Below are 57671 nucleotides of genomic sequence, written 5' to 3' on the forward strand. Positions count from 1 at the left end.
GCACGTGCCGTGACCAAAGGTGGCTTTAACTCACTACCAAAATTCACTTTCCCAGGTGGTTCTTTAATCGGTGATGATGCCGGCTTCCTGAACTTTGCCAAGATCAAAGGCTCACATACTGCGATGAAGTCAGGCATGCTCTGCGGTGAAGCGGTATTTGAAGCAATCAAGGCCGGTGTAGAGAAAGGCGGTGACCTGGCAGTTGCACGTGTAACTGAAGGCGAAGATTTCTTCGTAAAAGAGTTGACTGCTTATACAGACAAGTTCAACAACAGCTGGCTGAAAGAAGAGCTGTATAGCGCGCGTAACTTTGGCCCTGCAATGCATAAGTTTGGTCAATGGATGGGTGGTGCATTCAACTTTATCGACCAGAACGTGTTTAAAGTACCATTTACCCTGCATGACCTGGTGCCAGACTTTAAGACATTGAAAACTGTTGATGCGGTGAACTTCAAGCCGAACTATCCAAAACCGGATGGCAAGCTGACTTTTGACCGTCTGTCTTCAGTGTTTGTATCGAACACCGTGCATGAAGAAAACCAGCCTGCGCATTTGAAACTAACTGATGCTTCAATTCCAGTGAATGTGAACCTGCCAAAATGGGATGAGCCAGCTCAGCGCTACTGCCCGGCGGGTGTATATGAAATCATGGAAAATGATGATGGTTCAAAACGCTTCCAGATCAATGCAGCCAACTGTGTGCACTGCAAGACCTGTGACATCAAAGATCCTTCTCAGAACATTACCTGGGTAACACCGGAAGGTGCGGGTGGTCCTAATTACCCTAACATGTAATGTTAGGTTAGGGTAATTCTTGCGAAGCAGTGCTTCTCATATCCAAATATGTAATTTGATATGAATTAAAATAAACCCGCTCAAAAGCGGGTTTATTTTTATAGGATACTTTTAAATACCTAAATATTTTTAGATTTAAACAAGTTACGATTGTTTTATTTTAGCCAATTAAATCTTTATTTGTTGCTTCTAAATACCAAATTGTTTCGCCCCAATCACTTTCTAATTTAGGGAAAATATCTCCCTCTGTAAAATACCGTGAATTAGACTGATTTGCGGGACTCCACCAATAGCCTGTTTTCGGACATTTTTGGCCTGCTAAAGCTTTTAAATTTTCTATAACAATAGATTCTACTGTACCGCCTTGATCTGAAATTCTTTCTATTAAAGTCCAAGATGTTTCAAAATATAATTTTTCTCTAGTTTCCTTATTTCTACATGCATATCTAGGTGCAAAACCATTATCATCTTCTTTACTACTTGCCAGGAATATCAATTTATTATCATATTCATTGCATACATAAACCCCTGTTTTATTTATTTTTTCTTTAGATCTAACTATATTTCTTGAATCTAAACGATAAATAGGATAAGAACCTGGCAACTTTATATTTATTCCATTAAATATTTCTGCCTTTGGAAACTCATTATTAAGGAACCCTTTATCCCAATATGTTGGATATGTTTTTTCAATAATTAAAGCGTATTTTTTCGAAATTAAGTAATAATCCCAACATTGTTTAACTTTGTTATGAGGTAAATTATCCATCCAATAGAAAGAAAATTCACTAAGACCTTTATCATTTGATCGAATTTCTGCCGCACAATCAAGATATGTAAAATCGCCTGATTTAATTTTTATATAAGCAATATCAATACGATCCATCGTATTTCTTAGATTTGGCAATACTGTTTCTCCCCAATTAATATCTGCCTGCTCTGAAAAAGGTAAGGTTCTCAAGTCATAAGGCAAATTATGAATATAAAGCTCAAATAATCCCTCTAATCCTGTTAAAAAATTATGATAATTATTTCTCATTATTTCAAAAAAATCTAAAGAACTAAATTTTTCCAATAAATAGACTTCTTTAGGATGGACGCTATTATTCATATTAAAAACCTAGAATGTATATATTATTTTGATTTATTTTCCGAACGAGGAGCCAAAGTATAATCTCCTAATCGTGTTTCTAAAGCTGGCACACCTACAATTGAAAAATCACCAATTATTGTATCTGTACCATACCCCCATCCAGTTAATTTACGTTTACTTAAGCCGGAAGGGATCAAATCTTTAGGATCCAAGACTATTTGTATTCCCCCACCTTTTAAATAAAACTCACCTCGCTGTTGAGAGGCTGCTGGACCTTCCCAACCATACAGTTTCTGACCTTTTGGAACAGTATACTCAAGATATTCCCCATTACTATTCCAGCTTGCCCAAACTGCAAACTTATCTCTCCATTCCTCACGGCTTTTCAATTTATCAAACTCAGATTTTCTCATCCAACAGATACTATTATCCAAACTCCCAGGTGCGACTACACGTACTAGTACATCGCCTTCTTTAAAAACTTCAGCTTCAATCATATCTTCAGCAAAAGTATTATATTTTCCCTGGAGAGGATGAGAATAGCCGCTTTTTAAGGCTAACTGGGTATCTCCTAAGCTGGGATGCAAAGGAGTATTTGCTGTTTTAGGGTCTTGGCTTGCAGGCTCAAAAGGTAATTCTTCACCTTTAATTTTTTTATGCACCCAATTAGGTTTCCTTTGTCTAAAAGCATCTAACTCTTCATCGTCTGATACTCTTCTAAATTGGGTTAAATTTTTAATATTAGTTTTTGCTTTATACGCATGGTCTGTTTCTTTATCTATTCGAGCAGCCAACTTTTCTAAAAAATCTTGAACAGGTTTTAAAAACTCACCCAATTTTTGGTTAGCAGCTTGACGCACATCCAATACATCCTGCAACATTTTTCGAGCTTTCTGTCCAATAATTTGGCTACCGTATTTATCAATAAAGTTAACTGTTTGCCTTAAATATCCAATTAATTTATCAAATACTTCAAGCAATGCTTGTTTGGTTAATTTAGTTTTAATTTCTCTAAGTTTTTCAGCTGTTGCTTTATAAATATTGGTAATCTTGGTATCTTTTAAAGCTTTTTTTACTGCGGGACGTGCTAAAAATTTATTTAATTCAGTAATCCCACTTTCAATAGATGGTTCAGCTAACTTATAAATATTAGTGCCGGTTAACTTTACTAATTTTGCTCCTGGTCTCATCATAAATCTACGTATAGGAGCCAAAAGTACTTTAAATATGCCCTTAAATAAGGAACCTAGTACAGGAAATAATCCAATAAGGGTTAATATCAGCCCGATCCATGCCCATGGGTTATGTAAATCGTCTTTAATTTTTTTAGCATTTGCACATAAGTCACGTATATCACAGATCTGATCTACAAATGGAATCATAGAGATCACAGTACCGGTAACAATCTGAGCAGTACTCTGCTCTTCAGCAAAATCCCCTTGAATCACGACCCAAAGCCAGTCTGCAATATCAGTTAAAGTTTCTTGTCCCTTTTTTATTGCTTTATTCACAGGAGCAGCTATAGCTGCCATTGCATTTAATAATTCTTGTCTCGAAGGTAAAAAATCTGCCATTTTTATCACTTATTCTTCTATTTTATCAAGTTGATCTAATACCAGATCATAAGTATCCCAAGGTTTATCTATTATCTCAGCCTGCTCATATTCCACTCTAATCGCCTTTTCAGGTACATTATTATGATGAGCTTTACCCTGATCATCGAGTTGACCTTCAATGATTTGGTTACCTTCAAAAAATATTTTATAACCTACGCTAGAAAATGGCTGATTATCAGCATCCAAATGCTCTAAAGCAATCCAGTTCTGATTTTTAAAACTAGGTAAAGCTGGCAAGGAAGTATTTACCTGACTTCCTTTAACGAATAAATGCTGCCCCGCCTTTACCTCAAACTTACCACCCGTTGTTGACAAAATTCCCGCACTACTGATTTCAATCTTTGACCCGCCCGCGGTTAGTACAATCTTTTTGGCTGCAGTAATTTTGATCTGATCTTCAGTAGAGATAATTTTGATACCTTTACGCGCAATAACATCTATTCCATCTCCTTGTGCCTGAATCTCGACTTTGCCTTTACCTGCATATAAACGTGCTCCGTCTTGCACTGCGAACAGGCTTAGTTTCTGGCTGGCATGGGCAATCAAAGATTGTTGTGTACTCAGGTTAATACTCTCTCCTACAATGTAGCTGATTTGACCATCAGCAGATAAATGAATGTCCTGCTGGGTGCTCAGCGCAATCGATTGTGGTGCCGTTAGGATCATGATTGCCTGTTTAAAGGCAGCAGCTTTTTTCTGATCCTGTTGTTCAATCTGCTCAATCAGGCTTTTTAAATTCTCAAAAATTTCCAATGGATCAGTTTGCTGATTTTTAGCCACATCACTGAGCGCCTGGCTTACCTGTAGAGCTGATTGAAGCTGGCTTTTTGCTGGTTCAGCTTCTATATGTGAACCTCTTGCAGCCTGCTGTTTATGGGTCGAAATCAGTAGACCTTCACCTGCCCGTATTGCCCCCCACTGGTCTGTTCTCAGCTCAAATCCCTCTCCACGCCTCTCACCTTCAGCCTGTTCTTTCGGATGGCTCAAATCACCCAGGTTAAGTTGACTCGCAGCATGGCTGCTATGCAACTGTGCACTGATCTGTCCGGTGGTATCATCAAAACGTAACTGGTTAAAACCTTCTCCTTGCACTTCTTGCGAACGGATACCATTAAGTTTTTGGGTCTCTGGTAAGCGTCCTTTCTTGTCAAATTTTGTTGGTGAACGCTGACCTTCATGAATCCGGCCCACCACAAAAGGCCGGTCAATATTGCCATCAAAAAAGTCGATCACAACAATTTCACCAATGCGTGGCAAGAAGCGCACACCATAACCTTCCCCTGCCCAAGGCGTGAGAACATCTACCCAGGCCGAGTCAGTATCACTGTCATTTGTTCCGGCTCCATTATCATGGGTATGATCGTCCGGACGGGTGAATAAAAACCGGATTTTGATGCGTCCCCATTCATCCACATAAATGTCTTCACTTTCTGGCCCGACTACTTTTGCCCGTTGCGGACAGGCTGGTGGTCGATGCAATAAAGGCTGATATTCAGAAACCAAAGGAATATTGCGACGTTGTAAGACTAAATGATTGGTCTGGCGCTCATCAGCATCTTTAACTTCTGTCAGCTGCCACTGGCTTTGCTGAATTAAAACATTCACCTGTGCATTCAGGTCTTTGGGTAAATTATTCTGGTTATAGAATTGCTTGGAAAGAATCAGAAATTCTTTATCGGCTGCCTGATGCTGGTCAATTTCTGGATGCTGATCTAGTCGGAACCAGTAACCGACTTGCGCATCACGTACAGTAGATGTTGCTAAAAACTGCTTGGCCTGCACATCATAAAAATGTTGCAGGTTCTGGTTAACTTTCTCAATTTGCGCATTTGATGCTGACGTAGCCTGATCTTCATGCTTGAGGTCAGTGACCCATGCCGGACTAATATGCCACGCCTGTTCCAGCCCTAGACTGGCATTATCCTGAGTTTGGCTATGCTGATGCCTGCTTTGTACTGAACCTGCACCTTCCTCCTGACTCAAACGATCAGCATGCCAGCGCTGGATATGTACAGCAGTCGGCTGTAATTTTCGCTCTGCAATAAAGCTGGTCATGCTATCTGTCTGTTCGGTAGCACTAGAACGGTGGAAACGGATTACCCGGCGGCTTAGAGCCCGATATTGGCTATTATCATCAATCAATCTGAGTTTCTGTGCTGTAATCGGTGCAGAGGAATGTAGGAGCAATAGTTCAGATTCATCAATCAGCCAGTTAATACCTTCACTGCGCCATAAACGGGTTAAAAATTCATAGTCAGTTTCATTCGACTGCATACTAAAAGGACGCACATCATAAGTCTGCTGCAAACCGGATAAATCCAGCTTGAGTGCAGCCGCAAATAATGGGCTTTTACTCTGCCATTCCTCAAATAATATTCTGGTAATATCGCGGACACTTTTGTCCATAAAGACACGACTATTCCGGCGTTTATGCCAAAGTGAAGTGGCATCTTCCAAAGTAAGTTTATAAAGCGTTAATGCGCCATCACTTTGCCCCTGAACTGCCCGGGTAATAATGCCTGAACTGCGAAACAGCTGCCCCTGGTCTGTCACCTGATCTACCGCGACCTGTGTGCCTATGAAGCTTTTGAGAGGAATCAGGGCATTACTAGATAAACAAATAAGTTCAATCTTCAGCCCTTGATTGAGCACATGCTGTCCATCAATACGCTGCAGAAAGATTTCCGAATTAAGCTGTTGATTGGAAAACTGAATATGTAAAGCGCGTTTCTGTGCGCTTAATCCCAATTGTTCGAGTATTTGAGCAATAGAACTTCTGATCATTTTTATTTTTATGCTTATTTTTTCGGCATTATAATAAATTTAATTGATTAAGCCTAGCGAGTTTGGTCTGATGGATTTGCGTCAATTGTTCTCTGACCAGCGAAAATATGTTTGCTTGCTAAAGAGATGAGCTTTTTTAAACTTTATCTTTCTAGAATCAAGTTATTATTGTGAAATAGGCTTCACGCCCAGAAAGTATTGATTAATCGAAGCAGGGCAAATGATTCAGCTCATCTGCCCAACACGTTATTACCCTTTCTTTACCAGATAATGAAACTCTTTATTGCCATTTTCATCCAGGCGTTCTTCCTGTAACAGTAATTCATGCCCCAAGTGCATACAGAATTTTGGAATATCCCATGAAGTCGAATTATCCGTTGCAAACACCTCAACCACATCACCTGACTTGGACTTACGAATCGCCTGATGCAGCATCATCACAGGTTCTGGACAGCGTAAACCGCGAGTATTTAGTTGCAGGCTAGGAGTAATTTCAGCTTCAGACATCGGCAGACTCAGGAGGGAAAGACCAGGTTATTTTAACATAAACATGTGTCTATACCCATGACTGGCTTTATTGCCATTTTCGTTTTAAGTAGTTGACTGCGACAGTCACGGTCGCCTTAAATAATTGCAATAGACAACTGCATTTTCTGCGGTATGATAAAATTACATTTTTTTAGATATTAAGAGTTTTTAGGAAAGATCATGCACGAGGAATCAGGCCCGTCGTGGGGTATGCGCGGCTTACGCAAATGGCTGGGAACCGCTCCCGAAACTCGCGACGAACTGCTAAAACTAGTACAAGATTCACGTCGATTTCTAGAACCCGATACTGTAGCGATGCTAGAAGGCGTACTCGACCTTCCAGCGACCAAAATTCGTGAAGTGATGACACCACGCACTTCCATGATCAGCTTACAGGAAGATGACCAGCTTCTTGATATTCTGCATGTTTTGGTAGAATCAGCGCATTCACGCTTTCCCGTATTTTCATCAGATCAGCCTGATAATGTGGTGGGTATTTTGCTTGCCAAAGACTTGCTGCCTTTCCTGACCGAACCGACTTCTAAGGTGGATATCCGTGCCTTAATGCGCCAGCCACTGTTCGTACCTGAAAGTGCACGTTCAGATCAGGTTTTGCGTATGCTGAAAAATACCCAGACCCATATTGCAGTCGTAATTGATGAATATGGCTCCACTTCTGGTCTGGTGACATTAGAAGACATTCTGGAAGAGATTGTCGGTGAAATTGAAGATGAACATGATATTGCTGATGAAGAAGCATTGTATATTGTTCCCGACAATGATCCGACCACAGCCAATACCTGGATTGTGCAAGCACTGACTCCAATTGAGCATTTTAACAATATGCTCGATGCCGACTTTTCTGATGATGAAGTAGAAACCATGGGTGGCCTGTTATTGCAGGAAATCGGATTGGTGAGCGATTTAGAAGGTCAGGTGATTGAGCTTGGAAATTGGATCTTTACCATTCTGGAAGCGGATGCTCGTTCTATTCACTCGATTCGGGCTGTGCGCCAATGAGGGCACATTTCGACAAGTTGTTGAAGCTGTCTGAAAGTTCTGAGCAACTTCCACTGATCTATCCACTGCTGCTGTCTTTATTTTCCGGTGCCATCTTCAGTTTTGCACTGGCGCCGTACCACTATTGGTGGTTGGCCATCCTGTCTCCGGCGCTGCTTTATGCTTGTCTGCGTAAACGCAGTGCCAAACAGGCTTTTGGTATTGGCTGGGCTTATGGCATTGGTTTATGGTTTGTCGGTGCATTCTGGCTGTATACCTCAATCCATGAATATGGTGATACCAGCTCATTCCTTAGTGTCGTGATGATTCTGATCATGGCCTTGGTCATGGGTCTATTTACCGCAGTACAGACCTTTATCTACCGTCGCTTCTTTCCGGAAACCCCTCTGACCTTTGCGCCATTGTGGGTACTGTTTGAATGGGCGAAGACTTGGGTCTTTACAGGTTTCCCATGGCTATTTGCCGGCTATGCCTTTACCGAACGTTTGCTGGATGGCTATGCGCCACTCTTCGGTGTGTTTGGCGTATCCTTCGTGGTGATCCTACTAGCTTGTGCTTTGGTTGAGATTCTTAATCGTCGTGTGTTCTGGGCAATCCCCTCCCTGCTGCTCTTGCTAGGTGCCTGGGGAGCTTCGCAACTGACTTTTGTAGAACAGAAAGAAGGCACTAAGCCACTCAGCGTGTCCCTGATTCAGGGTAATATTCCACAAGATTTGAAATGGTTGACCGAATATCAGGTTAAAACCCTGCTGATCTATGCCAATCTGACCAAAACCGAATGGGGTCGTGATTTGATCGTGTGGCCAGAATCTTCGATTCCGATGTTTCAGGCCGATATTCCTGATTTCCTGGATGCGATGAAAGCACAGGCAGAGAAATCAGGAAGCTCCTGGGTTACCGGTATTCCTTATTGGGATCTGAAAGAATCCCAAGCCGAAGGCACACCGAAGTATTACAACAGCATCATGGCCAGCGGTGATGAAGCGAGTGGGCTGTACAAGAAACAGCGCCTGGTGCCATTTGGTGAATACATCCCACTTTCCGGCGCGCTCAGCTGGGTACTTCCCGCTTTGCAAAATGATCCATCTATGAGCGGTTTTTCTCGTGGGGCAAATGATCAGCAACCGCTAAATATCAAAAATCAGCATCTGGGCTCTGCGATTTGCTATGAAGTCGCTTATCCGAATCTGACCCGTCGCAATGCCAGTCAAAGTGACTTTCTGGTAACGGTATCTAATGATGCCTGGTTTACTGGAACTGCCGGACCGCAGCAACACCTGCAAATGGTGCAAATGCGAGCCAAGGAAAATGGTCGCTGGTTTATTCGTGCTACCAATACCGGTGTAACCGCCTTTATTGATCATAATGGTCATATCGTGAAACGTGCGCCTATGGATCAAGAAGCGGTATTACGCGGTGAGTTGCCAGCAATGCAGGGTGAAACGCTGTATACCAAACTGAGTGACTGGCCTGTGCTGATTCTCTCAGCCCTGCTGTTATTACTTGGATGGCGTTTCCGCCCACGTAAAGTGGATGTCAGCTTTAAGTCGAGAAGATAATTTCTTAAGTTCCCTGTCCTGAGCTAATTTTAAAGCACTGCTTTTTAAATTAGCGCAAATGAGGGTTAGGGAGAGGTAAATTTATATCCTCTTCTTAATCCTCTCTCAGAGGGAGAGGAAGTTTTATGCATAATTTTAAAATAAAAAAACCGAGGCTTATGCCCCGGTTTTTTTATTGAGAAAATAATTAAATCTGTACAGCAAGATAGGACATCATACTGGCCAATGATAGCATCGGCAGAAAACGGTAGAGCTGAACCACGCCACGCTCAAAGGATGAAATTCCTTCCTGTTTCACCTCCATGACGCTGGCTTTTAATGCCGACCAGAAGCACAAAGCTAACAGGCTGCTCATCAGACTCAATGCAAAGAAACCTACCATGATCTGGCTGCTACCTTCGGTGCTTTGCCACAAATGCAAAACTGCTTGGCTCACCGGAAGAATGCTTAGAACCAAAAAGACAGATTTCAGCATTGTCCAATGAAACTGATTTATTTCATCTCTTATGATTAATGCTTTCATACCTATCTCCTTTGGCCGAATTTGTGCCATAGAAATCATTATGAGCTTTTTTATGGAAATGAAAAGTCTATATTTATTCATATTTTACGATAATTGTAATCGATAAACATGGGAATACTTCTTATTATGACTATCAAATAGAATGGATTATAAAATTAATTTTAAATTCATGTGTTTAGATTATATTTATGTATTAAGAGTTATTATCACTTCACTTAGTATTGAGATACCCAATTAAATGAAGTGATATATTCCATAAAGAAGAAATTTATAATGATTCTCAATTAAGGCTGATAATAAATATCCGCATCTGTGCCTTCACCGCCAGACTGGCCATCGGCACCAAATGAATAAAGGTCAAATGAACGTCCATCCGTACCAGGAATGACATATTGCAATTCATTATCCCAGCTGTCTTTCGGATAACCGCCTTTGACATAGCCACCCGGTAACCAGTTTTTTGCAGACGCAGGTTTGTTGACTAAAGCATCTAAACCACCTTCCTGCATACTTGGATACTTACCATTATCCAGCTTGTACTGGTCCAGAGACCCGGCCACGCTTTGCAGTTTGATCACCGTAGTATCAACTTTTGCCTTCTCACCACGGCCCATCACGTTAGGTACGATCAGTGCAGCCAATACGCCCAGGATCACAATCACGACCATTACTTCGATCAGGGTAAAACCCGAAGCATGTTTGATACGCGTCATACCTGAGCCTGTTTTTAAAGAATCTGGCTGTTCATTCATCATCTCAGTCCTTTTCACTCCATGTCTCTCATTGCTTAATTTTGAAAATCTGTTTGGGCTTATAATTGGAATTCTACCCACACTTTATTTAAATCATATTATTCATATTCACAATTGGCAGCATCACCGCAATTACGATTACTAACACAATACTTGCCATCAGCACCAGCATAAGAGGTTCCAGCAAAGCCAGTAACGTCGAAATCAGTGTAGTCACTTCACGGTCCTGCATGGTCGATGCCCGGTCCAGCATCCGGTCCAGTTCACCGGAAGCTTCACCACTTCGAATCATTTGTACCATCATCGGTGGGAAATAACCACTACGCTCCAGCTGGGTCGCCAGGTTACCGCCTTCAGTCACCTTTTCTGCTGCCAGATTAACGGCATCACGAATGACCCAGTTATTGCTGACTGCCGCACCAATCTTTAAGGCATCGACCAGCGGCACCCCAGAACGGGTCAAAATGGACAGGGTACTGGCAAAGCGTGCCGCATTAATCCCACGTGATAGTTTGCCAAATAGCGGTAATTTCAAGGTCAGGCGGTCAAAAGCATAATGTCCTGCGGTGGTGCGTAGAAAACGCACCAGCAGGAAAATAGCAACGGCACTACCAGCCAACATGAAAGGCCAAGCCATCCGGATAAACTCACTGGCTTTCATCAACGCGACCGTAATCCATGGCAAAGCATCTTTGCTCTGGTCAAAGGTTTTGACAATGTCTGGAACGACATAGGTCATCAGGCCCATCACAATAGCAAAGGACATCAGCAGCAGAATAATCGGGTAAATCATCGCCCCCTGAATTTTTTTCTGCATGGCAAAGCGGTTTTCGGTATAGTCCGCCAGCTGATCCATAATCAGGTCCAGATGTCCGGAACGTTCACCGGCAGCAATGGTTGCAATATACAGTTCCGGAAAGCGGCCGGATTGCTGCAAGCCCTGTGCCAGACTATGCCCTTCCAGCACCTTGGAACGCACCGACATCAGCAGGTTCTGTACATGTACCTTTTCGCTCTGTTTACCGACGGCGCGAATGGCTTCTTCCAGCGGAATACCGGCAGCAACCAGAACGGAGAGTTGCCGGGTCATCAGTGCCAGGTCATAAGCTGTAAGGCTTTTTTCAAACCAGCGCGGCCGGTAATGCTTGTCCTTTTGCTCGACTGGATCAACAGACACCGGAATCAAGGCTTTGTCCCGAAGTTGCTGACGGATCTGACGTGCAGAGTCCCCTTCCAGTACGCCTTTTTGCTGCTTACCCGAAGCATCAAGCGCGATAAATTGATATGCTGGCATTGTAATGCTCTAATTTTCCAAAAATTTGCCCCAACGCAGTTGCGTCAGACCATCAAAATCATTCATATTCTTAGATATAAAATATCTGCTCACTCTAACACAACTGCCTTTTTAGCACGACGAAAATTCATCAGGATGCCTCACTTGCCCATCTCAGATCACCCAGCCTCAACTCCTTCAGTTTATCGTGTTCGTGTTGCTGTTCCTGTTCATCTGTTTGACTGTTTTGATTACAGTTTAAGTGCGGCACAATATCAGCAGGCTGAGGTTGGTGCGCGCGTGGCAGTGTCTTTCGGCCGGCAGAATCTGGTTGGGGTCATTATGGAAAAGCTGCCGCCAGACACTCCGCTAGATTCCAGTTTTAAACTTAAAGAGATTACTGAATTACTGGATGACCGGGCGCTCATTGATGACAAGGTACTGAATCTGCTGAACTGGTCAGCGCAGTATTACCAGTTCCCGATTGGTGAAGTGGTGCAAAGTGCCTTACCAACCTTATTACGTCAGGGTAAGCCCTATAACCTGCTGGCCCGGAACTGGAAACTGTTAGATGACCAGGCAGAAGCCAAGGTACGCCGTTCCGAGCGTCAGCAGGAAGCCTATAAAATTTTAAAATTGCATCCAGTCGGTACTACTGAAACTGTACTGAACCTGGCAGGGATCGAGACAGCCACCCTAAAAGCTTTAGAGAAAAAAGGAATTTGTGAATGCGTGCTGGAACCCCAGGATTTCAGCCCGCAGCCTGTTCAACTGGCACAAATGCCGCTTACAGCCAATCCGGAACAGCAACATGCCATTCAGCAGGTGCTGAAATTTAAAAATAAATATCAGGCCTTTTTACTGGATGGTCTGACCGGCAGCGGCAAGACTGAAGTTTATTTGCAGATCATGGAAAAGGTGCTGAAACAGGGAAAACAGGTTTTAGTGCTGGTACCGGAAATTGGCCTGACGCCACAAACCATTAGCCGGTTCCAGTCACGTTTCCATTGTCATATTGCCTTGTTACATTCTGGTTTAAATGACTCGAAACGTCTGCAAGCCTGGCAAGCCGCAGAAACCGGTAAAGCCTCGATTGTGCTGGGTACCCGTTCTGCCATTTATACCCCGATGCCCAATCTAGGATTGATCATCCTGGATGAGGAACATGATCTGTCTTTTAAACAGCAGGAAGGCTTCCGTTATCATGCCCGAGATGTTGCGCTTTATCGCGGGCATTTGCAGCAATGTCCGGTGCTTCTGGGCTCTGCCACACCCAGTATCGATACCTATGCACTGGTTGCCAATGGCAAAATGCAGGTACTGGAACTCAACCAGCGTGCTGGTACAGCCTTAATGCCAAAGATTCATATTCTAGATTTAAAGGTGGCACAGAAACAGCATGGCATCAGCCTGCATCTGATTCAGGAAATACGCAAACGTCTGGAAAAAAAGGAACAGGTACTGGTGTTCCTGAACCGCCGTGGTTATGCACCCGTTTTGATTTGTGACAGCTGTGGCTGGCAGGCACAGTGTCCAAACTGTGATGCCAATTTCACTGTACACCGTCAGCCATATCAACATTTGCATTGTCACCATTGTGGCACCCTGCACCGTATGCCAGATCATTGTCCAAGCTGCAATCATACTGAACTCAAAACACTCGGCATGGGAACCGGCAAGGTCGAAGAGCAATTGAATGAACTCTTTCCCGATCATGAAGTCATTCGGGTAGATCGTGACTCTACCAGTCGGGTCGGTAGCTGGCAGAAAATCTATGACAAGATTCAGAAAAGTGAACCGGCGATTTTGCTCGGTACGCAAATGCTGGCCAAAGGTCACCATTTCCCCTATGTCACACTGGTCGCTATTTTAGATATTGATTCTGGTCTGCTCAGTGTGGACTTCCGTGCCACCGAACGTACTGCCCAACTGATTGTACAGGTGGCTGGTCGTGCCGGTCGTGGCGAGCATAAAGGTGATGTCTATCTACAGACCTTACGTCCTGACCATGCTTTGCTAAATACCTTGGTGACAGATAACTACCGGGCTTTTGCCAAACAGACCTTAGAGCAGCGTCAGATTGCCCGCATGCCACCCTATCGCTATGCAGTGATGATCCGTTGCGAATCACGTGATCAGGCATTAAATACAGAGTTCTTACAGAAACATGCTGCCTTCTTAAGGCAGTATCAGGATCTACAACTGGAGATCTGGGGACCTATTCCAGCACCAATGGAACGCAAGGCGGGCCGTTACCAATCACATATGGTACTACTGTCTGCAGACCGTCCACGTTTGCACTATTATGTCAGGGCATGGTGGCAAGCCATGCTGCAAGACAAGCCTTCCTCAATGAAGTTAAGCCTGGATGTCGATCCACAAGAACTGAGCTAGTCCTGCAAGCTGCAATACGGAAATAAGATTTAAGGTTGAACATGTCGATACTGTTGCAAATTACATTAATTCTGGTGGCAGCATTGCTGATTGTGCCAATCACCCGCTATTTGAAACTGCCAGCAGTGCTGGGTTATTTATTGACGGGCCTTGTGCTCGGTTCTGAAACCCTGAATCTCGTTACTGATCCCCAACTTCGTTCGATGCTAATGCAAATCAGTATCCTGTCTCTGCTGTTCTGGGTAGGTTTACAACTACGGCCACAACGCTTCATCCAGATGCCTCATTCTGCCTGGATCTCAACTGCTGCACTGGTCTTGGGGTCAGGCGCCATTCTGAGCTTATGTTCTGCCATTTTTTTACAGCAAAGTCTCATCACCAGTGTCGTCATTGGGCTGGCTGGCAGCCTGTCTGCGATGACACTGAGTATTCAACATCTGATGCGACAGGAGCAGCTCGCGACTTCCCATGGTCAGCTCAGTTATATCAGTTTATTAATTCAAGCCCTGCTGCTAATTCCACTAATTGCCATTATTCCACTATTTTCCGGAGTAAGTTCGACTGAACATGGCGTTGCTTACTTTGCTGCCATTATGGCAACCTTTACCGGACTGTTCCTGTGTAACCGCTATTTGATGCAACCCCTGTATCGCTGGATTGCCAGAAGCAGCAGCCATGACCTGCATGCTTTGGTGGCAATTTTTGTAATCCTCGGCTTGTTGGTACTGATGCAGACACTGGGACTAACACTATATTTAGGAGCCTTATTTGCCGGAATTCTGCTGGCAGATTCCGATTTCAGACCACACGTCGAAAATGCCATTCAGCCTTTTCATGGCATATTGATCGGTTTGTGTTTTATCAGTATTGGCCTGGCGATTCAGCTAAGTGATGTCTTGCAGATGCCTGGACTGATCATTGGTGGCGCCGTACTGATCATATTGAGTAAATTTGTGCTCAGTCTGGCAATTGCCCGTTATTATCAGAATAGCTGGCGTACCAGCACCTTAACCGCGGTTAGCCTGGCCCAAGGCGGTGAGTTCGCTTTTGTGTTACTCACTATTGCAGTTACCCATACCATCTTAGATATCAGCTTGTTATCGCCATTGCTATGTATGCTGGCGTTATCCATGTTAATGACACTAGTGCTCTACTGGTTGCTCGATCAACAAATCTTACCGCGATTAAATCGCTCACATCATCTGGTCGCAGACTTTGATATCCAGGTAGAGCCTTTAGCCACTACACCGATTTTACTGATTGGTTTTGGTCGCTTTGGGCAAATCGTAGCGCGTGTACTTCATCAGCAAGGTCTGAGCTTTAGTGTGATGGACAATATGGTTGAAGCAAGTGACCTACTCAAAGATCAAGCTATTCCTTTCTTTCAGGCAGATGCAACTGAAACCACGGCACTACAACTGGCAAATATTACTTCCAAAGATCAGGTAATTGTCGCGATTGATGATATTGAGGATTCTTTGCTGGTCGTACGTCATTTGTGCTGGAATTACCCGGATCTGAAATTGTGGGTACGCGCGCGTGATCGCCATCATGCACATTTGCTGCATGAACTGGGTGTGGAAAATGTTTTCCGTGAAACTTATCTTTCTGCTTTAGCGCTGACACAGTCATTACTGGCAGCAACCCATCAATCTGTAGAACTCGCTGAGCAGACAATTCTACAGTTCCGTCAGTATGATGAAACTGTATTAAAAGCAGAACAGCAGGCGGAATCTGGTTCTGAGTCATTATATGCTCAACACCACAGCAGCATGGCTGAGTTAAGCTACCTGTTCGAACAGGATCAACATCGTAAAAGTGTAATAAATCCAATACAGAAGCAACAGAATATCAACGGCACAGGAATTGATACCATAACAGATGATCTGTCATAACTTGTGTTTTACAATAGTGTCACCATTAAAGCAGGGTTATGGAGAATTTTATGTCTGATTTACGCCAACGCTTTTTTATTGAGGATAGCCCTGTTCGTGGTGAAGTAGTGCATCTTCAAGAAGCTTTACAAACAATTTTAGCGCAGCGCGACTATGCTCCTGCCGTACAAATCCTTTTGGGCGAGATGCTCAGTGCGACTGCCCTATTGGCAAGTACGTTAAAAATCAAGGGACGCATCAGTCTGCAGATTCAGGCTACTGGCACGTTTAAATGGGCGATGGCGGAATGTAACCATCGTGGTGAAGTGCGTGCGTTGGCTGATTATGAGGAAGATCCCCGTTTTCAGGTGGCAGAAGACAGCAGTACAGTTCTAAAAGCCCTGATCAGTCCTGTACTGTTTATCAATATTGAGCCTGAAGTCGGTGAGCGTTACCAAGGTATCGTACCACTGGATAAACATAATCTGGCGGGATGCCTGATGCAGTATTATGATCTGTCTGCGCAGATTCCAACCCGTATTGTGCTGGCAAGTGACCAGAAGCGTTCAGGTGGCTTGCTGATCCAGCTTCTACCACGTAATAGTGAAGAAGAACAACGCTATGTGGATGAAGATTTGTGGCCACGAGTGACCATGTTGACTGAAACCTTGAAAGCAGAAGAACTGGTTAGCCTGGATACCAATGAAATCCTCTATCGTTTATATAACGAAGAACAAGTTCGTTTGCCTGAAGCAGAACAGCTGAAATTCGGTTGTACCTGTTCTAAAGAACGCTGTGCCATTGCCTTGCAACAGATCGGGGTTGAATCTGTTCGTGAAACTTTAGAATTCCAGAATCCAATTGAAATGGATTGTCAGTTCTGTAACAGCCAATACACCTTTACTGCTGAAGAAGCTTTAGGTCTGTTCGGTGAGCACCTTAGTTAATTACAGGTATCTTTGTTAATAAAAGCACTCAATAGGAGTGCTTTTATTTTTATAAATCCAGAGTTTTCTTTTCCATGAAGAATAAATATTTTTAATTTGAAACTTACCATATCCTTCAGCTCTACACAGCTATATGGAAATACCAATACTTGGCCCCACTCTATTCTTAATGAATATAAACTCAATCCGCTATTGATTAATCCTGACTTCCAAAGCTGTCTGAGCTAATTATTTAACCAGCTTTCTGTCTCTTTCCCTTTTTAATCTGCTGATCCATCAAATACTCACCACGTCCCACATTCCTCAATTAATGTGATTGTTGATCAATTCAGGTTTTAATTTTTCTTGAAGATATTTGATTATTCACTGGTAATTAGTAGATTTTTCACGCTATATTAATCCCATAATATTTTTATGCCTTTAAGATTTTAGAAGCATTTTTAATACTTGGGGAATGTGTGATGAAATTTAAACTGTTCTGTTCCATGATTGTTGCAGCAGCAAGCATGATTAGCCTGTCAGTATCTGCCAACAATGATCCACTGCTTGGACAATGGAAAACCATTGATGACCGTACCGGTTATTCTCTGGCAGATGTCATCATCAGCAAGGATGCTAAAGATCGTTATATGGCCAAAATTGTAAATGTACGTGAGGTTCCGGGGGCGGTTCCACAACAAAACTGTACTCAATGCACCGGCTCTCTCAAGGATCAGCCTCTGGTTGGACTGACCATGCTTAAGGGTCTGAGCAGTCATCCAGAAAAGACCAATGAATTTATTAATGGCACCCTGCTCGACCCCATCTCGGGAAAACTATATCAGGCACGTGCACGTCTGAAAAATAATGGTCGACATCTGGCAATTCATAGCCGAACTGAAGGAGCTCCAGTCGGGCGTAATATGACCTGGATCAAAAACTGAAAATTACCTTGTTCAAGTCATGCGATATGACTTAGACAAGCTTCAAACATTTTCGATAAAACATGATTCTTCGTTCATTTAACCCATATTAAAACAACTTTCATCACAAAATAATAAATTGATTTATAAAGTTATTATTTATAAATTAGAGCAATAAATCTATTTTCAAAACACGATAATTTCCTAGGATGGATATGAAACAATTAGTACGCGCTTTATGTATGGGGATTTCTTTAGCAACCGTATCAGTATGCAGTTTAGCCAATGTAGATCCATTGATTGGAATATGGAAGACTGTAGATGACCAAAGTGGCTATTCACGTGCAGATGTCGAAATCCGCAAAAAACCTGATGGCACCTATGAAGGGATTATTGTCGAAACCCGGAGTCTACCAGGTGCCGAAAAACAAGTTATTTGCCATAACTGCCCTGGCAAGCTCAAAGGTAAGCCATTCATTGGCTTACCTTTTATTTGGAATTTTAAACAAAATCCAAATAAGCCAAATGAATACATCAATGGTCAAGTCTTGGATCCTATTGGGGGCAAGATCTATAAAGGTAAAGCACGTTTGAACGCTAATGGTAAACGCTTAACTCTACGCGGTTATGTAGGCGTTTCCGTAATTGGACGCAGCGTAACTTGGATAAAACACTAATTTAGTTAGCCTTTTAAAAAGCCTCTACTCGGAGGCTTTTTTATTGTCATGATTTGAAACAATAAGGTACAAATCTTCACTGTTGTAGTGCATTAAAACTCAGAATAATGGATCGAACACGGTTATTTTTTATCCATTTACTATGTTCAGATCATATACCTATATGCTTCAACGATTACCTGACTCTTTATTAAAAGCGGGTCACGGCATAGGAGTGTCCAAAAATAAAAATAAGCAATATGGTGATGCATCCGAAACTATTTTCGACCAATGTTCGGCAAAACAGTTGCTATTGCGTGGCAGATATCAGCCACTTTTAGCTCATCACTTGCCTAACTTAAATTTAAACAGGTTTTGTACCTCCAGCAGTTTTTGCACGACTGCCACGCATATATTGAATCATGGGAAATCTGATCTCAGGCATTATCTCCAATCCTATCTATTACTACATGCCCCCGATCTGATTCACAGCAATGACTTTAGTCTGGATATTTAAGGAGCAGGCCATGACCACCATTCAATATAAAGAAAATTTTTCTCAGGGTTTTATCCCCTCAGAAATCATGGATGACCATCAATTTGATCTCAGCCATTTTGCAGAAGCATGCGGGCAAAGCCCGGAATGGGTAATGCAGCTGATGGAACATGGCATTTTACCTAACCGTAGTCGTAACACTTCCTATCATTTCATTGGTGAAGATGTTACCCGAGCACAACGGGCGTACCGCTTACAACGTGATTTTGATGCATCTTTTAGTGCTGTCGCCATGATGCTGGATCTGATTGATGAAGTTCAACAGCTACGTCGTGAAGTGAAGCATCTGCACTTCAAATAACCTCCCCCTCCCTGGTCTATCTCGGCTGAAACTGAGATGGTTCGGGGATTCTTACATTATTTTTTTGAGTTTATAACTGATTATGAAAACCAGAGATTGCAATAAAAAATTAAAGTACATGTTCCCCGAATATCGCGACCTTATTACCCAGCTCCGGGATGAAAATCCGTATTTCGCCCGTATTTTTGAGGAACATGATGAATTGGATCGACAGATTGCACAGCTGGCATTAGACCCGGTAAATCTTGTTAATACAGACATCGAAGCAATCAAGCGAAAAAAATTAAAGCTAAAAGATGAGATTTACAGACTACTCAAGAATTCAGAGGCAGATCCTTTGACCTGATTCAGGATAGTTAAGACTAAAAGCAGGCAACTCATGTTATAAGAATCCAAAAGTGATTTTAAGCATAAGCTGGAGAATTATTAGTATCTTACTTCCTGCCTCTATAAAAATGCCAGAAACCTAAGGTGGTCTAAATAATTTAGTGGATGATATTTTGTTCATAAGCGAAATAATCAATTCAGTATTGTTTAGATCACATCTCCGCTGACAGCAAATTCAATTAACTTTAATTTGCTGCCAGCGCTCTGGTCAAAATAAAATCTAAAAATATGATCAAGACATAATCCTCCAGCAACATCATCGCAAGCGATGTAATTCAAATATTGACCGGATTTAACGGATTTCTCTCATTTATCAGCCGGTATTTTTTTGATTTTATAAACTTCAGATGTAAAAAAGCCTGCATAAAGCAGGCTTTTTCCAGACTTTAAAAGTCATCTCACAATTAAGCTTGTTCAATGTCTTTCATTGTCAATTTGATACGGCCACGGTTGTCAACATCAGCAACCTGTACTTTCACTTCCTGACCTTCTTTCAATACGTCTGCAACATTGGCAATACGTTCGTTAGAAATTTGAGAAATATGTAGCAGACCGTCAGTACCTGGCAGGATATTAACGAACGCACCGAATTCAACGATACGAATCACTTTACCTGTATAGATCGTACCTGGTTCAACTTCAGCAGTCAGCGCCTGGATTTTTGCAATCGCAGCTTGTGCAGCAGCTTTAGTTTCACCAAATACGCGTACTGTACCATTGTCTTCAATATCAATCGCAGCTTTGGTTTCTTCAGTGATTTGACGAATAGTCGCACCACCTTTACCAATGACATCACGGATTTTGTCAGGATTAATGGTAATTACCTGGAAAGTCGGTGCGTGCATAGAAATTTCTGGACGAGCACGTGAAATCACCTGGTTCATTGCATTCAGGATGTGCATACGACCTGCATACGCCTGGTTCAAAGCAACTTCCATGATTTCTTCAGTGATACCTTCGATTTTGATATCCATCTGAAGTGCAGTAATACCGTTTGCAGAACCGGCTACTTTAAAGTCCATATCACCAAGGTGATCTTCGTCACCCAGGATGTCAGAAAGAACTGCGAAACGTTCGCCTTCTTTCACAAGACCCATCGCGATACCAGCCACTGGTGCTTTAATTGGTACACCTGCATCCATAAGTGACAAAGAAGCACCACATACAGAAGCCATTGAAGATGAACCGTTCGATTCAGTGATATCAGATACGATGCGGATTACATACGGGAAGCGGTCAGCTGCTGGAAGAACAGCTTGCACACCACGACGTGCTAAACGACCATGACCAATTTCACGACGTTTAGGACCGGATTCACGACCAGTTTCACCTACAGAGTATGCAGGGAAGTTGTAGTGAAGCATGAAGTTGTCAGTTTTAGTACCTGACAATGTATCAACCATCAAGGCATCACGTGTGTTACCTAAAGTTGTTGTTACCAACGCCTGAGTTTCACCACGTGTAAACAATGCTGAACCATGTGCACGGTCTAACACGCCAACTTGTACGTCAAGTGCACGCACTGTTTTTGTGTCACGACCGTCGATACGTGGCTTACCAGATAGGATGTTGTCACGTACTGTGCGGTATTTCAGATCTTCAAACAATTCGTTCAAATCATCTGCAATACCAGTTTCGTCATTTTCAGGAACGAATTGAGCAACTGCTTCAGCTTGAATTGCATCAAGTGCCGCATAACGGTCTTGCTTAATTGCAATGGTATATGCTTCAGAGATTTTCGCTTCAAACGCTTCTTTCAGTTTTGCCTGAAGATCTTCGTTTTTAGTTGGAGCAACCCAAGTTGATTCTTTCGCGCCAGCTGCAGCAGCAAATTCTTTAATTGCTTGAATCGCGATTTGCATTTCGTCATGACCGAACAATACAGCGCCCAGCATCTGGTCTTCTGAAAGTTCTTTCGCTTCAGATTCAACCATCAATACCGCAGATTCTGTACCTGCAACCACCAGGTCAAGGTCAGACTGAGCCATTTGCTCATAGTTCGGGTTAAGAACATATTCACCGTTGATCAAACCAACACGTGCGCCACCGATTGGACCACGGAATGGTGTACCCGCAATCGCAAGTGCAGCAGAAGTACCTAACATCGCAGCGATGTCAGCTTCCATGGTTTTGTCAGAAGAGATTACAGTCGCAGTCACCTGGATCTCATTGTAATAACCTTCTGGGAACAATGGACGGATTGGACGGTCAATCAGACGTGAAATTAAAGTTTCAGCTTCAGACGCACGGCCTTCACGTTTACCATAACCACCCGGGATACGGCCTGCAGCATATTGCTTTTCTTGGTAGTTTACGGTTAACGGGAAGAAGTCTTGACCCGCTTTAGCAGTCGGTTGGGCCACAACAGCAACCAGTACGGTTACGCCGCCCATAGTAATCACAACAGTATTGGCCTGGCGTGCAACACGACCAGTTTCAAGAACCACTTGGTGCTGACCAAACTGGAATTCTTTACGAACAATATTAAACATCGACATGTTTTATTTTTTCCTAGTTCTTGTGAACAATTATTCTAGTGGAGACCCCTAAGGTTTGGCATTCACGTCCATTTGAACGAGTAAATGACAAAGCTTAGAAGCCGACCTCACCAGAAAGAAACACTAATTTTAAACACAAAGAAGGAGCGAAACATTCGCCCCTTCCTAGGCCTGACTAAAAAGCCAAGCTGACTTTAGTTTTCAGCTGTAAAGCACAATGCATGCAATAAACCCGAAAATAAAGCTTAAATCGAATTAACGACGTAAACCTAAAGCACCGATCAAAGCAACATAACGACCGTGGTCTTTACCATTTAGGTAGTCAAGAAGCTTACGACGTTGGTTAACCATACGGATTAGACCGCGACGGCTATGGTGGTCGTGTTTATGCTCTTTGAAGTGACCTTGTAAGTCATTGATTTGAGCAGTTAAAAGAGCTACTTGAACTTCTGGTGAACCAGTGTCGTTTTCAGCGCGAGCGAATTTAGCGATGATCTCTGCGCGATCTGCGTTTGTTAAAGCCATTCGATTTCTCCGAGATGCTTATATATCTTGATAAAAATCAAAGTAATGAGAATTCAGAACATTGACTGCCGTGCATCACTACAGCAAGTTGCATATTTTAAGGGAAATTACGTTAGATTGCAAAAATAGATCATGCGACGATAGATAGATTTAAAGAAATCCACTCAGTTCACTGGAAGCAGATCATTTATCTGCAAGATAAACCTTGTCGAACTGGGTTAGAGATTGAACGAAAAATTATGAAAAACGCCTTAATTATTTCAGACAAATATAGAACAGCTGATCTTTCGCCTCATTGGCTAGATACACAGGTAATTTTATTTAACTATAAAAAAAAGCCCGAGAGGACTCGGGCTTCTTGTGCGCTGTAGTTTCTTCTTCTTCATTATTTTTTTATTGTTTATTGTTTTTATTACGCTGCATCGCGCTTTATAGTTATTATTATTAATAAAAACTTTCCATGTTCTTACTACAACATCCCTGTGTAGTAGATTCTGCCACAAAGCCGGGCTACTCATAGACGCATTTTTCGCATCTATATGTAAGTATTTTCTTACATTAATTAACCTAAATTGTGATTAATATTACACAAATCTCATTTTTAACCCATCTTGTTCATCTTACACAGATGATTTAGATAAATTAAATAATTTATAAAATTATGCTACCTTTCCATAAACTCAAGATATAAAAAAGCCTTGTAGTCTCTCCCAAAACTACAAGGCTTAGCGGCTGTAAGTTTCCTCTTTTTCACCTACATCAATGTAAGTTCGCTGTCTCACGACTTTCTTATAATAATTATGCGATTATACTCAACTTTCCTTGTTGAGTTCTTTGTAGGGCCCATCTTCTCAAAAAGGGCAGTGAAGCTCTATCCGCAAATCTCCTGAATCGCTGTAAGCATATGCTTACATTAATCAGTTTAACTATCACCTGAAAAGTTATGACACTGTTCAATGATTTTTTTACTTAAGCCACTACGACGGGTAGTTTTCAGGCTTAATGATTGTATAAATGCTTCACGATCTACCAATAGTGTGACTGCTTTTTTTGCACGTGTAATCGCTGTGTAAATCAGTTCCTTACTTAACAGGTTACTGGCTTTATGGTCCAGTACGACTGCAGTATGCCTAAACTCTGAACCTTGGGATTTATGAATGGTTAGAGCAAAGGCAGTTTCAATACTTTTTGGCAAACGTGTTGCCAAAACCCATTTTTCCAGACTCGGAAAATAGACTTCAAACTGGCGCTGTCCAAGATGCTCCCGCAGGAAACAGATCCCAATATCCCCATTTGATAGTCCCAGCTGGTAATCGTTATAAGTCATCATCACCGGACGACCGATATACCAGTCGCCCTGCTTGATCTGCCCGGTTGCAGTGAGCAGGCGCTGTTCAATCTGCTGATTGAGTCGGGTCAGACCAAAAGCCCCATGACGGATTGCAGTCAGGATACGGTAATCATCAAAATGACGAATAATCTGCTCTACAAACCTATTAAAATCTTGACTGCCTACCTCTATTTTGAGAGCCTGTACATAGCCCTGATAACCATACATCAGCTGGTCATAATAAGGTTGAGCATCATTGAGCAGTAGATTTTCCGGCAGGTATTGCAGCTGTAGATGGTCAATTTCAATCTGCTCCAGATCAATGGTCTGCAGCTCGGATGCAGTTACCACTTGCTGTTCAAATTCGGTTAACAGATCATGATCAGGATTTGCTTTCTGAATAAAATGTGCCAATGCACCAATCCGTGCACCTTCACTAAACCGTCGAGATTTCATTAGATTGATCCGGTTATTGGCCAGGGCCGGAACCTGCTGCAAATCAGCCAATACTGTGCCAACATCAACAGAAGCCAACTGATTCGCATCGCCCAGTAGAATCAAACGCGCCCCATCTGGCACCGCTGCCAGCAGCATCTGTGCCAAGCTCAGATCAAGCATAGAGGCTTCATCGACCACAATCACATCATAAGGCAGTGGCTGTCGGGCATGGAATCTTGGCTGTGCAGTTATTCCCAAACCTAAGAGACGATGCAAAGTCACAGGTTGTAACTGTTTTAAGGTTTCCAAGTCAAACTGGGCCAGTGCCGGACTGCTCAAGGCATTCTGCAACGCTTCCTTCATACGCTGTGCCGCTTTGCCGGTTGGTGCTGCCATGGCAATCCGGATGTCCGGCAAACTTTCATTCAGCACCGCAATGATATGTGCCAGCGTATAGGTTTTCCCGGTTCCCGGGCCACCCGTAATAATACTTAAACCTTGACTGGCCACCATTTCCAGCGCTTTCTGCTGTTGCGGATCAGCAAGCAGGCTACGATGATAGCCATTCAACTGAACAGCTTTTAACTGCTGGGATTTGATGCGAGCCACATGCGCAGCGATTGCTTGTTCCATTTTCCAGTAACGGTACAGGTACAACTGCTGGTCTTGAAAAATAAAGGGTGCAATCGCATGCTGATCAGACTCACCACGGCGCACTAGATTGTGCAGCAAGGCGACTTGATCCTCTGCAGCGTCAATACAGCTGTTACCATTTTGCATGGCTTCCAGTACGGCATGCATGAGCAGCTTGGCCTCATCGCCAAAGTTAGCTGAACTGAATGGCGGCTGACATATATGCTCGATCCAGGGCATCAATGGCGAAGCCAGCTGTGATATGTGATTTTGCTCATTTTCCACACAGTTATCCTCAAACTTATCCACAGGATAATTTTCTGTTTCTATTGTATATATTTCTTAGTTTCGCCATTTTATGCTGACTTATTCACCGCATAATAGCCCAGAATATGATCCAATTTTTGGATAAATTCAACTTCAGGCTGCCAGTGATATAGCCCCTGTCCGGCCTGCCCATTCATGCCACGCAGATACAAATAGGTCGCTCCACCCAGATGCTGCCGGATGTCATAACCCTGCAAATTAGCGCTTAAATAGCGGTGCATGGCGACCAGATACAGGGCAGCCTGCAACCAGTAACTGGAATGCGTCATGCTGTCATGAATTGCTTCCGGCAGATAATCCTGCTGATTGGCACCGAGATAGTTACTCTTATAATCAGCGATGTGATAGCGCTGACCATCAAAATATACCAGGTCAATTGCCCCGGTCAGGTAACGTGCCGATTTGGCCTCATTAAAGTCCGGCATGATCAGGCCATAATCCGCAAACAGCTGCTGAATCTGGCGAATCTGTAACGGGGCATCATTCAAAGCCAGATAAAACGGGAATTCCGACAAAAAGCTGTGCTGATCCAGCTGGCTTAAACGAAACTCGCTCTGAATCGGTGTGTTCAGGATTTCCCCGACCCAATCATGCATTAGATTCAGCAGAATATCTTCGGATAATTCTTCAAAGAATAGATCCGCTGACTGCTGCATTAGTCCAGTCACATCAAGATTTTCATGCGTGCTTGCTTTAGGCAGCTGCCCCATTTCCTGCTCAAACTGCTGAATAAAGGCATCATCATCCAGTTCCAGAAAATAACGCTCAAACTGCGTCATAAACTGTAGAAAATGAGTGACATCTAAAGATGGCTGCTGGAAAAAGCTGTGCCATGTATGGCGATAGGCAACACTTTGGTCATGCAAGCGGATATCGGTCAACAGTTTGTAGTTGACGCTGGCCATAACATGCAAAATAGCCTCAGCTAGCGCTCCTGCTTTTAAGCTGGCATTACTGGCTACCCGTTTAAACAGAGTATTCAGGTTAATCGTGGCCTGCAGATAATACTGCTGGAAGGCCTGCTGCAGTAGCTCTAGAATCTGAAAATCCTGCTGGAACCGGTCTTTCAATTCCATCCAGATATGTGGCGCGGTATTCTTGAAACGACGGCGGATTTCCAGATTCCAGTAACTGCTATCCTGAAAATCCAGATGCTCGAAAATACTGTGCAAGAAAGTTCCGGCCACAGTACCTTTAGGAAAATTCAGCTTGATCCAGTCCAATGGCTGTTGCAGCACTTCTGCTTCTGTCTGCAGATGGATTTCATCGGCAGCACTTTCTGGGTGTTCATATAGACTGACCAGATCATCTTGCAGTACGGTTACATGCAGCTGATGTCTCGATAAAGCGGTGAAGCTGGTTTTGGTCCGTGGATAGAACTGCTGTTCCGGTAAAGGATGAGCAACTAATTCCAGTGCTGTTTGCATCTGTTCTACCACAATACGCGGTGGTGCTGCTGTTAAGGTATTTTCCATACAGCTGAGCGGGTGCTGGAAGACCTGCTCGCCCTGCCCACGCCAGTAGGCCAGACACGAATCTGATTGACCACTCTGATCCTGTAGCATGGCGTAAACCCGATGGCTGGCACGCGTTAGCGCCACATACCAGAGACGGTGATTCTCTGCGGCATTCCGTGCGGCATTCTGCAGCTGTGCCTGCTCATGCAGATCCTCACGATTTACCGCAATCACTCGTGACTGATTCAGAATATCGTCCTGCTCATGACCGGCCAGCGAGAAGTTAAGGTTACCTTTGTTGACGTCAAACGGCGCATCAGCGCCCATCAGGAATACGATTTTGAATTCAAGACCTTTGGAGGCATGAATTGTCAGCAACTGTACGCCACGGTCACCGGAGAGCTTGCGCTCTTTTTCACTGTCTTTGCCAGAAGGAGACTGTAACTGGCGCAGATACCAGTGATATAGCTTCTGTGCACCCTGATAATATTCGCTTTGCTGCGACAGGATTTCGGTCAGATGACGCAGATTAACCACAACCCGCTCATTATCAATGCTCTTGCTCGATACCAGATTAGTCCAGACGTCAAATAGGTTCAGGGTATAGTTCCAAGCACTCAGGAAGCCCTTGTCGAACCACATTTCCCGGATCACCTCAAAATCGGCAATAAAAGTACTTAGGCCAACTGGCTGCTGTTGCAGCTCCAGCAGCTTTTTCAGGTCAAAGCCGAGCAGACGGGTCACTAAAGCACGACGAACCTTGGCCTCATTAAACGGGTCCATGATCGCGGTCAGCACCGCGGCGACATCCTGTGCCACGTTGCTGGCAAAGACACTCTGTTTTGATTCCTTATAACAGGCAATCCCCATGCGTTGCAGACGCTGCTTGACCTGTTCCAGCGCATAATGTCCAAAGGACAGTACAGCAATATCATCCTCAGTTAGAGGAGCAGAACTGTCCTGCTGCTGGAAATATAGTTGTTGCTGTGCAGCTTGGTTCAGTAATTCGCGGATTTTCCAGGCCACCTGATCGGCTTCATGCTCCTGCTCACCCAGCTGCATCCAGCGTAATGGATAAGGATTAGCTTGTGCGGAATCAATCAGGTCCGGATGGGGACGACTACCGGCTTGAATCAAACTATAATTAACGCTTTCACCAAAATCCATCTGCCGCTGAAACAGGGCATCAACCACTTCCACCAAAGCTTTGACCGAGCGGTGGTTCTGGGTCAGGGTATATTCATAGCCCTGCTTTAAACGGACATCAGCATGTGTCTTGTTATAGGTCAGCATGTCGCCGCCACGGAAACCGTAAATCGCCTGTTTTGGATCACCAACCATGATCATACAGCCGAGCTGTACCCGCGCAGCATCCCGCCAGATTCGTGCCAGCAGATCGTCCTGATCCTGGTTGGTGTCCTGAAATTCATCTACCAGAATTAAGGGATAACGTGACTGCACAAACTGGGCAAAACGGCGCCCCTGCTCACCTTGTAAGGCTTCAGTCAGGGTACGGATCTGTTGCGAGAAGGTAGTCTCTCCCTGCTTCTGTAAAGTTTGTGGCAGACGATGCTGCACACTGCGAATCACGTGATATTCCAGATAAGCCGTGAGCTGTTTGAATTTCTCATCCAGTGCCTGTTTCACATTGCACAGGGCTTCGATGGCACAGATCAGCGGATGGCTGAGGAAATACTGCTGCTCTTCTTCGCTACAGCTTTTGGTAAAACGCTGCTTGCCTGGCTGAAAATCAGTTTTATTACGCAACAGATAACATAACTTCAGCACTAGCTTGCACAGCTCAGGATCAAAGAAGCACATACCCTTCTGTTCACTCAGCTGTACCGCCCAATCAGAAAAATTGCTGCAGATTTCCAACAGTTTTGCATGAAAGTTTTTATAAAAATATTTCGGGGTTTCGGCGCAGTAAGTCTGTATCTTGAGCAGTTCTGCCGGACTGATATTGACCAGCTGCTCAATACAGGCATCCAGTTCACCCAAATCCCATTCTACCTGGCGGACTGATTGGAAATGATTGGCGCTAAAATTGAGTGCATCACGTACCAGCCCCACATAGTGTTCAGGAGCTTTGAGCTGGTTCTGTAAATACATCTGGTTAATGACATACTGCGGCTGCTGCTGGATCCATTCCCGTAGCACATCATGAATCAGCTGCTGAATATACAGGTCCTGATCTTCAGTCAGTTCAGCACGTTCAATCCGACCACTTTCAAAAGCAAATTCACGCAGTAACTTTTGACTAAAACTGTCCAGCGTGCCGACAAACAGTTCATCCAGCTGATTCAGCACCAGACCCAAACGACGGCGAGCATAGTCCATGCGGTTGCCATAGTCTTTTAACACTTTCTGAAACAGCGGATCAGATTCCTGCCCGATCTGCTGGGCCATTTCTACCGAATTAAGATGCTGATAGCGCTGGATATAACGCAAAGTTTCTTCCACACGTGCGCGTACCCGGCTTTTCAGTTCAGCTGTTGCTTTACGGGTAAACGTCGTCGCAATGACCTGATGTGGATAGTATTTATCCAGAAAAATCCGTACCATCAGGCTGGACAGAGTATAGGTTTTGCCGGTTCCCGCCGAAGCCTCGATCCAGTGCAGACCAGTAAAGGTCATGTCCTGAATTGGATTGGTTGAAGTTTTATGTTGCTGTTGAGGGGCGATGGTCATTTATTTTACCCACTCTAAATGTTGTTGAATTGGAGCATACAAGTCATAGGCAAATTTCAGCAGGCTATGCTGCAACGCCTGCTCTGGATCCTGATCCTGCAAAATGAACTGCCAGTCCTGATGCAATACACAGGACTCATCCGAACTCAGTGGGCGGGTACTTTCATAGGTATTGTTCCAGGCTGCCAACAGCTTATCCAGATCACCAATAATCATTTGACCCTGCTCATTGGTTTCCCATTGCCAGTCTTTTTTCAGAATGAGCTCAGCCGGCAACACTACCGGTTGCTGCTGACCTGCTTCCCAAGCCTTAAACCAGTGAGTCAAATATTCTTTAGCCTGAGAAGATGTCACCTTGCAGAATTTTACGGTCTTGTTACTGAACAGCACAATTCGTTCCAGCTCTGCGGTATAACTGTCATCATTTAAATAGGCCAGCCAGAGCAGATATTCCAGCCAGACATGCGCGCGACGGCGCTCCGAGGCTGAAGCGGACTGCATGCTCAGCCAGTACAACGCATTCGGTTGCTGCGGCACAGTAATCTGCAACATCAGATCAGATGAATAACGATAGTTTTGCTGCGTGGTACAAGTAATCTGTTTGTCCAGTTGCTGTAGGCGCTGCTGCAGCAATTCCTGTTCCTGCTGGGTACTCAGCCAGGTTGCTCCCTTGGTTTTTCCGACTGGCAGACGATCCAGCATCAACCGGGTATCTATTTCCTGTTCCTGCTGCTGCAGGAAATCCCGTACCTGATATTGCTGCAATTTATCCAGCAATAATGGTTCCTGTGCCGCGGGCAAGTCTTTATATTTCACGCTGGAAATGCCAACACTTTTCAGGAACAGACGTGCCGGGAAGATCATGTCCCGAATCCATTCATCGCCATGCAGAATCCGAATCTGCTCCTGCTGTACTGGCGGACAATGGATATTAATCCAGCTGCGACGCTGCCCTTCAGCCTTACAAAGAAAAAAAGCCACATCATGCCACTGATCCTGAAAACGTGGGGTACGTAGTGTACTAAAACCAACTGGATCAAAAGGCTGTAAAGGATGCACATGATAGAGCTGCTGGATATGCGCTGCGACTGGCAAGCCATTCATCTCGGTCATCACATCGACATCTGCATCTGGATGCTCGGACTGGCAGATCAGGGCAATATGCTGGATCAATTCCTGCAGTGACGTGGATGGATCACGCACTTCGCCATCATTCACATCAAAGCCGTTGTAGAACAGCCACAGATTTTCCTGTGCTAACAGCAAGGCATCCAGAAATGCACCCTGATCATCATCCAGACGGGAGCGGTCACCGAGCTGTGGCTTAAGAATGCTCATCAAGTCAAACGGTAGCTGCTGATTTCGGCTCGGGAATTTGCCCGTATCCAGATTCAGCATCACCACCAGCTTATAAGGCAGCGGGCGAATCTGGCCAATCTGGCTAAAGGTAATTTGTCCGGTCGGTTCGGCCTGATCCAGCTGCATGTCCAGACTATTCTGGATTTCTTCCAAGACATAAGGCAATGGTAAGCTCAATGCCACCAGTTCCTGAATCGCATTTGGATCATCCTGATCATGATAATCGGCCAGCGTCAGCATACGCATCTGCTTTTCAATGATTTCTGCTACGGTTTTTAATGACTCAACTCCATTGCTGCGGAATTCATTCACGTCCCGATTTAGATATTCCAGCCAGGTTTTTACCGGTGTACGCTGTCCCTGCTCATGCGCATTCAGCCAGCCGCGACGTTCATCGAAATCCTCATAAATCTGGATCAGGATAACAATCAGCGGAAAATCACTGCTGAGCACTTTGGCATAACTGAGAGTATCTTCAAACAGCTGATGTTCTGGCACCGCCATGCCCAGTACCAAGCGATCCAGAGCAAAGCGGAAGCTAAAGCGGTAATCTTCATCACCTTCATATAACTGTTGCTGTAAATGCTGCTGATCTAAACCGCGCTTAAAACCGGCATCACTGAGTAGCTGGATAATGCGTTCCACTTGTGCATAGTCCAATGCATAGTACTGTTGGGTCGCACTTAAACTCAGCCAGTCGGCAAAATCTTCAATGCTAAAACGGCGATGCATCAACTGTATGCGGCCCAGCACGGCACGCCAGGCATTGCTGACATCCAGACGGGATACCCCGGATATCTGGATCGGCAGATAAATATTGTTTTTGCGCAGACGGGACTGGCTACCTTCTCGTTCACGTGGTGGTGGAGCAAAGACACTACGAATTGCCGGTTCCAGTTCTTTCAGGTTTGGACTCAATACCAGGATGTCACTGGGCTGACGCGGTACTTCTTCCGTGCCCTGAGCCAGCCAATGAATGATCTGTTCGCGCAGTACTTCCAGTTGGCGTAATGAAGAATGACAGACATGGATCTGTACCGAGCTATCGTCCGGCTTCAAGGGATAAGTATGCCGCTCCGGTTCTACCAGATACAGAATATCCGACTGGATTTTTGCCAGCAGATGGTCCTGATAGTCATCGACAAAGGCATCCGCCCAATGTCCTTCCTCACCCGAAGACAGTTTGGATAATAACGAGAAGTGATCCCGTGCCTGCTTACCAAAACGGGTCAGTAAAGGATGACGTGATTCACGGTCTTCAGCATTAAAGTTCAGCTGGAACTTTTTCCAGAATGCAGCAATTTCCTCATCACTCGGCTTGCCTCCACGCGACTGTTCGTATTTGCGGATAAAGCGTTCCTGTACACCCAGGTCATAGCGCGCCTTCCAGCTCGGATCGACACTATCCGCCCAGTATTCCTGTGACGGGTTAAAATGGAAAATATAAATCTCGATGTACTGACCCAAACGGCGCAAGAAATCCAGCTGGGACGGTGGCAATTCCAGCATGCTAAAGACCACCACCTGGGATGGCAGCTGCTTTAAGGCCTGCGCTCGGGTTTCCGGATTTTCAATGCGTTCCCAGTACAGCTTTTCAATTTCCAGGATTTTGGCATAGTCATCCTGAAATACGTTTTGCCACAGCCAGCGCTGCCAGGCTTCCAGTTCCCGCGCCTGAATTTTGACGAAATCTGCTACCGGAATTTCCTGGCCATTTTCATCTTTGGGGATATATAGCATCTGCTCTATTTCTAAAGGCAGATTCTGTCCCCAGTTGTTCAGCCAGTTGGTCGGGCAACTACATTGTTGCGGCGGACAATTGCGTGCGCAATAGCCGCGATAGTCCATATAGTGGCTAAACAGGCGCGATACCTGTTCACAGACCCAGTACAGCATGCTTTGCTTTTTAAGCAGGCGCTCATTCGGCTGTTCCAGACGGTCAGCGCTGTCATAAATTCGCTTTACAATCGAATACAGCGGATGCTGGGATTTGAGTGGAATTTCATCCGCCAGAATGGTCTTGCGCAGCGCCTGAAAGGCTCGCCATTTAATGATGATACGTGGAATATTGGCTTCACGGACCTGCTCCAGCTCTTTCTGACTGTTCAGTACCCATTGATAAGAAGTCCATTGAAAAGCACGAATTCGGTGGTGAAATTGTGTATTGGCACTGATGCCCTTTTTCTCGGCAATTTTCTGGGTGAGCCAGGCTTCAACGGCAGGCGAAGGCACAATGAAATGCTGCGGCTCAAGCACCTGAAAAGCAGTTCTTTTCTGCTGACTCGTAACCAGCAGCATGCTATCCAAAAGCACATCAATTTTCTGACTTTGAATAACATGAATAGCCATGAATTCCCCAAATTAAAAGAAAGCAGCACTACAAAACAATAAAGATTATTTACTATACACCCTGTTCTGTCTATGTCACTTTTAATCTACACTTAAGTAGAAAAATTTCTTTTTAAAAAGCATCTTATGGATACTTTTTTAGAAAAACAACAACAGGAAGCTTTAGGTAATCGCCCATGAAATTAGACAAATTTCCCGATCAAATTGATCCAAGTTTAAATCTAGAACAGATCCGTGAAGAATGCCTGGAGCTGATTAAGAAGCGTGCCTATATGTCTGCAGGTGCAGCCGTGATTCCGGTACCGTTTCTTGATGTCTTGATTGACGTCGGCATCCTGTCACAGCTAATTCCTGAAATCAATGCCCGATTCGGCTTGGCGCCAGAGCAGGTCAGCGTATTTGATCCAAAAACCAAACAGGTTCAATGGGATGAATTACGTAAACGCGGCGTACAATTTTCTGGTTTTGTGGTGGCACGTACGGCAGTAAAAAAATCCATCAATAATGTTGCCGCAAAATATATCACCAAGCAAGTGACCAAATTTATCCCGCTCGGTGGTCAGTTAATTGCGGCAAGTTTAGGCTACTTCGTAATGAAAAAAGTTGCCGAGGCACATGTGGAAGACTCTTATAAACTAGCCAAAAATATCCAGCAAAAACAGCAAGCTAAAACAGTATAATTTTGATTTAGAATCATCTTATTTAAACGCAGCTTGGTCGTATTAACTTACGCCAAGCTGTTTCAGTATAGTCTTCAAGATTTGTAAACGCGCGCTATCTTTATCATCGGTAGCAATCACATGCCATGGCGCCTGATCGGTGCTGGTATGCTCAAACATATCTGCCGCTGCCTGCAAATAATCCTCCCAGCGTTCACGGTTACGCCAGTCTTCATCAGTGATCTTGAAACGCTTATGCGGCGTCTGTTCACGCGCCTTAAAACGTTCAGCCTGTTCGTCCTTGGAAATCGCTAGCCAGAACTTGATAATCACGGTTTGCGCCTCAATCAGGTCATTTTCAAACCGGTTAATTTCTGAATAAGATGCCTGCCATTGCGCAGGACTAATCAGTTCTTCAATCCGTTCTACCAGTACCCGTCCATACCAGGACCGGTCAAAAATCGTAATCTTGTCTTCCGGCTGTAACCTGGTCCAGAAACGCCACAAATAAGGACGGCGCAATTCATATTTTTCCGGTGCACCAATGGTATGAATTTCATATTCGCGTGGATCAAGCTTTTTCACCAGCCGCTTGATTGCTCCCCCCTTACCGGCTGCATCCATCCCCTCGAATACGATTACCACATTACGTTGATCCATACGCATTGCACTGGCCACCTTGCGGGTCAGTTTCTTGAGTTCGTCCTTATAGGTATTCTGATCCACCGGCTCCCGCGAAGGCTGCAGCAATGCTTCAGGAATAGACGCCGGGGACCATGTCTTACTTCCTTTAGCAGGATGATCCGGACAGTGTTTCAAGGCCGCAAGAATAGTCTGGGCAAACTGCTGGTCACGCCGGGTTGCATCTTCACCATCAATGATGATCCAGTCCTCGGTAAAACGCTGACGCAAACGCTGGATCGCGTCATATTGCTTACGACTGCGCCAATCCAGACCGTGTAAACGATGCCAATGCATCTCACTTGGATCAATATCATCTAAACGTTTTTGCAAAGACTTCCAGGGCAGATCAAACCAGATCTTGATCACATCAACATGGTTATTTTTCAGATCCTGCTCAAAGGCACGCATCTGTTCAACATAATGATCAAACATGCTTTCATCTATAGGATTCGCTACATGCATGGCGGTACTTAGCAAATCTGTGTACCAGTTACCAAACAACACCATGATCTGTCCTTCAGCGGGGATAAATCGTGCATAAGGCTGCCAGAAAGTCTGTCTTTCATTCAGGGGCCGTGGCTGGTCTGCTTTTACCCGCAAATAACGCGGGTCAACCCATTCCCGTAATTGCTTAACCGCTTCCCCTTTGCCGGCCAGCTCAATTCCATTGACCAGTACGACTACACTTTTAGCATTCTTCTGTCCGCGTGTATCTTTCAGGGCATATTGCGCATCGATAAGCTGTAACGATAATTCATTTTCTTCAATCAATTGAAATTGTTGCTGTTCTGTAGACATAACCTGTTCTGTTTTTCTTGTTCGTGAATACAGTATAGACAGGCTTTTTGCTTGGTGAATAGCGATCGCTACGATTTTTAAACGATCTTTTTTGTCGAACTTTTCAACAAATTGACTTCAAATCCTGTGCAACCGGTCAATTTGTCATAGCGCACCATCCTAACTCGTTCTAAGATTCCCGCATCCATAACCATATTTGAACTTCCCATGTCCAAACTTGCGGTTTTAGACGATCTTCTGGAACGTTATTATCAACTGAACTATCATAAGCAACCGGAACTGCAACAACGTCTGCAAGATGTCCAGCTCTGGCAAAAAGAACGTATGCAACGCACTCATGCCAAGCAGTTTGCAGAAAAGCAAAATGTGCTGATGTCAGAATATTTCCTGAACCGTCTTTATGGTGGACCGGACTTCGATGCGCTGGCAGAACAGATTGCCCGCTTGACGCGCTATGCGCATAAGGCGGAAAAGCTGATCCCGGATAATGCGATCAAGACCGGCACTCACGGAGTAGAGCTGGCCATTCTTGCGGTACAGCTTGATGAGCAGGTGGCACAACAGTTATTGGAAGATTATCATCCAGCCGAATCACTGACTGATGAAATTATGCGTCTAACCTATTTAAAGCTGGATCAAGGCCAGGATCGCCTTAGACAGCTAGCCATGCTGGATCAGCTCGGTACTCATCTGGATAAATATATGCGGTCGTTCATTGTGCAGGCAGCATTTAAAATGTGTAAAGGTGCCGCAGAAAAATACCGTTTTGAAGTCATGTATGAGTTTATGCAGGATGGATTCCTGGCGATGAAACCACTTAAGTCCGCAGAAAAGTTTGTACGTGAATTTACGGCAACTGAGCGTAATATCATTGATCGCGTGCATGCTGGTGATCCTCAGCCTTTCCGTTAATTCCCGACAGCTTAAAAAATCTGAAAATATCACCTTAGGATAAGGCTGGCATCTGCTTGCCTTATTCTCTTAACCCAATTAACCAGCTATTTTTAAATCGTAGTAATTTCATCGATACAAAAAAATCAGGTCTCAATAAATAGACAAAATAATGGTTCCAAAGCCCTAATCGTATCAATCAATCCGTTATAGTCTCTAATAAAGTTATAAAAATTATGCAAAATTTACAGAAATTAATCTGTTTATGGTCAACGTACTTGATCGGCTTACGTGTTATCTAAGCCTCCGTATATCTTGATTCTTTATAGATGTACCCATGTCAATGAATTTTAGGAAAAATGTAATGGGGTACAAACAGTTATCTATTCGCGGCACTGTACAAATAAACCTGAGACCTTCAATAAACAGTTATAAAATTGATGCTCAAGATATACAGATTGAAAGCCATAAGTCTTTGGATATTTACGGTCAGGCGATGCTTGTTCATGATCTGAAATGCAAGTTAAAGATAGGCTATTTCCATATTGTGATTACTACAGATAAACAACGGATTATCTCTGTTGAACGTGGGGATTATGCACTAGGAGATGGTCTTTATTATGAGCTGGATCAACTGTCCATTCGCTATGGTAAAAACCAGTTCATCCATAAACTGGACGAATCTTAAAAATTCTGGATACAAAATGAAAAACCCCGGCATCCTGCCGGGGTTTTTCGTATTGGTTCGCTTGGTATAACTCCTGTCGTACCTTACTTTCCTTGTATTTATCTATTTTTATTCTTAGAGGGAACATCCTGTTCCTGATGAACTTATCATATGAAATTTCTACCACTATAAAATAGTCGCTAAAAACCTGAATCAATGTAAGCAAAAACCTACAAAGAATTGAGTAGGTTTTGACTCGCCATTTAATTAAGCTATGGTGCACCGCATCAGCAGGAAGATATAAAAATTCAGAACGTATATCATGACTTTTTATCATCAATTAAGATCGATTTTTCGGCTGAGATTTCAGCTAAAGACGCATTTTTCTGTATATTATTCATAACAATTGCATGATGATTGCTGTATAACATCTTAGAATCTGTCATTATGCAGTCCATGCACGCATGCAAGATTAACCCCATTGATCTGTTAGGAGTGACTCCAATGTCCAATGAAAATACTACGCCTACCCCTACAGCTGAGTCGGCACAACAAACAGACAAAGTGAGCCCATTCTTAACTGCACCTTTACCACAAGGTGCGCCACAAGGTCAGCAACAGTCTCTAGAACAACGTCTGACTGATACACCTGTCACAGGTAGCATACCGAAATATAATCTGCCACGTGGGGCGAATACCGGTAATGTCGGTCCAACCACTCACTTCGGCTATCAAACTGTCAGCAGTGAAGAAAAAGCACAAAAAGTCGCGGAAGTATTCCATTCTGTCGCCAGCAAATACGACATCATGAATGATCTGATGTCTTTTGGTATTCACCGTCTATGGAAACGTTTTGCCATTAACATGTCAGGCGTGCGCCGTGGTCAGCATGTGCTGGATATCGCCGGTGGTACGGGTGACTTGGCCAAAGTATTCAGCCGTGAAGTTGGTCCAACCGGTCATGTAGTATTATCTGACATCAACGAATCCATGCTAAATGTGGGTCGTGATCGCTTGATTGATGCGGGCTGTACCAATGTTGATTTCGTACTGGCTAATGCCGAAACTTTAGAGCCATTTGCAGATAACAGTTTTGACCTGTTAACCATTTCATTTGGTCTACGTAACGTCACTGATAAAGATGCTGCACTTGCTTCGATGTACCGTGTACTTAAGCCAGGTGGCCGTCTGCTTGTTTTAGAATTTTCTAAACCGGTCTTTGAGCCATTCTCGAAACTGTATGATCTGTATTCATTCACAGCATTGCCAATCATGGGTAAAATCATTGCCAATGATTCTGAAAGCTATAAATATCTGGCAGAATCGATTCGTATGCACCCAGATCAGCGCACCCTAAAAGGCATGATGGAAAATGCCGGCTTCCAGAACTGTGACTACCATAACCTGACGGGTGGTATCGTTGCCGTTCACCGTGGTTTTAAACTTTAAGGTTCCCATTCATGTGGTCAATTCTGGCACTTGGTGCCGTTGAACGTGTGATTCACCATTTCATTGATCTGGATGCGATTACCCGCATCCAGTTAAATGCATTGGCTGGCAAAATGCTACGTGTAGTAATTGCCTCACCACAGCTTTCTGTAGATGTATTCTTTGATGATGGCAAGGTTCGCCTGGAGCCAACAGCCACTGGGCATACTGAAGCTGCTTCGATCTTTGAACAGCGGCCTTATGAAGCCAACAGCTCACAGAGTTCTGAAGCCACTGCGACTTTACAAGTCGATAATGTCATTGACCTGCTGAAACTGCTGCTTTCAGATGAAATAGGCAATATTCCGCTGCAAGGTGACTATAAGTTATTGCAGGAAATCCAGCGCATTATGCAACAGGCTGAACCTGATGTGGCGGCTCATTTAAGCCCATGGATCGGACCAACCCTTGCGCATGAAATTGGCAAATTGCAACTGGCACCCAAATATCTCAAACGCAGTCTGCAAAGCGGTCTGTTCTTTATGGAAGATACGCTTAAAGAAGACAGCGGTCTATTTGCTGCGCGTTGGCAAATGGATGATTTACAGCAAGATACGCGTATACTCAATCAAAATATTGATCGCGTAGAAGCCAAGATTCGTCAGCTTCAGATACAGATTGAAAATCAACAAGATTCAACTCAAAACTAGGTACACCACTTTATGATTCCGCATGTTTCACGTTTACTCGAACTCTGGCGCATTGCCGCGCATTATCGACTCGATACGTTGTTTCCTGCGGAAGAGCTCCCAGAAAAAAGCCGTCATATCCTGTCCCTGATTCGTATGCATCCGGCTGCATGGTCCAGCCGAGAGCGTAAAAATCCTCTCAAGCTGAAAGAGGCTTTAGAGGAAATGGGTCCACTGGCGATCAAACTGGGACAATTGCTATCTACGCGTCGTGACCTGATTCCACCTGAAGTACTGCAACAACTGGTCTTGCTACAGGATCGCGTCAAGCCATTCGACAATGACGTGGCTAAAATGCGTATTCAGGAATCGCTGAAAGCCGATGTAAACACCCTGTTCGCCCGTTTTGATGCTCAGCCACTTGCTGCTGCATCAATTGCACAGGTGCATACTGCTGCTCTGCATGATGGCCGGGAAGTGGTAGTGAAAGTGACCCGCCCGAATATCCGTAATCAGATTTTGCAGGATTTCGAGATCCTGGGCTGGCTGGGTGACTTTCTGGAAAAACGTCTGGAAGCAGCGCGTGCCCTACATTTATCGGAAATTATTCAGGATTATCGCCAGATTATTCTGAACGAACTGGACCTGACGCTGGAAGCGGATAATACCCGCCGGATGCGTCATTATTTCACCGGCTCCAGCATGATGTATGTGCCTGAAGTCTATATGGACAGCAAGGATGTACTGGTCGCAGAACGGATTACCGGTGTACCGATCTCGGATATTGCTACCTTTGATGAACTGGGTATGGATCGTGCTGACCTGGCACGTAAAGGTCTCACCATCTTCTTTACCCAAGTATTCCGGGATAACTTCTTCCATGCCGACATGCATCCAGGCAATGTCTTTGTAGAAACCATTAATCCGGTCAATCCGCGCTTTATCGCACTGGACTGTGCGATTATGGGCGAGCTATCCAAACATGATCAGATGACTGTGGCGCGCATGCTGCTGGCGGTCATGAACAGCGACTTCATGCAGCTGATCCAGATTGTACATCAGGCTGGCTGGATTCCACCGGGTACCGATCAGGATGCCCTGGCACGCGAAATGCGCCGTACTGTGGGTCCAATGGTTTCAAAACCAATGCATGAGCTGGACTTCGCCGGCATTCTGATTCAGGTCATGGACATTGCCCGTCGCTTTCATCTGGAAATTCCACCGCAACTGATGTTGTTATTGAAAACATTAGTCCATGTGGAAGGCCTAGGCACTGACCTATATCCGGAACTGGATATCTGGAGCCTGGCCAAACCGATCCTGACCGACTGGATCAAGGCACAGATGAATCCGCAGAAAAATCTGAAAGAACTGGGACAGAAAATCCCGGATCTGCTTTTAGGGGCGCAGGATTTACCAACCTTGATGATCGATAGTCTGAATGGTTTGAAAAATCAGTCGGCCTGGCATGCCAAACAATTGAATGAATTACAAAGCATGCGTTTGCAAATGGAACATCAACAAAAACGTAGCTGGATGTTTGGCAGTTTAATGGCGATTTTACTGTCTATTGCCATTATTTCACCTTGGTTTGTTTCTGTGATTCTGATTATTTTGGCCAGCATCCTAGCGATCTGGCGAATTGCAAAATAAGTAATTTAAATATGTAAAAAGCCTGATTTGTTCAGGCTTTTTTATTTTCTGAATGTCATATGACTCTAAAGTCACCTTAGGGCACATCTTGCCATTGGGTCCAAAGGCACAACGCTTAAAATAAGCCCTCACTGGTCGAATATGGGTTAAACCTCTATGCAGATTTTACAAAAACATGCCCCTGCCCTGAAAATCCGTGCCGGGCATCTGGCACGTGAGCTGATTCTGAAAGAAGGTTTACAACCCGAACAGGTGGATATTGTTCCCGGTGCTGCAGGGGGTCCGAAAGGTATTGGTATTCAGGGGTTGGATCAGGCAATTTTTGGTGATTTTTTCCCACGTGCCCCTCAGCGTAGAACCCTGGTGGGTTCCTCCATTGGCAGCTGGCGTTTTGCCAGTATTGCTGCTCATGGTGCTAAACAAGGAACCGAACGCCTAGCTGAACTGTATACCAACCTTTACTTCCATAAGAAAATGTCACGTTTGGAAGTGAGCGAAGTCTGCCGCGGCATGTTATTCGACTTGGTCCAAGGCAAAGAGAATGAGCTAGTTAATCATCCAGATTATCATCTCGCTGTGATTTCGATTAAAGCCCAACACATTTTCCAGAGTGACAAGGCCTTACCTTTACTGGCTTCTGTAGCCGGAATTGTCGGGGCAACTGCAGTTGCACGCAAGCACAGCCGTCATTTTATGCAACGGGTCATCAGCCAACCGAATATGGGTGAACAGTTTAAAATCGCTGAAGATGGATTTACCACGCATTATCATGCCCTGACTGAACAAAGTGTCCTGTCCTGGTTAATGGCATCTGCCTCTATTCCGGGGGTGATGGCAGCGGTGAATAACATCCCGGATGCACCGCAAGGTTATTACCGCGATGGTGGTTTAATTGACTATCACATTGACCTACCCTTCCAGAGCAAAGGCATTGTACTGTATCCGCATTTTACTGACAGCATTACGCCGGGCTGGTTTGACAAGTTATTTAAACGCACCTCAAATCCGGAAAATCAGGCACGCACTTTACTCATATCTCCATCACAGGAATATCTGCAAAGTTTACCTTTAGGCCGTTTGCCAGACCGTAAAGATTTTACCTTGAAAGGCTTGGATCAAACTCAGCGGATTCAGCTCTGGAAGCAATGTATTGCTGAAAGTCAGCGTCTGGGCGATGAATTTCTGGAACTGGTCGAGAAACAGAATTTTGCCGACCTGATGCAAGCCTTGTAATTGGCCGCAGCTGCCCGATTATTTGTATAATTGCCTTAATTTTTTGAGCTGTTGAGATTTATGCAGAAGTTTTTAGTGGTCCTGCAATATGCCTGTATTGCCTTTGGTCTTTATCTGATCTATAGCGTTGGCATGTCGCTATATACCCAGCAATTTGAGCTGATGGAACTGGTGGCCGATATTGGTACGATTCTGATCTGTATCGACTTGGGGGTGTTTTTATATACCAGTAAAGGTAAGTCTGGAATTAGCATGGAAGAATATGCAAAACGACTGGAACAGCCACCGTCGAAACTGGTTTATGTGACACGAAAACTGGGGCATCTGGGTATTTTGCTGATCATTACCAGCTGGATTGTTCCGATGATTAACTCATAAGAGTGTTCAAATAAAAAAACCTCCCGATTGGGAGGTTTTTTTAAATTAAAGATATCTGAAAATTATTTAGAACCTTTAATCCCAGCTTGTAATAATAACGCACCCAAACCACCAATTTTTTGCTCTTGTGGTTTAGCCACTTGCGGTTTCTTGCCCTGAGGACGCTCACCTTGCGGACGTGCTTGCTGTGGACGTTTGCCTTGAGGCTTACGTTCACCACGTGCTTCATTGTTTTCACGGCGTGGTTGACGTGGGGCTTTTGCCGGAGCTGCAGAAGCTTCAGGACGCATCGACAAATTCACGCGGTTACGTTCAGCATCCACATTCAAAACACGAACTTGCACGATTTGACCAGGTTTCACCACTTTATGTGGATCAGCGACAAATTCATTGGCAAGTTCAGAAATATGCACTAAGCCATCTTGATGGACACCGACATCGACAAATGCGCCGAAGTTAGTCACGTTGGTCACTACACCTTCCAGTTGCATGCCTTCAGTCAGTTGTGCAACTTCAGTGATATCATCACGGAACTTGGCGGTACGGAATTCTGGACGCGGGTCACGACCCGGTTTTTCCAGCTCTGCCAATACGTCTTGAATCGTTGGCAGACCGAATTGCTCATCAGCAAACTCTTCAGGATTTACCTGACGAATGATTTCAGTATTGCCAATAATGTCTTTTACCGTTGTTGCTTTCGCTTCAACAATTTTAGACACAAGCGTATATGATTCAGGGTGTACTGCAGAAGCATCCAGTGGCTCAGAGCCATCTAGAATACGCAAGAAGCCCGCAGCCTGTTCAAAAGTACGTTCGCCTAAACGTGGCACTTTTTTCAACGACTGACGGTTATCAAAACGGCCATTTTCCTTACGGAAATCTACGATCTGCTGTGCAATCGATTTATTCAGACCGGCGATATAACCCAAAATTGCAGAAGATGCAGTATTGACATCCACACCGACCGAGTTCACACAGTCTTCAACCACTGCTTCAAGCGTTTTCGCCAGACCAGCCTGATTCACATCATGCTGGTACTGACCTACACCAATCGATTTTGGATCGATTTTCACCAGTTCAGCCAATGGATCCTGTAAACGGCGTGCAATCGAAACCGCGCCACGAATCGACACATCCAGCTCTGGAAGTTCTTGAGAAGCCAATTCAGAAGCAGAATAAACAGAAGCACCTGCTTCAGACACAGAAACGCGGGTCAGTTTCAGGTCACTGTTTGCTGCCATCATTTCAGCTACTAGCGCTTCAGTTTCACGGCTTGCCGTACCATTCCCAATCGCAATCAGGTCAACATTAAACTCACGGCATAAACGCGCCAGCTCGGTCAGTGAACCTTCTTTATCATCTTTTGGAGCAAATGGATAAATGGTGCTATGTGCCAGAACATCGCCTGATTCATTCACGACTGCCAGTTTCACACCAGTACGGATACCTGGGTCAACGCCCAGCGTCGTACGCGCGCCAGCAGGTGCAGAAAGCAGTAAGTGACGTAAGTTTTCCGCAAATACGTTCATTGCTTCAGATTCAGCAGCCAGACGTTTTTCAGTCAATAAAGAATGCTCAATCGTCGGACGGACTTTACCCAGCCAGAACAGTTTCACAGTCTGTTTCAGGAAATCCTGACGAGACTGGGGCTGAATGGCATCCAGATTATATTCTGTTTCAATACGTGCCAATGGAGCATCGTCTTCGCCATCCACTTTCAGGCCCAGGACATTTTCCTGACGGCCACGCAGCATTGCCAACAGACGATGCGAAGGAACTTTGTTCAGGTTTTCAGAGAAATCGAAGTAATCACGGAATTTCTTGCCAACTTCTTTTTTCTCATCGGAAGCAACCAAACTTTTTAAAATGGCAGTTTTTGCAAATGTGGCTTTCAGCTCAGTGGTCAGCGCAATGTTCTGTGCCCAGTCATCAATCAGGATGTGCTGGATCGCATCCAACTGGCTTTCTTGATCTGGATAATCTTCATGGCTAAAGCCCGCAAGTGCTTCGGCAGGATCAACCGCTTCAGCAAAGATTTTTTCTGCAATCGGACCAAGACCAGCTTCTTTGGCTTTGAATGATTTACTGGTACGTTTTGGACGGTACGGCGCGTAAATTTCTTCTAATGCATTTTTGGTTTCTGCCGCATTTACCCGCGCCAATAAATCATCAGATAATTTATCTTGTTCTTTGAGTGATTCAATCACCTTTTCACGGCGCTCATACAAATCACGCAAGTATGATAAACGCGTATCGAGCTGGCGTAGTTGCGTATCGTCTAAGCCCTGCGTTACTTCTTTACGGTAACGTGCAATAAATGGAACACTGGCACCTTCATCAATAAGTTTGATGGCAGCTTCTACTTGAGTTGGACGTACGGCAAGTTCTTTTGCCAACTGCTGAACTAAGTCAGTCATCGTGTTTGATCCCACAAGGATAAGTACTAAATGGCATGATTATAAAGACCAGGCCTATAAAATCCACAATTGTTTTTATTAATTTATCTTTATGAATTATGACAGTGTTGTTCAATATTTGAAGAATGACGTTTAGATCCAGGCGATGACTGCCTCATATTTGCGAAACTTTTATCATTTACCTGTATATATTTGGTATCCATCCCTTGATTTTAACTGCAATTTTTGTTGCTTTAGAGCATAGTCAATCGCTATAAATGAATCGTATACTCAAGACATCTATTAGTTTTTGTTTAAGACGACAATAAAGAATAAAGGAGCACCTTATGAGTTTAGTTGTACCCGCTGAAAAAACCGATGCAGTACATACCGAAACCGATCGGGTAGAACGCATTCTGGTTGTCGATGACGATGTCCGTTTACGTACCTTGCTGCAACGCTTTTTAGAAGATAAGGGTTTTGTGGTCAAGACTGCGCATGATGCTACTCAAATGGACCGACTGCTACAGCGAGAACTGTTTTCTCTGATCGTGCTCGACTTTATGCTCCCTGTTGAGGATGGTCTGAGTATCTGTCGTCGTTTACGCCAGTCCAATATCGATACACCAATCATCATGCTGACAGCACGTGGTAGCGACTCGGATCGTATCGCAGGACTTGAAGCTGGTGCGGATGACTATTTACCTAAACCATTCAATCCAAATGAATTATTAGCACGTATCCGTGCCATATTACGTCGCCAGGTGCGTGAAGTACCAGGTGCGCCAAGCCAGCAAATGGAAGTGGTCAGCTTCGGTCCATGGTCACTTGATCTTTCTACCCGCACATTGACTCGCGAAGGTCAGGTGGTAACCCTCACAACAGGTGAATTTGCTGTATTAAAAGCCTTAGTACAGCATCCACGTGAACCGTTAACACGTGACAAGCTGATGAATTTGGCACGTGGTCGTGAATGGGGGGCAATGGAACGTTCGATTGATGTGCAAGTGTCTCGTCTGCGTCGTCTGGTAGAGGAAAATCCGGCTCGTGCGCGTTATATCCAGACCGTATGGGGTGTGGGTTATGTCTTTGTTCCAGATGGTGCTGAATAAGAAAAACTATAAAGGGATAAGGATTACCTTCGTCTATTGTCTCTAAATGCCATTCGCTGCTGTCTGAGCCAAACTTGCATTCCTGGCTGGCATGGAACTTTACAAGTTCAGCGAATGGCACAGTTTTACTGGAATAACAGTATTTTATTTATTGAAAAGTCTTTTATTAAAGACACAGGCAGTTAAGATTCTATCCCAAGAATATTTCTGTAAAATCTGGAAAACGCCCACAGGATGCTGGTGTGAAACTTGACCCCATCGACCCACAAGAATTTACTGATTTTGTCCATTACTCGGAAAAGAAACGTACCCGTATGGAACGTTTTCTCGACAAAATCAAGCCACGTTCAGCTGCAATGCGAACCGCGGTACTTGTGGTTTTTGTGGTCCTGTTCAGTCTGGTGATGTCGATTTGGTTTTTCTGGCGAACTCTTTATTTGCCGGAAATTCAGCAACATGCCCGCTATCTCGCTGTTGAACTGGAAATCCTGAATAATCCTAGCCTGCGCCTGTATCACCATGATCAGGAAGTAGATATCGATGATTATTTAAAAAGCCGTATTGGGATTGAGTATATTACCGACCCTGCACAGTATCCCAATATTCGTGAAAAAGTGATTGCCGAATTTTTTACCAGTAAAATTGAGGAAAAGCTGGCAAAAGAATTACGTATTGACCGGGCAACTGTATATTTCCAGTTTAAGCCGAGTCCACAGATCTGGATTCAAACGCCTGAAATGAATGGTCATTGGGTTCGTGAACCTTTAAAAACCTATGCTAACTATAGCCCTGAACTGATTTTTGGCTGGTTGCTGGGTACACCATTGATTGCTGGCATTATTATTCTGACTTTGGTCCGTCAGCTGAATCGTCCGCTACGTCGCTTACAGGAAGCCGCGAATAGCTATAGTTCAACTGGTTCTGCACCCTATCTGGATACCAATCATGGGCCACTTGAAATCCGTCAAGTAAACAATGCCTTTAACCATATGATCTACACGCTAGAACAGACCGAGCGTGAACGCCGGATTATGCTCGCTGGTATTTCACATGATTTGCGCACGCCTCTGACTCGTATCCGCCTGAGTGCCGAGATGATGCCAGACGAAGATTTCCTCAAAGAAGGTCTGATTTATGATGTCGAGGACATGGATGCAATTTTAAATCAGTTTATTTCCTTTATGCGCGATGGTTCCGATGAAGAGCCACAAGAAACCAATGTCAATACCCTACTACAAGAACTGGTTACCCAGTTTAAGCCGCTTGATATCCACTTTACGCCTCAGGAATTACCGCTGATCCAAGCCCGCAGTATGTCGCTTAAGCGATTGATTGGTAACTTGATTAATAATTCAAAACGCTATGGTGCCGAACCAGTCGAACTCTCTGCCCAGATTGAACAGGATCGACTGTTGATCAAAGTGGCCGATCATGGTGAAGGCATTCCAGAGGATCAAATTGAAGATCTCATGCAACCTTTTGTACGAGGTAATTCGGCTCGTACTGTTCAGGGTAGCGGTTTGGGACTAGCCATTGTAAAACGGATTGTCGATATTCACTCTGGTGAACTATACATTCATAATGGACCTGAAGGTGGATTGGAAGCCATTATTTCACTACCAATTCATCAGGCAGAACCAGAACAGACGGCGACCCCGACCACGCTCGACAAAATCCGACAAAGTATTACTGGTCACTTTTAAGAATAGATTAATATTTATACATTTGATTTTTAGGATTTAATTTCTTATTTATATAAATAATATATTATTCAATATGTTAAAAATCATCACTTATTTTTATACCACTATTTGGCTAAAAAATTAGACCTTAGCCTAACACCTATGCAAAATACTTTTTTTGATCGGTACAATCCGTATCAGTATTCAGGAATTTAAGAGAGTTCAAATGTCTTTAGACCGTATCCGTTTAGCATCCCTACACAATAAGGTAATGAGTGCAGAACAGGCAGCTCAGTTCATCGAAGATGGCATGACTGTAGGTATGAGTGGCTTCACTCGTGCAGGTGAAGCAAAAGCGGTTCCACTGGCTCTGGTACAGCAAGCAAAAGCGAACCCATTAAAGATCACCCTCATCACTGGTGCTTCTCTAGGGAATGACCTGGACAAGCAATTAACAGAAGCTGGTGTATTGGCACGTCGTTTGCCATTCCAGGTCGACAACACCCTGCGTAAAGCAATCAACAAGGGTGAGGTGATGTTCATCGATCAGCATTTGTCTGAAACTGTTGAACAGATGCGTAACCAGCAGCTGAAAAAACCAGATGTAGCAGTGATTGAAGCGGTTGCGATTACTGAAGACGGCGGCATTATTCCTACAACGTCAGTTGGTAACTCTGCAAGCTTTGCAATTTTCGCAGAAAAAGTGATTGTAGAAATCAATACAAACTTAAGCCCAGCTTTTGAAGGCTTACACGACATCTATATCCCGACTTATCGCCCAACACGTCAAGCGATTCCATTGACTAAAGTAGATGAGCGTATCGGTACACATGCAATCAATATCGATCCGGCGAAAATTGTTGGTATCGTAATTAATAGTGAATACCATGATTCTCCATCTACAGTAACAGCTCCGGATGATGAGACTCAATCTATCGCAAATCACCTGATTGCTTTCTTCGAAAAAGAAGTAGCAGCAGAGCGTTTACCGAAAAACTTAGGTCCACTTCAGGCCGGTATCGGTTCAATTGCAAATGCCGTATTGACTGGTCTGAAAGACTCTAATTTTGAAGACCTGATCATGTACTCAGAAGTACTGCAAGACTGTACTTTCGAATTAATCGATGCGGGTAAAATGAAATTTGCTTCAGGCTCATCAATTACCCTCTCTGCAAAATACGGCGAGAAAGTATTTAACAATCTTGAGCAATACAAAGATAAACTTGTATTACGTCCGCAAGAAATTTCTAACCATCCTGAACTGGTACGTCGTTTAGGTATTATCGGTATTAACACTGCACTTGAGTTTGATATCTACGGTAACGTGAACTCTACTCACGTATGTGGTAGCAAAATGATGAACGGTATCGGTGGTTCAGGTGACTTCGCGCGTAATGCGCACATTGCGATCTTCGTAACCAAGTCAATTGCCAAAGGCGGTGACATCTCATCTGTTGTTCCAATGGCATCTCATGTTGACCATACTGGCCATGACGTAGATGTGCTTGTAACTGAACAGGGTCTGGCAGATCTTCGTGGTTTAGCGCCACGTGAGCGTGCTCGTGCCATCATCGACAACTGTGTACACCCAATGTACAAAGATGCATTAAATGACTACTTTGATCGTGCATGTGTACGTGGTGGTCAGACACCTCACCTTCTAAATGAAGCGCTGAGCTGGCATGCAAACTTTGAAGAAACTGGTTCGATGTTAGTCTCTGTAAAAGAAGCTAAATCTGCATAATTGAGTTGATAAAAAAACGCCCTTCGGGGCGTTTTTTTATCGGCAAAACTTAATTAAACTTGATTTGATCACCAAGGATTCTTCTGACTTCTGAGAGACCGTGAATACTTAAAGAACATTCGATCGACCCAATCGATACTACATCCTGATTGATCTGTAAGGTTAACTGCCCTTTTTCATTAAACTGAAATACACTATTAAATAAACTCAAACTCTCCTGATTACTCTGTGCGGCTACTGGGAAACCCGGCGGCGTCATTCTTTGCAACGTATCAGCCCGATATAGATCTGTTTTTGTTTGAAATGAACGATCCTGTCCTGTACCAGCGCAAGCAAATCATCATCCAGATGTTCAAAACTAGATGAATCAAAAAAACTTGCAATTGCTGGAAGCTGTACCCCTGCCATTAACATAGCGCATGTATAGCTACAGACCCTATTCATAGCACTGCCTCCTAAATTTCAGCAATATCAAAATAGCATATCAATTTACAATAATATCAACCACTTATCATTATTTTATGAAATATCCACAACAGATCTATGCTATTCATTGAACTATTTCACAAAAAACGTGAATATTCAGACGAATAACCAAAGACAAGTTAAGTAATAAAGAATGTCTAAAATTTAAAATTCTTTAATCTTCTCCCTAGTTCTTTCGACCTATTCAACCTTTAAATTCTGGCTATATGCCCTCATACTTCTCCTAATAGAAATATTTAGGAAATTTCATGCGCGTAGATATCTGGTCGGATGTGGTCTGCCCTTTTTGTTATATCGGTAAAAAACGTTTAGAAGCTGCTGCAGAACAGGCAGGTGTAGAACTTGAAGTTCACTGGCATAGCTTCCAGCTTGATCCTGAAGCACCTGTACGTCAGGAAATTTCTAATTCTGAAAGACTTGCGCAGAAATATGGCCGTACTGTGGCAGAAGTCGAAGAAATGCAACGTAATATTGCCGAGATGGCCAAGGCAGAAGGTATCAAGTTTAACTGGGAAGGTGCCAACTCAGGCAATACCTTTAATGCTCACCGTATTATCCATCTTGCCCAGAGCAAAGGTTTAGGTAACGAAGCTGAAGAAGCTTTCTTCTATAGTTATATGACCCAAGGTCTAGCCATTGGAGAGCGTGAAACCTTAGAAGATGTAGCAGCCCGTATAGGTCTGAATCCTGTTGAAGTTGATGACGTGCTGAATTCAGAAGAATATGCAGATTTCGTTAAATTCGATCAGGAAATTGCACGCGACCAGTTGAAAGTTACAGGTGTTCCGTTCTTTGTATTTGACCAGCGTATTGCCTTGGCGGGTGCCCAACCCAAGGAAGTATTTGTACAGGTTCTAGAAAAAGCGCTAGAGCCACCGCAGGCTGCTGCAGAACAATGTACTGATGATCAATGTGATCTGCCTAAATCTGAATAAGATAAGACACATAAAAAAATCCCCATTTCAAATGGGGATTTTTTTGTTCTGTATTTATTCGACCAGAAAACTGATTTTAAGATTGACCCGATATTCAGTAATTTTATTGTCTTTGATGACAACTTTTTGTTCATTAATCCAGGCACCCTGAACATTCTTGACGGTTTCGGTGACCTTAGCAATGCCAGTCTGAATCGCATCCTCAAAGCTCTTATTGCTACTCGAATTAACTTCAACAACTTTTGCAATCGCCATGATGTAACTCTCTTTTTATGGTGAGTGAAGCGTCATCATAATGGATTTAAATCCTGAGCAAACGTTCCTTAAACATCGGACAGCAAATCCTTACATGTGTTTTACAATACCGTGTTCACCTCACTCTAATTAGCATGGCATCACCTTTTAAATCTTTCATATAAAAATCTTTATTCTTATTTAAATTATTATTTTTTAAATAAGCCTTATGAAGAATGAGTTTTCTCGAGATTAGAGTAAAAGTTCTAATTTATTGTTTTTTATAAATAAAATTTAATTATTTTTTATAAAATTGCCGAATCAATCATTTTTTAATACTGCTGCTTTGGTATCATTTTCACACAAATAAGGTTCTATTTTCTCCCAGTTCAATATATTGAACATCAGCTTATAAAGGTCATATTATGAACGCAATTAAATTTGTTCTGGCTGCAACGGTAATGGCACTTTCAGTAACTGCAACTGCGCAAATTGTCTACACACCTGACTTTCCGGCAAAAAAAGCGGCTGCAGTTGAAACTGTTGCGGCGGATACTGCTGAAACTGTAAAAGAAGCTTAATTTTCTAGCTTCTTTCTTAAAAAAAACAGGCTGAAATATTCAGCCTGTTTTTTATTTTTGCAGTACTACATGACAGAAAACGATTAAATTTATATTCAAGCTTATTTCAGTTACCTAAATATTTTGATCCATGATTCATCCAGGTGATCTTCAACACCATTCCAAATTTTACCGCGCTATATTTCTAGAAAATAATTGATAAAAAATAACATTTTTATATTTTCCTCCATATAATCAAAAAATGATCATTTTTTATATGTGACAAGTTTTGCCATGAATGAATTGCAAGCTTTAGTACAAGGTCAAATTTCACCACAGGCGATTCCGGTTGATCATCTGTTGCAGTTAGCCGAACGTTATACCGATCCTAACTCAACTGAATATAAACTGATTGAACTGGCTGCCAATATCATTCTGGCCAAAAGCCTGGATAAAGCACTTAAATATTTATAATAGATGACGATGATGAATGCTCTTGAAAAAGTACGTCTGATTAAAGAACTGCATGAATTAGGACATGATCTGGATCATCGTAGTCTCAGCTTATATGAAGTAGTCCGCTCTAAAAAACGTGTGCAAGAAATTTTCCAGCAGTGCAATGAGCCTGTTTTCAAGAAACAGCTGCTGGCATTCAAAACTCGGCTTCAACCTGAACTTGCTGCAAAGGAATTTGCTCGAGAAACCCATTATTACCATAGCTTCCGTGGTTTTTTTCTCAATGCAGATCATCTAAAGGAAGCCCTGTATGCTCACCCGCTTTCAGGTTGGGCTTTCTTGCATGATCCTAAACGTGGCTGGCAAATCTGGCTGATCCCAGCACCTCAACGTACTGCATTGATCAGTGAATGGAACCTTGATATAGAGCAGAGCTTTGGCTGGCTGTTACACCAGCAACAGCTTTCTTCATGTTTGAAAAGTGATCATGAATTACAAGCTACTGCAACCCCATTGTCTTTAGAGATGGTTGAAGATAAGCTTCCTGAACCGTCTATAAATACTTATATCTCCAAACATGAGATTTGGGCGAATCCTCAAATTTTACCCGTTCAACAAAAAGCTTCAAATGTGCTTCAGACAATCGTACCTTTAGCAGAATTAGATTTAAGTCATTCAGAGCCAGACGAACCACAAGTAGAGAATAAAGCAAGCGTCGCAGTACCCGATATTCCAGCGACTCTAGAATTTCAGGATTTATTATTTCAGGTTTCTGATGTTAGCTTGGTCGAAATAGGTAATCATCATCTTTTTGAATTAAGACTGGCTTCTGATTCATCCCTGCAACATCTCAAAATCGCTTGGCATTATCAGGCACATATAGACTGGAACTCTCAACCAGTTTACTTGGCTGAGCAGATAGATAGCACGGGACGCTTTAGCCACTATTGTATGCTATTAGGGACAAGTGAATGGCAGCAAGCCATACAGTTAATGCAGTTCTGGGGACAACAACAGAATTATCATATTGCTGCTATTAAAACGATTAGCGCTGTTGAATTAAGTACTAAATTCTTACAGCTTGATTCGCTCTATCAAACTTATTCCGAACAGGCCCGATTGATTTGGCAACGAGAGGATTATTTCCCATTTATTCCTCTGCATCAGATTACCACCAAAAAATTTATTCTATTTGATGAGCAGCCAGCCAACTTTCATACTCCCCTTCTATTACTACAGGAACGTCAAAAATTACGTGTAATTCATGGGGAACAACGTCTCAAGCTGTCTTCCACGGAACAGATGTATCCGTGCTTGATTCTGAAACGTGATCAGCAAATTAACTGGCAGCTGATCCACCAGATTCTGCTGGAGATTAAAGAGCCTGTGGCGGTAGCAGAACTTTATGCAAGCATCCTGGATAAAGCTTTGGAAAAATTGATGTAATTTTGTAGTTCTGGTTGCTTTTATTAGATGCAATTCTGCAAACTTATTCTTGAAATATAAAGAAAAAGAGCAAGAATAGCCCTATGAAAAAAAGCCGGATTTTGCCCGCATCTTTCTTACTGATCAGTTTAACAAGTGTTAGCCCGATACTTTGGGCCGGGCTTGATCAATCTTCTGATACAAGTCAAACAGCCGAGCCTGATGAGCAGGAAGCAGAGCCTTCCAAAAGCTTTAGCTTCCTTGACTATATTCCGCGATTCATAGATAGCACACCTACTTTTTTACCGGAGCAGTCGAGTGAACCCATCGTTCCCAGTACCCATGAGACTGAGGAAAATACCTGGGTAGATCGAAAACAAAAAGGGATTCGTCACTGGACTAACCGTACTGCAAATAAAATTGACAACTGGTTTGGTGAACCCGATGAAAATGAACCTGCACGTGCCACCCTGAGAGTGATTGTGGATAATAGCTGGAACAAATATGATGAATATGAAGTCAAACCCCGTATTCGCGGCAGAATCAAGCTTCCCACATTAGAACGTAAACTCAGTGTAGTCTTTGGTGATGACAGCCTCGATAATGAACTGAATGACAATGTCGCAATTACCAATGAGAATCCAGGCAATGCGCCTGACAGACGGCTGGACCGTAGCCGGACACGAGAAAATAACAGCTCTCTCGCATTGCGCTGGTCGGAACTTTCTAAAAAACTCCCTTTTGAAACTGATCTGGATCTGGGGGTTCGTTCTGGCGATGATATCTATGTCCGTGTAAAAGCAAGTCGAGATTGGGCACTACATAATGACTTCTCATTTCATGCCGAACAGATCTATCGTTACGGGATTGATAGTGAAAACTATCTGCGAACCAACCTGGAATTAACCCATGCGCGCCCTAATCAACCTTTTCTCTCTAACCAGTTCAGCCTGATCTATGCAGATGAACAGGATGATGATTTACGCTGGAATAATTACAGTTTTCGACAGCACCAGTTCTTTAATGCTCACCGTTTCAGCTACGGTCTTTATACTGGTGGTTATATGAATGATACAGACCTACGTCTGAATACTTGGGGACCTTATGTTTCCTGGCGCCAGCCCTTTCTTCGAGAATGGTTCTTCGTACAGACGGATGTCAATTATTTAAATGACCATCGTGAAGATCGGAATCATTACCTAGGCGCCGCAGTCCGCTTAGAAGCTATTTTCTAAAATCAGTAACGTTAGATATGCAAAAGCCCATGTCAGATGGGCTTTTTCAATCCGATACAATCGTCATTCATTAAATTTTGCTAAACATAATACGGTCTGTACGCATTACACGTTTAGGTTGCAAAGATGGCTGATCCAGAGTGGCTTTGTTAAGCACTACACGATCGGTACGCTGTACACGTTCAACCTGTTGAGCTTCCATTTTCATAGGTTTATAGAAACTTATACGATCAGTACGCACCACTTTTTCAGCACTGGTATTCGCCATAGCAAGCTGGCTTGTGGACATAAGTACAGCAGTTGCCAAACTCATTACAATTACTGATTTCATGATCTATATCTCTATTAACTTAACAATCGTTATTATAAATTATTTTTTATTTTATTATCTGTTTATCAAATGAAATACTTTAATGTATTTTTTTATTTTGATGATGGGTTTTCCAGATTAAAGCCCTTTTATAGTCTAATATTTCCAGTGAATAGTCATAAAAAAACCCTTCTATAAGAAGGGTTTTTCTAACTCTGAAAATTAAGCTAATAACAGACTGTTAATACGCTTTACATACTCCGCCGGATTCTCTGGTAAACCACCTTCAGCAATTACTGCCTGATCAAAGATGACATTGGCCAGGTCATCAAACTGGGTAGAGCCTTCCAATTTTTTCACCAATGGATGTTCAGGGTTGATCTCTAAAATCGGTTTCATATCCGGTACAGGCTGGCCCGCATCTTTCAGCATACGGATCAATTGTGGTGATAACTCCCCTTCCCCCGTCACCAGACAGGCTGGTGAATCTACCAGACGAGTTGTTACACGCACTTCCTTAGTTTTATCCTTCAAGGAATCCGTCAGTTTATCGACTACAGGCTTAAACTGCTCAGCAGCTGCTTCAAGCGCTTTCTTCTCTTCAGCATCTTGCAGATCACCAAGATCTACTGCACCCTTAGATACATTTTGCAACGGCGTACCATCAAACTCATGCACGAAGTTCATTGCCCATTCATCTACGCGCTCAGACATCAGTAGAACTTCAATACCTTTTTTCTTGAACAGTTCCAGCTGAGGGGAATTTTTCGCTGCATTCAGACTGTCAGCCGTTACATAATAAATAGCCTTTTGACCTTCCTTCATACGAGCTTTATAGTCTGCCAATGAAGTACTGATTTCATCATTGATTGAGGTCGCATAACGCAGTAATTTCAGGATACGCTCACGGTTACTAAAATCTTCACCCAAACCTTCTTTCAGTACAGCACCAAATTCACGGTAGAAAGTTTTGAAGTTTTCCTGATCTTTTTCATCTTCAGACTTGGCTAGATTATCCAGCATGGTCAGGATACGACGGATATTGCCTTCACGAATCGTTTTGACGTCACGGCTTTCCTGTAGTAATTCGCGGCTTACATTTAATGGTAAATCTGCACTATCTACTACACCTTGTACAAAGCGCAGATAGTTTGGAATCAGGTTATCCGCATCATCCATAATGAAGACACGTTTCACATACAGCTTGATCCCTGCTTTGGCATCACGGGTGAAAATATCCTGTGGAGCCTTGCTTGGTACATAAAGCAGTTGGGTGTATTCTGTGCTACCTTCAACACGGTTATGCGCCCAAGCCAGCGGTGCAGCAAAGTCATGAGTCAGGTTCTTATAAAACTCGACATACTGTTCTTCAGTAATCTCAGATTTATTACGGGTCCATAAAGCACTGGCAGAGTTGATCGCTTCCCACTCGTCCGTCTTCACATATTGACCACCTTTTGGTGTTTCACCCTCTGCAGCTTCTTCTTCCTGCCAGACTTCTTTCTGCATCTGGATAGGCAGGCTGATATGGTCAGAATATTTATTAATAATCTGCTTCACTTTATAGCTTTGCAGATAATCCAGAGCATCTTCACGCAAATGCAGGATAATGTCCGTACCACGGCCATCTTTAGTGATCTGTTCAACTTCGAAATCACCTGTACCACTACTGATCCAGCGTACACCTTCAGACTTGTCCGCACCTGCACGACGGGACTCTACAGTGATCTTGTCAGCGACAATAAAGCCTGAATAGAAACCGACACCAAACTGACCGATCAACTGGGCATCGGCTTTTTGATCCCCGGTCAGTTTTGACATAAAGTCTTTGGTACCTGATTTGGCAATCGTCCCTAGGTTATCAATGGCTTCTTGCTGGCTTAAGCCAATGCCATTATCAGAAATAGTAATCGTTTTATTGTTTTGATCGAGGCTGACCCGAACACGCAGGTCAGGTTCATTTTCATAATATTCAGGATGATTGATCCCTTCAAAGCGTAACTTGTCGCATGCATCTGAAGCATTTGAAATCAATTCACGCAGGAAAATTTCAGGGTTTGAGTATAGCGAATGTGTCACGAGGTGCAGTAACTGCGCTACCTCGGCCTGGAAACTATGCTTTTTTGCGTTTGACTCGCTCATTCTTCACTCCTTTCATTCTTGGAAACAGACTTAAGCTGATGCCTATATGAATGGAGTGAGTTGTTTAATTTTCAATAGTATCTAATGATTTTCATGCAAAAAATTTAATCATTCAAAATGGTCCCTGACGGTAAACCCGGTCAAATTGCAAGTCAATCTGCTGCTGGCGCATTTTATATACCTGCATCAGACAGTCGACAGACTCCTGACACTGATCACGAAACTGTAACCACTTGACCTGATCCCGCTGAATGACTGAGCGTGTACCCATGGGCACAAGATGACGGATAATATTGTAGCTGGTGGC

Annotated in this window: 45 protein-coding genes (1 of these 45 running past the window's edge); 26 read left to right on the forward strand and 19 right to left on the reverse strand. The window is 43.6% G+C overall.

What is annotated here, in order from left to right:
• Positions 1-795 (forward strand): electron transfer flavoprotein-ubiquinone oxidoreductase (locus tag ACS72_RS02995; RefSeq protein WP_048881181.1); only part of this gene is annotated, 795 nt, incomplete at its 5' end.
• A gap of 160 nt (positions 796-955) precedes the next feature.
• On the opposite strand, the gene ACS72_RS03000 is transcribed toward ACS72_RS02995, so the two are convergent.
• The 4 genes from ACS72_RS03000 to tusA form a co-directional block, all read right to left on the reverse strand.
• The gene (locus ACS72_RS03000) at positions 956-1906 is read right to left on the reverse strand and encodes a hypothetical protein (protein WP_048881182.1); all 951 of its coding nucleotides are present in this window, start codon (positions 1904-1906) and stop codon (positions 956-958) included.
• Between the two features lie 23 nt (positions 1907-1929).
• Positions 1930-3462 carry a hypothetical protein gene (locus ACS72_RS03005; protein WP_048881210.1) on the reverse strand — a complete coding sequence of 511 codons (1533 nt, stop codon included), beginning with the start codon at positions 3460-3462 and terminating at the stop codon, positions 1930-1932.
• 9 nt (positions 3463-3471) lie between these two features.
• Positions 3472-6288 carry a type VI secretion system Vgr family protein gene (locus ACS72_RS03010; protein ID WP_048881183.1) on the reverse strand — a complete coding sequence of 939 codons (2817 nt, stop codon included), beginning with the start codon at positions 6286-6288 and terminating at the stop codon, positions 3472-3474.
• Between the two features lie 249 nt (positions 6289-6537).
• Positions 6538-6795, reverse strand: a complete 258-nt coding sequence (gene tusA / locus ACS72_RS03015; protein ID WP_004813458.1) for a sulfurtransferase TusA — start codon at positions 6793-6795, stop codon at positions 6538-6540.
• Between the two features lie 201 nt (positions 6796-6996).
• Between tusA and ACS72_RS03020 the strand changes: the two genes are divergently transcribed.
• Together ACS72_RS03020 and lnt are read left to right on the forward strand one after the other, a co-directional pair.
• Positions 6997-7836 carry an HlyC/CorC family transporter gene (locus ACS72_RS03020; RefSeq protein ID WP_004813460.1) on the forward strand — a complete coding sequence of 280 codons (840 nt, stop codon included), beginning with the start codon at positions 6997-6999 and terminating at the stop codon, positions 7834-7836.
• Positions 7833-9395, forward strand: a complete 1563-nt coding sequence (gene lnt / locus ACS72_RS03025; protein ID WP_048881184.1) for an apolipoprotein N-acyltransferase — start codon at positions 7833-7835, stop codon at positions 9393-9395. Before ACS72_RS03020 ends, lnt begins: the two co-directional genes overlap by 4 nt.
• Before the next feature lie 187 nt (positions 9396-9582).
• Here the strand turns inward: lnt and ACS72_RS03030 are convergent, their stop codons facing one another.
• From ACS72_RS03030 to gspF, 3 genes are all read right to left on the reverse strand, one after another.
• Positions 9583-9918, reverse strand: a complete 336-nt coding sequence (locus ACS72_RS03030; RefSeq protein ID WP_048881185.1) for a hypothetical protein — start codon at positions 9916-9918, stop codon at positions 9583-9585.
• A 284-nt stretch (positions 9919-10202) separates the two neighbouring features.
• Positions 10203-10670, reverse strand: coding sequence for a type II secretion system major pseudopilin GspG (gene gspG / locus ACS72_RS03035; RefSeq protein WP_227499334.1), 468 nt, complete (start codon positions 10668-10670; stop codon positions 10203-10205).
• Between the two features lie 88 nt (positions 10671-10758).
• The gene (gene gspF, locus ACS72_RS03040; protein WP_048881186.1) at positions 10759-11964 is read right to left on the reverse strand and encodes a type II secretion system inner membrane protein GspF; all 1206 of its coding nucleotides are present in this window, start codon (positions 11962-11964) and stop codon (positions 10759-10761) included.
• Positions 11965-12099: 135 nt separating this feature from the next.
• Here gspF and ACS72_RS03045 point away from each other — a divergent pair, with 135 nt between their 5' ends.
• The 7 genes from ACS72_RS03045 to ACS72_RS03075 all read left to right on the forward strand — a co-directional run bounded on the left by ACS72_RS03045 (position 12100) and on the right by ACS72_RS03075 (position 19919).
• Complete coding sequence (locus ACS72_RS03045) at positions 12100-14337, forward strand: primosomal protein N' (RefSeq protein ID WP_048881187.1); 2238 nt, start codon at positions 12100-12102, stop codon at positions 14335-14337.
• 41 nt (positions 14338-14378) lie between these two features.
• Entirely contained in the window at positions 14379-16232 is a 1854-nt protein-coding gene (locus tag ACS72_RS03050; RefSeq protein ID WP_048881188.1) for a cation:proton antiporter, read from the forward strand.
• A 50-nt stretch (positions 16233-16282) separates the two neighbouring features.
• On the forward strand, positions 16283-17158 hold the full coding sequence (hslO, locus tag ACS72_RS03055) for an Hsp33 family molecular chaperone HslO (RefSeq protein ID WP_004813475.1): 876 nt from the start codon (positions 16283-16285) through the stop codon (positions 17156-17158).
• A gap of 458 nt (positions 17159-17616) precedes the next feature.
• Positions 17617-18081 (forward strand): DUF2147 domain-containing protein, encoded by a 465-nt coding sequence (locus ACS72_RS03060; protein WP_081405818.1) that lies wholly within the window; start codon positions 17617-17619, stop codon positions 18079-18081.
• A 194-nt stretch (positions 18082-18275) separates the two neighbouring features.
• Positions 18276-18737: a DUF2147 domain-containing protein gene (locus ACS72_RS03065; protein ID WP_048881190.1), complete on the forward strand. Its 462-nt coding sequence runs from the start codon at positions 18276-18278 to the stop codon at positions 18735-18737.
• A 506-nt stretch (positions 18738-19243) separates the two neighbouring features.
• Positions 19244-19573 carry a chaperone modulator CbpM gene (locus ACS72_RS03070; RefSeq protein WP_008303908.1) on the forward strand — a complete coding sequence of 110 codons (330 nt, stop codon included), beginning with the start codon at positions 19244-19246 and terminating at the stop codon, positions 19571-19573.
• A gap of 82 nt (positions 19574-19655) precedes the next feature.
• Positions 19656-19919, forward strand: a complete 264-nt coding sequence (locus ACS72_RS03075) for a YdcH family protein (protein ID WP_008303905.1) — start codon at positions 19656-19658, stop codon at positions 19917-19919.
• A 445-nt stretch (positions 19920-20364) separates the two neighbouring features.
• Here the strand turns inward: ACS72_RS03075 and pnp are convergent, their stop codons facing one another.
• The 5 genes from pnp to ACS72_RS03100 form a co-directional block, all read right to left on the reverse strand.
• Positions 20365-22452 (reverse strand): polyribonucleotide nucleotidyltransferase, encoded by a 2088-nt coding sequence (gene pnp, locus ACS72_RS03080; RefSeq protein WP_171056640.1) that lies wholly within the window; start codon positions 22450-22452, stop codon positions 20365-20367.
• Between the two features lie 261 nt (positions 22453-22713).
• Complete coding sequence (rpsO, locus tag ACS72_RS03085) at positions 22714-22983, reverse strand: 30S ribosomal protein S15 (protein WP_004637724.1); 270 nt, start codon at positions 22981-22983, stop codon at positions 22714-22716.
• 922 nt (positions 22984-23905) lie between these two features.
• The gene (gene recD / locus ACS72_RS03090; RefSeq protein WP_048881191.1) at positions 23906-25669 is read right to left on the reverse strand and encodes an exodeoxyribonuclease V subunit alpha; all 1764 of its coding nucleotides are present in this window, start codon (positions 25667-25669) and stop codon (positions 23906-23908) included.
• A 71-nt stretch (positions 25670-25740) separates the two neighbouring features.
• A complete protein-coding gene (locus ACS72_RS03095) occupies positions 25741-29859 on the reverse strand; it encodes a UvrD-helicase domain-containing protein (protein WP_048881192.1) in 4119 nt (1372 codons plus the stop codon).
• On the reverse strand, positions 29860-33567 hold the full coding sequence (locus tag ACS72_RS03100) for an exodeoxyribonuclease V subunit gamma (protein ID WP_048881193.1): 3708 nt from the start codon (positions 33565-33567) through the stop codon (positions 29860-29862).
• 176 nt (positions 33568-33743) lie between these two features.
• Between ACS72_RS03100 and ACS72_RS03105 the strand changes: the two genes are divergently transcribed.
• Complete coding sequence (locus ACS72_RS03105; protein ID WP_004890494.1) at positions 33744-34247, forward strand: hypothetical protein; 504 nt, start codon at positions 33744-33746, stop codon at positions 34245-34247.
• A gap of 42 nt (positions 34248-34289) precedes the next feature.
• Here ACS72_RS03105 and ACS72_RS03110 read toward each other — a convergent pair whose 3' ends face one another.
• On the reverse strand, positions 34290-35708 hold the full coding sequence (locus tag ACS72_RS03110; protein ID WP_048881194.1) for a phosphate--AMP phosphotransferase: 1419 nt from the start codon (positions 35706-35708) through the stop codon (positions 34290-34292).
• Positions 35709-35915: 207 nt separating this feature from the next.
• Between ACS72_RS03110 and ACS72_RS03115 the strand changes: the two genes are divergently transcribed.
• From ACS72_RS03115 to ACS72_RS03145, 7 genes are all read left to right on the forward strand, one after another.
• A complete protein-coding gene (locus ACS72_RS03115; RefSeq protein ID WP_048881195.1) occupies positions 35916-36620 on the forward strand; it encodes a hypothetical protein in 705 nt (234 codons plus the stop codon).
• 343 nt (positions 36621-36963) lie between these two features.
• Positions 36964-37287, forward strand: a complete 324-nt coding sequence (locus tag ACS72_RS03120; RefSeq protein ID WP_004813497.1) for a hypothetical protein — start codon at positions 36964-36966, stop codon at positions 37285-37287.
• Positions 37288-37770: 483 nt separating this feature from the next.
• Positions 37771-38715 (forward strand): bifunctional demethylmenaquinone methyltransferase/2-methoxy-6-polyprenyl-1,4-benzoquinol methylase UbiE, encoded by a 945-nt coding sequence (ubiE, locus tag ACS72_RS03125; RefSeq protein WP_004890506.1) that lies wholly within the window; start codon positions 37771-37773, stop codon positions 38713-38715.
• 11 nt (positions 38716-38726) lie between these two features.
• Positions 38727-39404 carry an SCP2 domain-containing protein gene (locus ACS72_RS03130; protein WP_048881196.1) on the forward strand — a complete coding sequence of 226 codons (678 nt, stop codon included), beginning with the start codon at positions 38727-38729 and terminating at the stop codon, positions 39402-39404.
• A 12-nt stretch (positions 39405-39416) separates the two neighbouring features.
• The gene (locus ACS72_RS03135) at positions 39417-41036 is read left to right on the forward strand and encodes an AarF/ABC1/UbiB kinase family protein (protein ID WP_048881197.1); all 1620 of its coding nucleotides are present in this window, start codon (positions 39417-39419) and stop codon (positions 41034-41036) included.
• A gap of 156 nt (positions 41037-41192) precedes the next feature.
• Positions 41193-42269, forward strand: a complete 1077-nt coding sequence (locus ACS72_RS03140; RefSeq protein ID WP_048881198.1) for a patatin-like phospholipase family protein — start codon at positions 41193-41195, stop codon at positions 42267-42269.
• Between the two features lie 60 nt (positions 42270-42329).
• Positions 42330-42647, forward strand: a complete 318-nt coding sequence (locus ACS72_RS03145; RefSeq protein WP_004890522.1) for a hypothetical protein — start codon at positions 42330-42332, stop codon at positions 42645-42647.
• A gap of 62 nt (positions 42648-42709) precedes the next feature.
• Here the strand turns inward: ACS72_RS03145 and ACS72_RS03150 are convergent, their stop codons facing one another.
• A complete protein-coding gene (locus tag ACS72_RS03150) occupies positions 42710-45064 on the reverse strand; it encodes a Tex family protein (RefSeq protein WP_048881199.1) in 2355 nt (784 codons plus the stop codon).
• A gap of 326 nt (positions 45065-45390) precedes the next feature.
• Here ACS72_RS03150 and ompR point away from each other — a divergent pair, with 326 nt between their 5' ends.
• The 3 genes from ompR (at position 45391) to ACS72_RS03165 (ending at position 49581) form a co-directional block, all read left to right on the forward strand.
• Entirely contained in the window at positions 45391-46155 is a 765-nt protein-coding gene (ompR, locus tag ACS72_RS03155) for a two-component system response regulator OmpR (RefSeq protein WP_004890528.1), read from the forward strand.
• A 242-nt stretch (positions 46156-46397) separates the two neighbouring features.
• Positions 46398-47858: an ATP-binding protein gene (locus tag ACS72_RS03160; protein ID WP_048881200.1), complete on the forward strand. Its 1461-nt coding sequence runs from the start codon at positions 46398-46400 to the stop codon at positions 47856-47858.
• A 205-nt stretch (positions 47859-48063) separates the two neighbouring features.
• A complete protein-coding gene (locus tag ACS72_RS03165) occupies positions 48064-49581 on the forward strand; it encodes an acetyl-CoA hydrolase/transferase family protein (RefSeq protein ID WP_048881201.1) in 1518 nt (505 codons plus the stop codon).
• A 255-nt stretch (positions 49582-49836) separates the two neighbouring features.
• Here ACS72_RS03165 and ACS72_RS18610 read toward each other — a convergent pair whose 3' ends face one another.
• The gene (locus ACS72_RS18610; RefSeq protein WP_228156227.1) at positions 49837-50025 is read right to left on the reverse strand and encodes a hypothetical protein; all 189 of its coding nucleotides are present in this window, start codon (positions 50023-50025) and stop codon (positions 49837-49839) included.
• Positions 50026-50315: 290 nt separating this feature from the next.
• Between ACS72_RS18610 and ACS72_RS03175 the strand changes: the two genes are divergently transcribed.
• Entirely contained in the window at positions 50316-51002 is a 687-nt protein-coding gene (locus ACS72_RS03175) for a DsbA family oxidoreductase (protein WP_048881202.1), read from the forward strand.
• Positions 51003-51056: 54 nt separating this feature from the next.
• Here the strand turns inward: ACS72_RS03175 and ACS72_RS03180 are convergent, their stop codons facing one another.
• A complete protein-coding gene (locus ACS72_RS03180; protein WP_004813529.1) occupies positions 51057-51257 on the reverse strand; it encodes a dodecin family protein in 201 nt (66 codons plus the stop codon).
• A 404-nt stretch (positions 51258-51661) separates the two neighbouring features.
• Between ACS72_RS03180 and ACS72_RS18130 the strand changes: the two genes are divergently transcribed.
• The 4 genes from ACS72_RS18130 (at position 51662) to ACS72_RS03195 (ending at position 54912) form a co-directional block, all read left to right on the forward strand.
• Positions 51662-51817 (forward strand): hypothetical protein, encoded by a 156-nt coding sequence (locus ACS72_RS18130; protein ID WP_004890542.1) that lies wholly within the window; start codon positions 51662-51664, stop codon positions 51815-51817.
• A gap of 273 nt (positions 51818-52090) precedes the next feature.
• Complete coding sequence (locus tag ACS72_RS03185) at positions 52091-52270, forward strand: hypothetical protein (RefSeq protein WP_005220731.1); 180 nt, start codon at positions 52091-52093, stop codon at positions 52268-52270.
• Between the two features lie 9 nt (positions 52271-52279).
• The gene (locus ACS72_RS03190; protein WP_228156224.1) at positions 52280-53698 is read left to right on the forward strand and encodes a hypothetical protein; all 1419 of its coding nucleotides are present in this window, start codon (positions 52280-52282) and stop codon (positions 53696-53698) included.
• A gap of 83 nt (positions 53699-53781) precedes the next feature.
• Positions 53782-54912, forward strand: coding sequence for a hypothetical protein (locus ACS72_RS03195; protein WP_048881203.1), 1131 nt, complete (start codon positions 53782-53784; stop codon positions 54910-54912).
• 70 nt (positions 54913-54982) lie between these two features.
• On the opposite strand, the gene ACS72_RS03200 is transcribed toward ACS72_RS03195, so the two are convergent.
• The 3 genes from ACS72_RS03200 to ACS72_RS03210 form a co-directional block, all read right to left on the reverse strand.
• Positions 54983-55243, reverse strand: coding sequence for a hypothetical protein (locus ACS72_RS03200; protein ID WP_048881204.1), 261 nt, complete (start codon positions 55241-55243; stop codon positions 54983-54985).
• 201 nt (positions 55244-55444) lie between these two features.
• A complete protein-coding gene (gene htpG / locus ACS72_RS03205; RefSeq protein ID WP_048881205.1) occupies positions 55445-57364 on the reverse strand; it encodes a molecular chaperone HtpG in 1920 nt (639 codons plus the stop codon).
• Positions 57365-57476: 112 nt separating this feature from the next.
• On the reverse strand, positions 57477-57671 hold the 3' portion of the coding sequence (locus ACS72_RS03210; protein WP_048881206.1) for a lysozyme inhibitor LprI family protein. Its footprint extends 150 nt past the window's final position; 195 of the gene's 345 nt are visible here — the last part of the coding sequence; the start codon falls outside the window, past its right edge; the stop codon is at positions 57477-57479.

This window comes from Acinetobacter sp. VT 511 (genome assembly GCF_001077515.1).
Taxonomy (GTDB): Bacteria; Pseudomonadota; Gammaproteobacteria; order Pseudomonadales; family Moraxellaceae; genus Acinetobacter; species Acinetobacter schindleri.

Bases quoted from the DNA above. Each gene is read 5' to 3' on its own strand.
- ACS72_RS03000 (WP_048881182.1), bottom strand. From the start codon at position 1,906: ATGAATAATAGCGTCCATCCTAAAGAAGTCTATTTATTGGAAAAATTT.
- ACS72_RS03005 (WP_048881210.1), bottom strand. From the start codon at position 3,462: ATGGCAGATTTTTTACCTTCGAGACAAGAATTATTAAATGCAATGGCA.
- ACS72_RS03010 (WP_048881183.1), bottom strand. From the start codon at position 6,288: ATGATCAGAAGTTCTATTGCTCAAATACTCGAACAATTGGGATTAAGC.
- tusA (WP_004813458.1), bottom strand. From the start codon at position 6,795: ATGTCTGAAGCTGAAATTACTCCTAGCCTGCAACTAAATACTCGCGGT.
- ACS72_RS03020 (WP_004813460.1), top strand. From the start codon at position 6,997: ATGCACGAGGAATCAGGCCCGTCGTGGGGTATGCGCGGCTTACGCAAA.
- lnt (WP_048881184.1), top strand. From the start codon at position 7,833: ATGAGGGCACATTTCGACAAGTTGTTGAAGCTGTCTGAAAGTTCTGAG.
- ACS72_RS03030 (WP_048881185.1), bottom strand. From the start codon at position 9,918: ATGAAAGCATTAATCATAAGAGATGAAATAAATCAGTTTCATTGGACA.
- gspG (WP_227499334.1), bottom strand. From the start codon at position 10,670: ATGAATGAACAGCCAGATTCTTTAAAAACAGGCTCAGGTATGACGCGT.
- gspF (WP_048881186.1), bottom strand. From the start codon at position 11,964: ATGCCAGCATATCAATTTATCGCGCTTGATGCTTCGGGTAAGCAGCAA.
- ACS72_RS03045 (WP_048881187.1), top strand. From the start codon at position 12,100: ATGCCTCACTTGCCCATCTCAGATCACCCAGCCTCAACTCCTTCAGTT.
- ACS72_RS03050 (WP_048881188.1), top strand. From the start codon at position 14,379: ATGTCGATACTGTTGCAAATTACATTAATTCTGGTGGCAGCATTGCTG.
- hslO (WP_004813475.1), top strand. From the start codon at position 16,283: ATGTCTGATTTACGCCAACGCTTTTTTATTGAGGATAGCCCTGTTCGT.
- ACS72_RS03065 (WP_048881190.1), top strand. From the start codon at position 18,276: ATGAAACAATTAGTACGCGCTTTATGTATGGGGATTTCTTTAGCAACC.
- ACS72_RS03070 (WP_008303908.1), top strand. From the start codon at position 19,244: ATGACCACCATTCAATATAAAGAAAATTTTTCTCAGGGTTTTATCCCC.
- ACS72_RS03075 (WP_008303905.1), top strand. From the start codon at position 19,656: ATGAAAACCAGAGATTGCAATAAAAAATTAAAGTACATGTTCCCCGAA.
- pnp (WP_171056640.1), bottom strand. From the start codon at position 22,452: ATGTTTAATATTGTTCGTAAAGAATTCCAGTTTGGTCAGCACCAAGTG.
- rpsO (WP_004637724.1), bottom strand. From the start codon at position 22,983: ATGGCTTTAACAAACGCAGATCGCGCAGAGATCATCGCTAAATTCGCT.
- ACS72_RS03095 (WP_048881192.1), bottom strand. From the start codon at position 29,859: ATGACCATCGCCCCTCAACAGCAACATAAAACTTCAACCAATCCAATT.
- ACS72_RS03100 (WP_048881193.1), bottom strand. From the start codon at position 33,567: ATGGCTATTCATGTTATTCAAAGTCAGAAAATTGATGTGCTTTTGGAT.
- ACS72_RS03105 (WP_004890494.1), top strand. From the start codon at position 33,744: ATGAAATTAGACAAATTTCCCGATCAAATTGATCCAAGTTTAAATCTA.
- ACS72_RS03110 (WP_048881194.1), bottom strand. From the start codon at position 35,708: ATGTCTACAGAACAGCAACAATTTCAATTGATTGAAGAAAATGAATTA.
- ACS72_RS03115 (WP_048881195.1), top strand. From the start codon at position 35,916: ATGTCCAAACTTGCGGTTTTAGACGATCTTCTGGAACGTTATTATCAA.
- ACS72_RS03120 (WP_004813497.1), top strand. From the start codon at position 36,964: ATGGGGTACAAACAGTTATCTATTCGCGGCACTGTACAAATAAACCTG.
- ubiE (WP_004890506.1), top strand. From the start codon at position 37,771: ATGTCCAATGAAAATACTACGCCTACCCCTACAGCTGAGTCGGCACAA.
- ACS72_RS03130 (WP_048881196.1), top strand. From the start codon at position 38,727: ATGTGGTCAATTCTGGCACTTGGTGCCGTTGAACGTGTGATTCACCAT.
- ACS72_RS03135 (WP_048881197.1), top strand. From the start codon at position 39,417: ATGATTCCGCATGTTTCACGTTTACTCGAACTCTGGCGCATTGCCGCG.
- ACS72_RS03140 (WP_048881198.1), top strand. From the start codon at position 41,193: ATGCAGATTTTACAAAAACATGCCCCTGCCCTGAAAATCCGTGCCGGG.
- ACS72_RS03145 (WP_004890522.1), top strand. From the start codon at position 42,330: ATGCAGAAGTTTTTAGTGGTCCTGCAATATGCCTGTATTGCCTTTGGT.
- ACS72_RS03150 (WP_048881199.1), bottom strand. From the start codon at position 45,064: ATGACTGACTTAGTTCAGCAGTTGGCAAAAGAACTTGCCGTACGTCCA.
- ompR (WP_004890528.1), top strand. From the start codon at position 45,391: ATGAGTTTAGTTGTACCCGCTGAAAAAACCGATGCAGTACATACCGAA.
- ACS72_RS03165 (WP_048881201.1), top strand. From the start codon at position 48,064: ATGTCTTTAGACCGTATCCGTTTAGCATCCCTACACAATAAGGTAATG.
- ACS72_RS18610 (WP_228156227.1), bottom strand. From the start codon at position 50,025: ATGAATAGGGTCTGTAGCTATACATGCGCTATGTTAATGGCAGGGGTA.
- ACS72_RS03175 (WP_048881202.1), top strand. From the start codon at position 50,316: ATGCGCGTAGATATCTGGTCGGATGTGGTCTGCCCTTTTTGTTATATC.
- ACS72_RS03180 (WP_004813529.1), bottom strand. From the start codon at position 51,257: ATGGCGATTGCAAAAGTTGTTGAAGTTAATTCGAGTAGCAATAAGAGC.
- ACS72_RS18130 (WP_004890542.1), top strand. From the start codon at position 51,662: ATGAACGCAATTAAATTTGTTCTGGCTGCAACGGTAATGGCACTTTCA.
- ACS72_RS03185 (WP_005220731.1), top strand. From the start codon at position 52,091: ATGAATGAATTGCAAGCTTTAGTACAAGGTCAAATTTCACCACAGGCG.
- ACS72_RS03190 (WP_228156224.1), top strand. From the start codon at position 52,280: ATGATGAATGCTCTTGAAAAAGTACGTCTGATTAAAGAACTGCATGAA.
- ACS72_RS03195 (WP_048881203.1), top strand. From the start codon at position 53,782: ATGAAAAAAAGCCGGATTTTGCCCGCATCTTTCTTACTGATCAGTTTA.
- ACS72_RS03200 (WP_048881204.1), bottom strand. From the start codon at position 55,243: ATGAAATCAGTAATTGTAATGAGTTTGGCAACTGCTGTACTTATGTCC.
- htpG (WP_048881205.1), bottom strand. From the start codon at position 57,364: ATGAGCGAGTCAAACGCAAAAAAGCATAGTTTCCAGGCCGAGGTAGCG.